55 protein-coding genes, 3 tRNA genes and 1 riboswitch (1 of these 59 only partly in view) are annotated in these 56,133 nt (G+C 62.9%); of the genes, 18 read left to right on the forward strand and 40 right to left on the reverse strand.

Annotation, left to right across the window (positions count from 1 at the left end):
* Positions 1-247 (forward strand): PTS transporter subunit EIIB (locus LQR33_RS01995; protein WP_231467252.1); only part of this gene is annotated, 247 nt, incomplete at its 5' end.
* A gap of 69 nt (positions 248-316) precedes the next feature.
* Here the strand turns inward: LQR33_RS01995 and cfa are convergent.
* Both cfa and LQR33_RS02005 read right to left on the reverse strand, forming a co-directional pair.
* Complete coding sequence (gene cfa / locus LQR33_RS02000) at positions 317-1,471, reverse strand: cyclopropane fatty acyl phospholipid synthase (protein ID WP_221668417.1); 1,155 nt, start codon at positions 1,469-1,471, stop codon at positions 317-319.
* 140 nt (positions 1,472-1,611) lie between these two features.
* Positions 1,612-2,409, reverse strand: a complete 798-nt coding sequence (locus tag LQR33_RS02005) for a Cof-type HAD-IIB family hydrolase (protein ID WP_166441145.1) — start codon at positions 2,407-2,409, stop codon at positions 1,612-1,614.
* 153 nt (positions 2,410-2,562) lie between these two features.
* Here LQR33_RS02005 and LQR33_RS02010 point away from each other — a divergent pair, with 153 nt between their 5' ends.
* Positions 2,563-3,762 (forward strand): MFS transporter, encoded by a 1,200-nt coding sequence (locus LQR33_RS02010; protein ID WP_221665066.1) that lies wholly within the window; start codon positions 2,563-2,565, stop codon positions 3,760-3,762.
* 68 nt (positions 3,763-3,830) lie between these two features.
* Here the strand turns inward: LQR33_RS02010 and LQR33_RS02015 are convergent.
* From LQR33_RS02015 to hppD, 6 genes are all read right to left on the reverse strand, one after another.
* Positions 3,831-3,906: transfer RNA gene (locus LQR33_RS02015), tRNA-Phe, on the reverse strand.
* Positions 3,907-3,912: 6 nt separating this feature from the next.
* Positions 3,913-3,988: transfer RNA gene (locus LQR33_RS02020), tRNA-Phe, on the reverse strand.
* Between the two features lie 156 nt (positions 3,989-4,144).
* Positions 4,145-4,789 (reverse strand): maleylacetoacetate isomerase, encoded by a 645-nt coding sequence (gene maiA, locus LQR33_RS02025; protein ID WP_231467254.1) that lies wholly within the window; start codon positions 4,787-4,789, stop codon positions 4,145-4,147.
* Positions 4,782-5,759: a fumarylacetoacetate hydrolase family protein gene (locus LQR33_RS02030; protein ID WP_166441142.1), complete on the reverse strand. Its 978-nt coding sequence runs from the start codon at positions 5,757-5,759 to the stop codon at positions 4,782-4,784. Before LQR33_RS02030 ends, maiA begins: the two co-directional genes overlap by 8 nt.
* A 175-nt stretch (positions 5,760-5,934) precedes the next feature.
* On the reverse strand, positions 5,935-7,068 hold the full coding sequence (locus tag LQR33_RS02035; RefSeq protein ID WP_221665063.1) for a homogentisate 1,2-dioxygenase: 1,134 nt from the start codon (positions 7,066-7,068) through the stop codon (positions 5,935-5,937).
* Between the two features lie 119 nt (positions 7,069-7,187).
* The gene (hppD, locus tag LQR33_RS02040) at positions 7,188-8,264 is read right to left on the reverse strand and encodes a 4-hydroxyphenylpyruvate dioxygenase (RefSeq protein ID WP_221668414.1); all 1,077 of its coding nucleotides are present in this window, start codon (positions 8,262-8,264) and stop codon (positions 7,188-7,190) included.
* 422 nt (positions 8,265-8,686) lie between these two features.
* On the opposite strand from hppD, the gene LQR33_RS02045 reads away from it, so the two are divergent.
* The gene (locus LQR33_RS02045) at positions 8,687-9,172 is read left to right on the forward strand and encodes an Lrp/AsnC family transcriptional regulator (protein WP_021476520.1); all 486 of its coding nucleotides are present in this window, start codon (positions 8,687-8,689) and stop codon (positions 9,170-9,172) included.
* 60 nt (positions 9,173-9,232) lie between these two features.
* Here the strand turns inward: LQR33_RS02045 and LQR33_RS02050 are convergent, their stop codons facing one another.
* The 3 genes from LQR33_RS02050 to ahcY all read right to left on the reverse strand — a co-directional run bounded on the left by LQR33_RS02050 (position 9,233) and on the right by ahcY (position 12,202).
* Positions 9,233-9,790, reverse strand: a complete 558-nt coding sequence (locus LQR33_RS02050) for a TIGR00645 family protein (RefSeq protein ID WP_166441140.1) — start codon at positions 9,788-9,790, stop codon at positions 9,233-9,235.
* A gap of 52 nt (positions 9,791-9,842) precedes the next feature.
* Complete coding sequence (gene metF, locus LQR33_RS02055) at positions 9,843-10,679, reverse strand: methylenetetrahydrofolate reductase [NAD(P)H] (protein ID WP_021476518.1); 837 nt, start codon at positions 10,677-10,679, stop codon at positions 9,843-9,845.
* Between the two features lie 122 nt (positions 10,680-10,801).
* Positions 10,802-12,202: an adenosylhomocysteinase gene (ahcY, locus tag LQR33_RS02060; protein ID WP_166441139.1), complete on the reverse strand. Its 1,401-nt coding sequence runs from the start codon at positions 12,200-12,202 to the stop codon at positions 10,802-10,804.
* A 72-nt stretch (positions 12,203-12,274) separates the two neighbouring features.
* Positions 12,275-12,366: riboswitch (S-adenosyl-L-homocysteine riboswitch) on the reverse strand.
* A gap of 98 nt (positions 12,367-12,464) precedes the next feature.
* On the opposite strand from ahcY, the gene LQR33_RS02065 reads away from it, so the two are divergent.
* Complete coding sequence (locus LQR33_RS02065) at positions 12,465-14,045, forward strand: histidine kinase N-terminal 7TM domain-containing protein (protein ID WP_166441138.1); 1,581 nt, start codon at positions 12,465-12,467, stop codon at positions 14,043-14,045.
* 49 nt (positions 14,046-14,094) lie between these two features.
* Here LQR33_RS02065 and metK read toward each other — a convergent pair whose 3' ends face one another.
* Positions 14,095-15,264, reverse strand: coding sequence for a methionine adenosyltransferase (gene metK / locus LQR33_RS02070; protein ID WP_166441137.1), 1,170 nt, complete (start codon positions 15,262-15,264; stop codon positions 14,095-14,097).
* Between the two features lie 76 nt (positions 15,265-15,340).
* Here metK and LQR33_RS02075 point away from each other — a divergent pair, with 76 nt between their 5' ends.
* The 5 genes from LQR33_RS02075 to LQR33_RS02095 all read left to right on the forward strand — a co-directional run bounded on the left by LQR33_RS02075 (position 15,341) and on the right by LQR33_RS02095 (position 18,968).
* Positions 15,341-16,237, forward strand: coding sequence for a lysophospholipid acyltransferase family protein (locus LQR33_RS02075; RefSeq protein ID WP_221665062.1), 897 nt, complete (start codon positions 15,341-15,343; stop codon positions 16,235-16,237).
* Positions 16,234-17,100, forward strand: a complete 867-nt coding sequence (locus tag LQR33_RS02080; protein ID WP_221665061.1) for a lipid A biosynthesis lauroyl acyltransferase — start codon at positions 16,234-16,236, stop codon at positions 17,098-17,100. The genes LQR33_RS02075 and LQR33_RS02080 overlap by 4 nt, the downstream gene beginning before the upstream one ends.
* A 126-nt stretch (positions 17,101-17,226) precedes the next feature.
* Positions 17,227-17,895 (forward strand): CsgG/HfaB family protein, encoded by a 669-nt coding sequence (locus LQR33_RS02085; protein WP_166441134.1) that lies wholly within the window; start codon positions 17,227-17,229, stop codon positions 17,893-17,895.
* 32 nt (positions 17,896-17,927) lie between these two features.
* Positions 17,928-18,296: a DUF4810 domain-containing protein gene (locus LQR33_RS02090; protein WP_021476511.1), complete on the forward strand. Its 369-nt coding sequence runs from the start codon at positions 17,928-17,930 to the stop codon at positions 18,294-18,296.
* Between the two features lie 9 nt (positions 18,297-18,305).
* Positions 18,306-18,968 carry a DUF799 domain-containing protein gene (locus LQR33_RS02095; RefSeq protein WP_166441132.1) on the forward strand — a complete coding sequence of 221 codons (663 nt, stop codon included), beginning with the start codon at positions 18,306-18,308 and terminating at the stop codon, positions 18,966-18,968.
* Between the two features lie 64 nt (positions 18,969-19,032).
* Here the strand turns inward: LQR33_RS02095 and LQR33_RS02100 are convergent, their stop codons facing one another.
* The 19 genes from LQR33_RS02100 to tpiA form a co-directional block, all read right to left on the reverse strand.
* A complete protein-coding gene (locus tag LQR33_RS02100) occupies positions 19,033-19,767 on the reverse strand; it encodes a ribonuclease T2 (protein ID WP_166441131.1) in 735 nt (244 codons plus the stop codon).
* Between the two features lie 147 nt (positions 19,768-19,914).
* Positions 19,915-20,211, reverse strand: coding sequence for a DUF2818 family protein (locus LQR33_RS02105; protein WP_166441130.1), 297 nt, complete (start codon positions 20,209-20,211; stop codon positions 19,915-19,917).
* Positions 20,212-20,221: 10 nt separating this feature from the next.
* Positions 20,222-21,676, reverse strand: coding sequence for an NADH-quinone oxidoreductase subunit NuoN (gene nuoN, locus LQR33_RS02110; protein WP_166441129.1), 1,455 nt, complete (start codon positions 21,674-21,676; stop codon positions 20,222-20,224).
* A 21-nt stretch (positions 21,677-21,697) separates the two neighbouring features.
* Entirely contained in the window at positions 21,698-23,197 is a 1,500-nt protein-coding gene (locus LQR33_RS02115; protein ID WP_231467257.1) for an NADH-quinone oxidoreductase subunit M, read from the reverse strand.
* A 40-nt stretch (positions 23,198-23,237) separates the two neighbouring features.
* A complete protein-coding gene (nuoL, locus tag LQR33_RS02120) occupies positions 23,238-25,289 on the reverse strand; it encodes an NADH-quinone oxidoreductase subunit L (RefSeq protein WP_021476505.1) in 2,052 nt (683 codons plus the stop codon).
* A 33-nt stretch (positions 25,290-25,322) separates the two neighbouring features.
* Positions 25,323-25,628, reverse strand: a complete 306-nt coding sequence (gene nuoK, locus LQR33_RS02125; protein WP_011134506.1) for an NADH-quinone oxidoreductase subunit NuoK — start codon at positions 25,626-25,628, stop codon at positions 25,323-25,325.
* 28 nt (positions 25,629-25,656) lie between these two features.
* The gene (locus LQR33_RS02130; protein WP_046166376.1) at positions 25,657-26,301 is read right to left on the reverse strand and encodes an NADH-quinone oxidoreductase subunit J; all 645 of its coding nucleotides are present in this window, start codon (positions 26,299-26,301) and stop codon (positions 25,657-25,659) included.
* Between the two features lie 9 nt (positions 26,302-26,310).
* Positions 26,311-26,790 (reverse strand): NADH-quinone oxidoreductase subunit NuoI, encoded by a 480-nt coding sequence (gene nuoI, locus LQR33_RS02135; protein ID WP_221665069.1) that lies wholly within the window; start codon positions 26,788-26,790, stop codon positions 26,311-26,313.
* Between the two features lie 29 nt (positions 26,791-26,819).
* On the reverse strand, positions 26,820-27,866 hold the full coding sequence (nuoH, locus tag LQR33_RS02140) for an NADH-quinone oxidoreductase subunit NuoH (RefSeq protein WP_166441126.1): 1,047 nt from the start codon (positions 27,864-27,866) through the stop codon (positions 26,820-26,822).
* 3 nt (positions 27,867-27,869) lie between these two features.
* A complete protein-coding gene (nuoG, locus tag LQR33_RS02145) occupies positions 27,870-30,191 on the reverse strand; it encodes an NADH-quinone oxidoreductase subunit NuoG (RefSeq protein WP_231467261.1) in 2,322 nt (773 codons plus the stop codon).
* Between the two features lie 3 nt (positions 30,192-30,194).
* Positions 30,195-31,490 (reverse strand): NADH-quinone oxidoreductase subunit NuoF, encoded by a 1,296-nt coding sequence (gene nuoF, locus LQR33_RS02150; RefSeq protein ID WP_166441124.1) that lies wholly within the window; start codon positions 31,488-31,490, stop codon positions 30,195-30,197.
* Positions 31,490-31,990 (reverse strand): NADH-quinone oxidoreductase subunit NuoE, encoded by a 501-nt coding sequence (gene nuoE / locus LQR33_RS02155; protein WP_021476499.1) that lies wholly within the window; start codon positions 31,988-31,990, stop codon positions 31,490-31,492. Before nuoE ends, nuoF begins: the two co-directional genes overlap by 1 nt.
* On the reverse strand, positions 31,990-33,243 hold the full coding sequence (locus LQR33_RS02160; protein ID WP_046155444.1) for an NADH-quinone oxidoreductase subunit D: 1,254 nt from the start codon (positions 33,241-33,243) through the stop codon (positions 31,990-31,992). The genes nuoE and LQR33_RS02160 overlap by 1 nt, the downstream gene beginning before the upstream one ends.
* Positions 33,236-33,832: an NADH-quinone oxidoreductase subunit C gene (locus LQR33_RS02165; RefSeq protein WP_166441123.1), complete on the reverse strand. Its 597-nt coding sequence runs from the start codon at positions 33,830-33,832 to the stop codon at positions 33,236-33,238. Before LQR33_RS02165 ends, LQR33_RS02160 begins: the two co-directional genes overlap by 8 nt.
* A gap of 10 nt (positions 33,833-33,842) precedes the next feature.
* Positions 33,843-34,319 carry a NuoB/complex I 20 kDa subunit family protein gene (locus LQR33_RS02170; RefSeq protein WP_011134497.1) on the reverse strand — a complete coding sequence of 159 codons (477 nt, stop codon included), beginning with the start codon at positions 34,317-34,319 and terminating at the stop codon, positions 33,843-33,845.
* On the reverse strand, positions 34,310-34,666 hold the full coding sequence (locus LQR33_RS02175) for an NADH-quinone oxidoreductase subunit A (RefSeq protein WP_011134496.1): 357 nt from the start codon (positions 34,664-34,666) through the stop codon (positions 34,310-34,312). Before LQR33_RS02175 ends, LQR33_RS02170 begins: the two co-directional genes overlap by 10 nt.
* A 91-nt stretch (positions 34,667-34,757) precedes the next feature.
* A tRNA-Leu gene (locus tag LQR33_RS02180) sits at positions 34,758-34,842 on the reverse strand.
* A 19-nt stretch (positions 34,843-34,861) separates the two neighbouring features.
* Positions 34,862-35,212, reverse strand: coding sequence for a preprotein translocase subunit SecG (secG, locus tag LQR33_RS02185; protein WP_021476496.1), 351 nt, complete (start codon positions 35,210-35,212; stop codon positions 34,862-34,864).
* Between the two features lies 1 nt (position 35,213).
* Positions 35,214-35,960, reverse strand: coding sequence for a triose-phosphate isomerase (gene tpiA, locus LQR33_RS02190; RefSeq protein ID WP_166441122.1), 747 nt, complete (start codon positions 35,958-35,960; stop codon positions 35,214-35,216).
* A gap of 172 nt (positions 35,961-36,132) precedes the next feature.
* Between tpiA and pstS the strand changes: the two genes are divergently transcribed.
* From pstS to LQR33_RS02215, 5 genes are all read left to right on the forward strand, one after another.
* The gene (pstS, locus tag LQR33_RS02195; protein ID WP_231467264.1) at positions 36,133-37,170 is read left to right on the forward strand and encodes a phosphate ABC transporter substrate-binding protein PstS; all 1,038 of its coding nucleotides are present in this window, start codon (positions 36,133-36,135) and stop codon (positions 37,168-37,170) included.
* Between the two features lie 83 nt (positions 37,171-37,253).
* Positions 37,254-38,216, forward strand: a complete 963-nt coding sequence (gene pstC, locus LQR33_RS02200; RefSeq protein WP_021476493.1) for a phosphate ABC transporter permease subunit PstC — start codon at positions 37,254-37,256, stop codon at positions 38,214-38,216.
* A 34-nt stretch (positions 38,217-38,250) separates the two neighbouring features.
* Positions 38,251-39,141 (forward strand): phosphate ABC transporter permease PstA, encoded by an 891-nt coding sequence (gene pstA / locus LQR33_RS02205; RefSeq protein WP_269326184.1) that lies wholly within the window; start codon positions 38,251-38,253, stop codon positions 39,139-39,141.
* 3 nt (positions 39,142-39,144) lie between these two features.
* Positions 39,145-39,918 (forward strand): phosphate ABC transporter ATP-binding protein PstB, encoded by a 774-nt coding sequence (gene pstB / locus LQR33_RS02210; protein ID WP_031296183.1) that lies wholly within the window; start codon positions 39,145-39,147, stop codon positions 39,916-39,918.
* Positions 39,919-40,162: 244 nt separating this feature from the next.
* Positions 40,163-41,617: an inorganic phosphate transporter gene (locus LQR33_RS02215; protein WP_221665055.1), complete on the forward strand. Its 1,455-nt coding sequence runs from the start codon at positions 40,163-40,165 to the stop codon at positions 41,615-41,617.
* 196 nt (positions 41,618-41,813) lie between these two features.
* Here LQR33_RS02215 and recG read toward each other — a convergent pair whose 3' ends face one another.
* The 4 genes from recG to LQR33_RS02235 form a co-directional block, all read right to left on the reverse strand.
* A complete protein-coding gene (gene recG, locus LQR33_RS02220; RefSeq protein WP_231467266.1) occupies positions 41,814-43,862 on the reverse strand; it encodes an ATP-dependent DNA helicase RecG in 2,049 nt (682 codons plus the stop codon).
* Positions 43,863-44,139: 277 nt separating this feature from the next.
* A complete protein-coding gene (locus LQR33_RS02225) occupies positions 44,140-44,571 on the reverse strand; it encodes a DUF2147 domain-containing protein (RefSeq protein ID WP_166441118.1) in 432 nt (143 codons plus the stop codon).
* Positions 44,572-44,669: 98 nt separating this feature from the next.
* Entirely contained in the window at positions 44,670-45,506 is an 837-nt protein-coding gene (locus LQR33_RS02230; RefSeq protein WP_231179447.1) for a PhzF family phenazine biosynthesis protein, read from the reverse strand.
* Positions 45,506-45,970: a DUF4124 domain-containing protein gene (locus LQR33_RS02235; protein ID WP_166441116.1), complete on the reverse strand. Its 465-nt coding sequence runs from the start codon at positions 45,968-45,970 to the stop codon at positions 45,506-45,508. The genes LQR33_RS02230 and LQR33_RS02235 overlap by 1 nt, the downstream gene beginning before the upstream one ends.
* A 166-nt stretch (positions 45,971-46,136) precedes the next feature.
* On the opposite strand from LQR33_RS02235, the gene LQR33_RS02240 reads away from it, so the two are divergent.
* Positions 46,137-47,894, forward strand: a complete 1,758-nt coding sequence (locus LQR33_RS02240; RefSeq protein WP_231467268.1) for a carboxypeptidase-like regulatory domain-containing protein — start codon at positions 46,137-46,139, stop codon at positions 47,892-47,894.
* A gap of 61 nt (positions 47,895-47,955) precedes the next feature.
* On the opposite strand, the gene LQR33_RS02245 is transcribed toward LQR33_RS02240, so the two are convergent.
* From LQR33_RS02245 to dusA, 5 genes are all read right to left on the reverse strand, one after another.
* Positions 47,956-48,336 (reverse strand): RidA family protein, encoded by a 381-nt coding sequence (locus tag LQR33_RS02245; protein ID WP_046155452.1) that lies wholly within the window; start codon positions 48,334-48,336, stop codon positions 47,956-47,958.
* Positions 48,336-49,526, reverse strand: coding sequence for a radical SAM family heme chaperone HemW (gene hemW / locus LQR33_RS02250; protein ID WP_231467270.1), 1,191 nt, complete (start codon positions 49,524-49,526; stop codon positions 48,336-48,338). Before hemW ends, LQR33_RS02245 begins: the two co-directional genes overlap by 1 nt.
* Positions 49,523-50,116 carry an RdgB/HAM1 family non-canonical purine NTP pyrophosphatase gene (gene rdgB / locus LQR33_RS02255; RefSeq protein WP_166441113.1) on the reverse strand — a complete coding sequence of 198 codons (594 nt, stop codon included), beginning with the start codon at positions 50,114-50,116 and terminating at the stop codon, positions 49,523-49,525. The genes hemW and rdgB overlap by 4 nt, the downstream gene beginning before the upstream one ends.
* A gap of 67 nt (positions 50,117-50,183) precedes the next feature.
* A complete protein-coding gene (locus LQR33_RS02260; RefSeq protein WP_231467273.1) occupies positions 50,184-51,257 on the reverse strand; it encodes an ABC transporter substrate-binding protein in 1,074 nt (357 codons plus the stop codon).
* A 103-nt stretch (positions 51,258-51,360) separates the two neighbouring features.
* Positions 51,361-52,308 (reverse strand): tRNA dihydrouridine(20/20a) synthase DusA, encoded by a 948-nt coding sequence (gene dusA / locus LQR33_RS02265; RefSeq protein ID WP_231467287.1) that lies wholly within the window; start codon positions 52,306-52,308, stop codon positions 51,361-51,363.
* Between the two features lie 497 nt (positions 52,309-52,805).
* On the opposite strand from dusA, the gene LQR33_RS02270 reads away from it, so the two are divergent.
* The 3 genes from LQR33_RS02270 to LQR33_RS02280 all read left to right on the forward strand — a co-directional run.
* Positions 52,806-53,801, forward strand: coding sequence for an SGNH/GDSL hydrolase family protein (locus LQR33_RS02270; RefSeq protein ID WP_166441111.1), 996 nt, complete (start codon positions 52,806-52,808; stop codon positions 53,799-53,801).
* Positions 53,802-53,910: 109 nt separating this feature from the next.
* Positions 53,911-56,049, forward strand: a complete 2,139-nt coding sequence (locus LQR33_RS02275) for an iron-containing redox enzyme family protein (protein WP_166441110.1) — start codon at positions 53,911-53,913, stop codon at positions 56,047-56,049.
* Between the two features lie 13 nt (positions 56,050-56,062).
* A protein-coding gene (locus LQR33_RS02280; RefSeq protein ID WP_221668401.1) for a carbamoyltransferase family protein crosses the window boundary here: on the forward strand, positions 56,063-56,133 show its beginning. Its footprint extends 1,759 nt past the window's final position; 71 of the gene's 1,830 nt are visible here — the first part of the coding sequence; the start codon lies at positions 56,063-56,065; its stop codon lies off the right edge, out of view.

Here is a 56,133-nt window from a genome sequence, read left to right on the forward strand (position 1 = left end):
CCCGGCAGCCGCCGCCAAGGCCGACGTCGCCGCGCTGAAACAGGCGCTGGGCGGCCCGGCCAACCTCGGCAAGGTGGAGGCCATCGCCCACACCCGCCTGCGCGTGGAGCTGAAGGACGCCGCCCGCTTCAACGAAGCCGCGGCCCGCGCCGCCGGCGTCTCCGCCGTCACTCAGGTGGCGCCGGGCGTGCTGCACCTGATCGTCGGCGACCAAGCCACGGCGCTGGCAGCCGCGCTGCAGGGCTGACCGTTCCCCGTCATGCCGCAAACAAAAACGCCAGCGAATCTCGCTGGCGTTTTTCATTTCCCCCGTCCCTCAGCGCGCCACCCTCAGCCCGCCCTCAACTCCCTCCCGGCTGAACAACACCTGCCACAACTGCAGGTCGCGCGCGCGGAAAGCCCCGGCGCAGGCGTTCAGGTAATAGGTGAACATCCGATAGAAGCGGGACGGGTAATGGGCCGTCAGTTGAGGCCAAGCCTGCTGAAAGCGCTGCAGCCAGGCCATCAGCGTCAGGTCGTAGTCGGCGCCGAAATTGTGCCAGTCCTCCACCAGCCAATAGCGCTCGCTGGCACCGGCGATATGCGAGACCGACGGCAGGCAGCCGTTGGGAAAGATGTATTTCTCTATCCACGGGTCGATGCGCAAATCGGTCGTCTTGGCGCCTATCGTATGCAGCAGAAACAAGCCGTCCGGCGTCAGATTGCGCGCGGCGGTCTTGAAATAGGCATCGTAATTGCGCGGCCCGACATGCTCGAACATGCCCACCGAGACGATGCGGTCGGCCCTAAGCGCCAGGTGGCGGTAATCCTGCAACAGGATGTCCACGTCCAACCCGGCGCAGCGCTGCAGCGCCAACTGCCGCTGCTGCTCGGAGATGGTGATGCCGGTGACCCGAACGCCGTAATGGCGCGCGGCGTAAGCGGCCAAGCCGCCCCAGCCGCAACCTATGTCCAGCAAGTGCATGCCGGGTTTGAGCCCGAGCTTGTCGCAGATCAGCCTGAGCTTGGCCTCCTGCGCCTCCTCCAGCGTGGCGGCATCCTTCCAGTAGCCGCAAGAATACTGCATGTTCGGGTCCAGCATCGCGGCGAACAGATCGTTGCCCAAGTCGTAATGGTGTTCGCCCACCTTGCGGGCCCGCCGCAAGGACTGGTAATTGACCAGCCTGGCCGCCATCAGGTACAACGTGTCGCGCCAGCGCCGCGGCAGCCTATGCTCCAGGCCGGCGCGCATCACCCGCTGGAAGAAGGCATCCAACCGCTCGCACTCCCACCAGCCGTCCATATAGCTTTCGCCCAGGCCCAAGGAGCCCTGCCGCAACACGCGGCGGTAGAACTGCGGATTTTTCACTTGAATGTCGAACGGACGGCTGCCGTTGACGGCGACGCCGGCGGCGGCCAGCATTTCCTCAATGATGGCGCGCCCCGGCAGGCGGGCGTTTCCGCTCTCATTTTCCAGACACGATGAATTCATGGCGATCCCCCCGGCATGGCCACTCAGCACAACGAACTCGATCGACGATAAGAAACAAGGACTGGCGTTTTACCTAGCTTAACGCGCTCCCGCCCCGCTTGGCCAGCGGGGAGAAATCCAGTCTGCGAACGCGCCATCGGCTACAGTGTGAACAGTTCCCGCAAGTGCAGCGCCACGCCCGACTCCGCATGGCTGCCGATGCGCCGGGCCTGCGGCAGCATGTCGCTGAGCCGCGGATGCGCGTTGCCCATCATCCGCGGATGGCCTGCCGCCCGCAGCAGCTCGATATCGTTCTGGCCGTCGCCGAAAGCGAGGCACGCATCCGCCGGAATGCCCAGCTGTTCCAGCACCAGTTCCAGCGCATGGCCCTTTGACACGCCGGCCGCCATCACCTCCAGGCAATGCTCCAGCGAGAACGTGATATAGAGCCTGTCGCCGAAACGCTCTCGCAGCCTGCGTTCCACGTCCAGCAAATGCTCGTGCGGCGCGATGTACAGCACCTTGCCCACGCCCGCGCCGTCATGGCGGGCCAGATCGCACACCCGATACGCGGTGCCGGAATCCTTGTGCATGTCCAGCAGTTCCTGGCAGGGTTCGCTGATCAGCCACTCATTGTCTAGGTAGAAATTGACGATGGCGCCGTCGGCGAACTCCGGCTGGGAAATGACGCGGACCAGCTCCGCGTCGATATTCCGTCGATAGATCAAGGCATCATCAGGATCATGCACCCGCGCGCCGTTGGAAGTGATCAAATAGGCGCGCACGCCCAGCGCCTGGCGGATGCCCCTGACGTCCAGGTAATGGCGGCCGGTGGCGAGCGCGAACCGCACGCCGCGCTGTTCCAGGCATTGCAAAGTCGAGGCGGTCAACGGGGTCACGGCGTGATGCTGGTCCAACAAGGTGCCGTCCAGATCGGAGGCGATGAAACGGTAAGGCATGTGAGCTCCGGCGCAATACAAGCTGTCGATTATACGCCGTCGAACCAAGGCCTCCGCCGACCGTCCTGAAATTGACAAAGACATATGGCCTGGATAACTTGGCCTATCCGCATGATACCCCGCTACGCGCGGAAAACCGCAAGGAGAGCCCCCATGGCCAATCGATACGGCCAATTGTTCCGCACGCCGGGCGTTACGGCGCTGGCGCTGGCCGGCTGGGTGGCGCGCCTGCCCAGCACCATGGTGGGGGTCGGCATCATCACCATGCTGTCGCAGACCCGGGACAGCTACAGCCTCGCCGGGTCGGTGGCCGCCACCTTGATGCTGGCCACAGCCCTGCTCACGCCGCAGGTGTCGCGGCTGGCCGACCGCTATGGCCAAAGCCGGGTGCTGCCACCGGCCACCGGCATCGGCGCCCTCTCCCTTCTAGCGCTAGTCCTGTGCAGCCGCCTGGACGCGCCGCATTGGACGCTGTACCTGTGCGCGGCGCCTGCGGGCTGCCTGCCCAGCATCCCTGCGATGACACGGGCGCGCTGGGCGAAGTTGCTGGAGGGCCAGACGCTGCTGCCGACGGCGTTCGCGCTGGACAGCGTACTGAGCGAGATTTCCTTCGTCATGGGCCCGCCGCTGTCGATAGGCCTGTGCATGGCCTGGTTTCCCGAAGCCGGCCCGCTGACGGCCGCTCTGCTGATCCTGTTCAGCGTTTCCGCGCTGCTGCGCCAGAAATCCACCGAACCGCCGGCACACCCCGCCGCACCGGGCAGCGGCCGCTCCGCGCTCTTCCTGCGCCCGGTGCCGGTTCTCGCCCTGTTGATGGGCACGCTGGGCGCCATCGCCGGCATCATCGATGTCGCGGCCGTGGCGTTCGCCAAGGCGCAAGGCTCGCCGGCCGCCGCCGGCTGGGTGCTGGCGCTGTACGCGCTGGGCTCCGGTATGGGCGGGCTGGCCTTCGGCGCGCTCAAACCGGCGCTGCCGCTGGGCAGGCTGTTGCTGTGCTGCTGCGCGGCCACGGCGGCCAGCTCCGTCTTCATCGCGCTGGCGCCGAATGTTTTCTGGCTGGCTGCGGTGATGCTGCTGTCCGGGCTGTCTTTCGCGCCGACGCTGATCGTGGCGATGGAAATGGTGGAAAAAGCGGTGCCGCGCGCGCGGCTGACCGAGAGCCTGACCTGGCTGGTCACCGGCATTCTGCTGGGCGTGGCCGGCGGCGCTTCCTTGTGCGGTCTGGCTATCGACGCCTACGGCGCCCGCGCCGGGCTGAACCTGACGCTGGCGGCTGGCGCCTGCGCGCTGCTGATCGCCGCCGCCCTGCCCCGCGCGCCCTCGCCCAAAAGCGTCGTGGAGGACGCCTGCTGAGGCTGCCAGGCGCCATCCGGGCGCCCAATGCAAAAAGCCGAATCCTTACGGATTCGGCTTTTTCAATCTGGTGGCCAGTCGCGGAATCGAACCACGGACACGCGGATTTTCAATCCGCTGCTCTACCAACTGAGCTAACTGGCCTTGCTGTGGTGGCCAGTCGCGGAATCGAACCACGGACACGCGGATTTTCAATCCGCTGCTCTACCAACTGAGCTAACTGGCCACTTTTACCTTCAGCGCTACCGCGCCGTCAGAGCCACGCATTTAATCAGAGGACGCCATTCGCGTCAAGGAATAATTGCAAAAAAACAGCCTGCTGCTGCTCTGCGAAAACAAGCGGCCCGGCTGCTCTACGCGGCCGGGCCTTCAGATCAAAGACTTACATCGCGTCCGGCTGGCGGGACGGATGCGCTTCGGCGAACGCCTGCAAATGCTCCAACTCGTCGGCGACGCGAACGATGTTCGGATACGGCGCCAGATCCACGCCGAAACGACGGGCGCTGAACACCTGCGGCAACAGGCAGACATCGGCCAGCGTCGGCTCATCGCCTGCCGCATAGCGGCTCGGCGACTCGGCCAGCTGCTTTTCCAGCGCGTCGAAGCCGGTGCGGATCCAATGGCGTATCCACTCGGCCTTGCCTTCCTCGTCCTTGCCGTACTCAGTCTGCAAATACTTGCCGACCCGGGTGTTCTGCAAAGGATGGATGTCGGCGGCGATGGCCAGCGCCAGCGAGCGTACCCGTGCTCGCGCCGCCGGCTCGGCCGGCAACAGCCGCGGCGTGTCCGGGTAAGCCTCGTCCAGGTATTCGCAGATAGCCAGCGACTGCGCGATCCTGACGCCGCCGTCATCCAACAGCGGCACCAGGCCATGCGGGTTGATCGCCAGGTACTCGGCGCTGCGCTGCTCGCCCTTCAGCAAATTGATCGGCTGATAGCGGTAATCCAGCGCCTTCAGGTTCAGCGCGATGCGCACCCGGTAGGCGGCGCTGGAACGGAAATAACCGTACAACACGCGATCAGTCATGTTTCACCACGGTCTGTTCGATCACCCCGAAGATGCTGTCGCCTGCGGCGTTCCTCATCTCGATTCGCACGGTGTCGCCCACCTTCATGAACGGAGTCTTGGGCGCGCCCTGCTCTATGGTCTCTATCATCCGCTGCTCGGCCAGGCAGCAAGAGCCGACCGAGCGGTCCTTGTTGGAGATGGTGCCGGAGCCGACGATGGAGCCGGCGACCAGCTCGCGGGTCTTGGACACGTGGGCAACCAGCTGCGGGAAGCTGAACTGCATCTCGACCCCGCAATCGGGTTTGCCGTAGAAGGCGCCGTTGTAGTCGACCAACAGCGGCAGATGCACCTTGCCGCCGTCCCAGGCGTCGCCCAGCTCGTCCGGCGTGACGGCGACCGGCGAGAAGGCGGTGGCCGGCTTGCTCTGGAAGAAACCGAAGCCCTTGGCCAATTCCGGCGGAATCAGACCGCGCAAGGTCACGTCGTTGACCAGCATCAGCAGGCGGATGTGCTTGGCGTCGGCCGGCGCGCCCAGCGGCACGTCGCCGGTGACCACCGCCACCTCGCCTTCGAAATCCAGGCCCCAGGCCTCGTCGCGCAGCGGGATGTCGGCCGTCGGCGCCAGGAAGGCGTCGGAGCCGCCCTGGTACATCAGCGGGTCGGTGTAGAAGCTTTCCGGCACCTCCGCCCCGCGCGCCTTGCGCACCAGCTCGACGTGGTTCAGGTAGGCGCTGCCGTCGGCCCACTGGTAGGCGCGCGGCAGCGGACTCAGGCAGCGCTTGGCATCGAAGGCGACTTCGTCCGGCACCCTGCCCTGGTTCAGCGCGGCGTAGACTTCCTTCAGGCGCGGCTCGGCCTGCGCCCAGTTGTCCAGCGCGCCCTGCAGCGTGGCGGCGATGGCGGGCACCGCCACGGCGCGGGTCAGGTCGCGGCTGACGACCATCAGCTGGCCGTCGCGAGTGTGGTTGTGATAAGTGGCTAATTTCATCTTGATGTTCTTTCTGCTAGCGGCCGCTGCGGGCCGTCCCTCTATGTCAATTCTTCAGCCTGGCCTGAACGCGATTGCGTCGCGAGCGGGCCGAGGTCGGCGGGAGAAGCGCAGCGGTACAAATCGTACCGCGAGCATCGCAGCGCCGAGATCGGCTCGCGCAGCAGCAATGGCGTCAGGCCTGTTTGGGTTTCCAGCTGTCGACGTAGCCCTGCCACTCGACGCTGGCCAGTCCCGGCCCCTGCTCCAGCGCGTCGCGGGCGTCTATCATCACCGCCACTTCGTCGGTGAACTTCTTCGGATCGGTCATCGCCTTGGCGAAGGCCTTCGGGTGCGGACCGTGGGTGAAGCCGGCCGGGTGGAAGGTCAGCATGCCGGGCTTGATGTTGTCCCGGCTGAAGAAGTCGCCGGCGTGGTAGAAGATCACTTCGTCGTAATCGTCGTTGTTGTGGTAGAACGGCACCTTCAGCGCGCCCGGATCGGACTCGATCGGCCGCGGCACGAAGGTGCAGATCACGAAGCCGTCGGCGACGAAGGTGGTGTGCGCCGACGGCGGCAGATGGTAGCGGTGGCTCATCAGCGGGCGGATGTCGCGCCAGTTGACCCGCGCCACCGACAGATTGCCGTGCCAGCCGATGGCGTCCAGCGGGTTGTATGGGTAGGTGACGGTAGACAACGCGCCGCGGCGCTTGATCACCACCTGCCATTCGTCCTCGGTCTGCTGCGCGCGGAAGGCGTCGTCTATCGCCGGCACGTCCAGCACCGCCTCGTCGAAAATCGCGTGCGGGCCGACCAGGCCTTTTTCCGGCAGCTGGTAGGCGCCGTTGCTGGTCTCGATCATCAACATGGTGGTCGGGCTGGCCGGCTCGATGCGCCAACTGGTGGAGCGCGGCACCAGGATGTAGTCGCCGTCGCGGTAGCTCAGGTGGCCGTAGTCGCAGAACAGCTCGCCGCTGCCGGCGTGGATGAACAACAGGTCGTCGCCGTCGGCGTTGCGGAACAGCTGGGTCATCGCCTTGTCGCAGCGCCAGATGCGCAGCTTGCACTGGGCGTTGTGCAACACCAGCGGCGCGTCCCAGGGCGCCGGCGTGCCGTGCGGCAGCTCGTTCAAGTCGAAAGCGCGCGGGCGCAGCGGGCCTTCCCAGGCGCTCCAGCCGGTCGGCGGGTGTTTGTGGTGCAGGTGGGTGGCCGGGCCGAAGAAGCCGCTGCGGCCCACTTCGCGCTCGTAGATGGCCTCGGCCGGGAAATCGGCGTGGGCCTGCCGCGAGATGGTGCCTTCGCGGTGCGGGTAACTGATCCATTTACGCATTTTGAATGTCCTGTCGGCGCGGCCGGCGGCGCACAGACCGCGCCCTTGCATGATGTACGCACGGCAAAACGCCGCGACGTCCGTCCGGAGTCCGGAACAGCCGCCGCGGCGGGAATGGATCAATCGGCCTTCAGCACGCCGCGGCGGATCTGGTCTTCCTCGATGGACTCGAACAAGGCCTTGAAGTTGCCTTCGCCGAAACCTTCGTTGCCCTTGCGCTGGATGATCTCGAAGAAGATCGGGCCGATCACGGTCTCGGTGAAGATCTGCAGCAGGATGCCTTCCACCGGCGCGCCATCGATCAGGATGCTGTTCTTGTGCAGGCGGGCGACATCCTCGCCGTGGTCCGGCACACGGCTGTTCACCTTCTCGTAATAGGTGTCCGGCGTATCCAGGAATCGGGTGCCGCGGGCCTTCAGCGTCTCCACGGTGGCGTAGATGTCAGCGGTGGTCAGCGCGATGTGCTGGATGCCCTCGCCGTTGTACTGCCGCAGGAATTCCTCGATCTGGCTCTTGTCGTCGGACGACTCGTTGATCGGGATGCGGATCTTGCCGCAGGGGCTGGTCATCGCCTTGGACACCAGGCCGGTCAGCTTGCCTTCGATGTCGAAGTAGCGGATCTCGCGGAAGTTGGCGATGCCGGTGTAGAAATCGGCCCAGGTGGCCATATTGCCGCGCGCCACATTGTGGGTCAGGTGGTCGATCTCGGTCAGGCCGACGCCGTACGGATGCTGGTCCACGCCGTCCAGCGGCACGAAGTCGATCTCGTAGATGTCCTTGTCCTTGCCGTAGCGGTCGACGAAGTACAGCGCCGAGCCGCCGATGCCTTCCACCGCCGGGATATTCAGTTCCATCGCGCCCACCGGGCGCTGGTACGGCTTGGCGCCGTGCGACAGCGCGTACTCGTACGCCTTGGCGGCATCCTTGACGCGCCAGGCCATCGCACAAGCCGACGGGCCGTGCGCCTTGGCGAATTCGCTGGCCGGCTGGCTGCGTTCGGCGTTCAGGATGAAATTGATGTCGCCCTGGCGGTACAGACGCACGTCCTTGCTGCGGTGGCGGGCCACTTCGGTGAAGCCAAGCGACAGGAACAGCTGGTTCAGCTTCTCCACGCCCTCGGCGTTGGGAGCGGTGTATTCGACGAATTCGAAACCGTCGGTGGCGAGCGGATTTTGCAGCATGGCTTCCATTTTCATCTGTTTCTCCTCTGTTTATAGCCCCATACCTGTCAATGGCGGCATGGACTATCAATTTTCGTTCAGACTTTTGTAAACGTGCGCGGACGGTCCGCGTTATGTAAGCTGACCGCATGCCTATCCGCAGGGCGGAGGAAGCGGTTCGACGGGGCGGGAGGAAGCAGAGACAAGGGGAAGCGGAACGCGCGATGGGACACGCGCGCCGACGCCGGCCGCCAAAAACGGCACGGCTTGGCTCTCCTCCGAACGAATCGTTGTCTGCTGTCACACACCATCGACATGCATCGGCAGTCTTGCGCCGCCGTTTGCGATTTAGGCTTTTTATTCTATGGAAAGCGGACGGCAATTATCTTGCTAAATGGATTTTGCCGAGCGATATTGAGGAATAAAATGTCTCAACAAACCGATTATCAGGAGAAAATATGCCAAGTCTCACATTAGATAAGACAGACTTGCGTATTCTGGCCGAGCTGCAGCTTGACGGCCGGTTGACCAACGTCGAGCTGGCCGAACGCGTGGCGCTGTCGCCATCGCCCTGCCTGCGCCGACTTAAGCAACTGGAAGAGTCCGGTGTAATCCGCCAGTACGTCGCCCTGCTCGACCCCGCTCACATCGGTTTAGGCCTGCAGGCCTGGGTGCGCGTCACGCTGGAAAAACGCGGCAATATGCATTTGCAGAGCTTCATCGACGCCGTGCAAAACTGGCCGGAAGTGATCAACTGCTTCGCGATGACCGGCGAAATGGATTACCTGCTGCAGGTGTACTTCGAAGACATGGAGCACTTCTCGCGCTTCGTGATGGACGAGCTTCTCCAGCATCCGGGCGTCGAGGACGTGAAGTCCAGCTTCGTGCTGAAAGAGATCAAGCGCACCACCGCGCTGCCGCTGGGACAGATGCGCGGCATGTAAGCGGCGCGCGCCCCAAAAACAAAACGGCCCGAAAGGGCCGTTTTGTTTTGGCTGCGCCGGTCAATCGCGCTGGTGGTGGGCGGTGGTGCCGGCCAGCAGCTTGTCGGTGTAGGCGATGGCCGCCGCCGACAGCAGGAAGGCCAGGTGCAGGAACAGCTGCCACTTGATGGTGTGCTCGTCGATGCGGCTGGCGTTGATGAAGGTCTGCAGCAGATGGATGGACGAAATGCTGATGATGGCCATCGACAGCTTCACCTTCAGCACCGAGGCGTTGACGTGGTCCAGCCATTCCGGCTGGTCCGGATGAGTATCAATGCGCAGCCGAGACACGAAAGTCTCGTAGCCGCCCACCGTCACCATCACCAGCAGGTTGGCGATCATCACCACATCGATCAGGCCCAGCACCGCCAGCATGATGTCGGTCTCGGTCAGGTGGTTCAGCCCTTCCAGCAGCTCCCACAGCTGGGCCAGGAATTTCCAGGCGTACACGCCCTGCACCACGATCAGGCCGAGATAAATGGGCAATTGCAGCCAGCGGCTGCTGAAGATCACCTGGCCGAGCAGCGACTTCCTGGGTTCGGATTGAATTTGTCCTTGGACGTGTTGCTGGTCTTGCATGGGCTTTCCTGTCGTTCGCGGCCGCGGGCGGCTTTGCGCCGCCCGCTCGCCGTCACAGGCCCAGCCTCTGCCAGATGGTGGAGACCAGGCCCGCCTGGTTCAATGTGTAAAAATGCAGACCGGGCGCGCCGCCTTGCAGCAGGCGGTCGCACAGCTCGGTCACCACGTCCAGCCCCAGCGCGCGGATGGACGCGGTATCGTCGTAATAGGCCTGCATGCGCAGGCGCAGCCAGCGCGGGACTTCCGCCCCGCACATGTCGGAGAAGCGGCACAGCTGACCGAAATTGGAGATCGGCATGATACCCGGCACGATGGGAATGTCCACCCCGCGCGCGCGCGCTTCGTCGACGAAGCGGAAATAGCTGTCGGCGTTGAAGAAATACTGGGTCATCGCGGAGTCGGCTCCGGCCCGGACCTTGCGCACGAAGTTGGCGAGATCGTCTTCGGCCGAACGCGCTTGCGGATGGAATTCCGGATAGGCCGCCACCTCGATGTGGAAATGGTCGCCATGCTCGGCGCGGATGAACTCCACCAGCTCGTTGGCATAGCGGAATTCGCCAGCGGCCACCATGCCCGACGGGATGTCGCCGCGCAGCGCCACCAGGTGGCGGATGCCGTTGCCGCGGTATTCGTTGAGGATGGCGGCGATGTTCTCGCGGGTGGAGCCGATGCAGGACAGGTGCGGCGCGGCGGCCTGCCCTTCGCTGCGGATCTCCAGCACGGTGGACAAGGTGCCGTCGCGAGTAGTTCCGCCGGCGCCGAAAGTCACCGAGAAGAACTGCGGTTTGAACTGGGCCAGCTGCTGTCGCGTGGTGCGCAGCTTGGCCACGCCCTCGGGCGTTTTGGGCGGAAAGAATTCGAAACTGAAGGTGCGCGGCGTCTGCGTCATGGTGATCCTCTCTATCGCTGTCCTGGCTATCGGCCTCTGTGTGCCGTTGATCGTCTGGCTCGCCCGAAAAAAACGGACAGCACCATTCTATGAGGGCTGTCCGTTTCGCCTTGGTTCAATAATCAATAACGATAGTGATCCGGCTTATAAGGCCCCTGCTTGGGCACGCTGATGTAGGTAGCCTGCAGGTCGGACAGCTCGGTCAGCCGCGCGCCGATGCGGGAAAGGTGCAGACGGGCGACCTTCTCGTCCAGATGCTTGGGCAGTACGTAGACTTTCTTTTCATACTGATGGCCGTTGGCGAACAATTCAATCTGCGCCAGCACCTGGTTGGTGAAGCTGTTGGACATCACGAAGCTCGGGTGGCCGGTGCCGCAACCCAGGTTCACCAGACGGCCTTCGGCCAGCAGGATCACGCGCTTGCCGTCGGGGAAGATGATGTGGTCGACCTGCGGCTTGATGTTTTCCCACTGGTACTGGCGCAAGCTGGCGACTTCGATCTCGCTGTCGAAGTGGCCGATATTGCAGACGATGGCGTTGTTGCGCATCTTCTTCATGTGCTCATGGGTGATCACGCCGACGTTGCCGGTGGCGGTGACGAAGATGTCGGCCTGATCGGCCACCTCGTCCATCCGCACCACGCGGTAGCCTTCCATCGCCGCCTGCAGCGCGCAGATCGGATCGATTTCAGTCACCCACACGGTGGCGCCCAAGCCGCGCAAGCTTTGCGCGCAGCCCTTGCCCACGTCGCCGTAGCCCAACACCACCGCCACCTTGCCGGCCACCATCACGTCGGTGGCGCGCTTGATGCCGTCGACCAGACTCTCGCGGCAACCGTACAAGTTGTCGAACTTGGACTTGGTGACCGAGTCGTTGACGTTGATCGCCGGGAACGGCAGCTGCTTGTCCTTCTCCAGCTGGTACAGTCGATGCACGCCGGTGGTGGTTTCCTCTGTGACGCCCTGGATATGCTGCAGGCGCTTGGAGTACCAGTGCGGATCAACCGCCAGGTGGCGCTTGATCGACGCGAACAGCGCGGTCTCTTCTTCATTGGTCGGATGGGCGATCACGCCGATGTCCTTCTCCGCCTTGCTGCCCAGCATCAACAGCAGCGTGGCGTCGCCGCCGTCGTCCAGGATCATGTTGGCCGGCTGGCCCTCGGGCCATTCGAAGATCTTGTGGCTGAATTCCCAGTACTCGTCGAGACTCTCGCCCTTGAACGCGAACACCGGAATATCGGCCGCGGCGATGGCGGCGGCGGCGTGGTCCTGGGTGGAGAAGATGTTGCACGAGGCCCAGCGCACTTCGGCGCCCAGCGCCGTCAGCGTCTCGATCAACACCGCGGTCTGCACCGTCATGTGCAGGCTGCCCGCGATGCGCGCGCCGCGCAGCGGCTGCGCGGCGTGGTATTCGTCGCGCGTCGCCATCAGACCGGGCATCTCGGTCTCGGCGATGTTCAATTCCTTGCGCCCCCAACCGGCAAGCGCGATGTCAGCTACATGGAAATCGGAAAAGTCAGCCATCGTGAAGCGTCCTTGTTCACGCAGCCGGCCAGGATGCGGCCCACCCGTCATCCCGTGCCGCCACGGTCATGAGTCAGGTGAGCGCCGTTGGGTCGCTGGCCGATTAAACGGCCGGCGGCAGCCCGAGCCTGGGGAGAAGACTCCTCGCAGCGCTCCTCGGGTGACCGGGACATTATACCCAGTCGAATCGGAAAAGGTAGGACTTGTCATGTCAAAGCGATAAACTAAGGGCTTGTCCTCCCACCGGACCGCCATGAGTTTCATGTTCACCCCGCTGGCCGCGCTCTCCGGCCTGGCCGCGCTGCTGGCTTCCGCCATCAGCATCATCGCCTGGAGCCGGAGGCAATTCGCCGGCGTGCGCTGGCTGGCGTTGCTGATGGCTTCGGTCGCGTTCTGGGCGGCCGGCGCGATGTGCGAACTGTCCGTCACCAGCATAGCCGCCAAGCTGTTTTGGTCCAAGGTGGAATACCTAGGCACGCTGACCACCCCGGTGCTGTTCCTGCTACTGGCGCTGGACTACAACCACATCTCGCTGCGGCGGCGCGGACTGGCCCTGCTGTTCACTATTCCCGCCGTCTGTCTGCTGCTGGCGGCCACCAACGAGCGCCACCATTTGGTGTGGACCAGCTTCCAGCCCAGCCCCTCAGGCCACAACCTGCTGATCTACGGCCACGGTCCGGCCTTCTGGCTGGGCGTCGCCGGCTATTCCTATCTGATGCTGCTGCTGGGCAGCCTGCTGCTGATCCGCGCGCTGCACTACTTCCCCGCCCATTTCCGCGGCCAGTCGCTGACCCTGATGCTAAGCGCGGTCGCGCCGTGGTTCGGCAACATCCTCTACCTGACAGGCGCCTTTCCTCTGCAAGGCCTGGACCCGACGCCGCATTCTTTCGCCTTCACCGGCCTGATCTTCGCGATCGACCTGCTCTACCTGCGACAGCTGCACCTGGTGCCGGTGGCCCGCGCCCGCGCCTTCGAAGCCATGGGCGATGGCGTGGTGGTCGTCGATCACCAGCTGCGCATCCTCGACATCAATCCCTCCGGGGTCCACATGCTGGGCGGCGCGCCGGCGGACTGGCCCGGCCAGCCGCTGCCCGCCCCATGGCTGGAGGCCAGCATGCTGGAAACCGGCTCGCATCTAGAGCTGACGACGCCGGACGGCGGCCGCATCCTGGACATCCGCGCTTACGAGATCGAGCCTTTCCACAAACCGGCGCGCACCCGCATGCTGGTGATGCGCGACATCACCCAGCGGCGGCAGGCTGAGGACGCGCTGCGCGAGGCCAATCTGCAGTTGACCGACCGATTGGCGCAAATCGAAACGCTGCAGGCGGCGCTGCGCGAGCAGACCCTGCGCGATCCGCTGACGCATCTGTTCAACCGCCGCTACCTGGACGAAACCTTCGAACGCGAACGCGAGCGCGCCGAGCGCGAGGCCAAGCCGATCGCGGTGGCGATGCTGGATCTGGACGACTTCAAGCGCATCAACGACCTGCACGGCCACCAAGTCGGCGACAGGGTGCTTCAGGCGCTGGCCCGCCTGCTGCAACAGCAAAGCCGGGCCGCCGACATCGTCTGCCGGCTGGGCGGCGAGGAATTCATGGTGGTGCTGCCGGGCAGCGACGCCGAGCAGGCGCAACAGCGGGTTGAAGCATGGCGGCGCGATTTTCATCGCCAGGAACACGCCGGCGAACATCCGTTCCGCGCCAGCTTCTCCTGCGGCATCGCCGCCCTGCCCGGCAACGGCCGCGCGCTGGACGAACTGTACCGCCGCGCCGACCAAGCGCTGTACCAGGCCAAGGCGGCCGGCAAGAACTGCAGCGTGCGCGCGGCCAACGGCCAATAAAAAAACCGCCAGCGGAAACTGGCGGTTTTTTCGACTGAGGCCGGTTAAATTACAGGCCGGCGTCGGCGCGCAGCGCCTCGACCTTGTCGGTGCGCTCCCAGCTGAACTCCGGCTCCTCGCGGCCGAAGTGGCCGTAGGCGGCGGTCTTGCCGTAGATCGGACGCAGCAGGTCCAGCATCTGGATGATGCCCTTCGGACGCAGGTCGAAATGCTTCTTCACCAGCTCGACGATCTTCTCGTTCGGAATCCGGTTGGTGCCGAAAGTGTCCACCGCGATCGAGGTCGGCTCGGCCACGCCGATCGCGTACGACACCTGGATCTGGCACTGGCGGGCCAGGCCCGCCGCGACGATGTTCTTCGCCACGTAGCGGCCGGCATACGCCGCCGAACGGTCGACCTTGGACGGATCCTTGCCCGAGAACGCGCCGCCGCCGTGCGGCGCCGCGCCGCCGTAGGTGTCGACGATGATCTTGCGGCCGGTCAAGCCGCAGTCGCCCATCGGGCCGCCGATGACGAAGCGGCCGGTCGGGTTGATCAAGAACTTGGTTTCCGGCGTGATCATCTCCGGCGGCAGCACCGGCTTGACGATGTCTTCGATCACCGCCTCGGCCAGCGTCTTGTGATCGATGTCCGGGCTATGCTGGGTGGACAGCACTACGGTGTCGATGCGCTTGGGCAAACCGGTGGCAGCATCGTACACGCAGGTGATCTGGCTCTTGGCGTCCGGGCGCAGCCACGGCAGACGGCCATCTTTGCGTAGCTCGGCCTGACGCTGCACCAGACGGTGAGCGTAGTAGATCGGGAACGGCATCAACGTCGGCGTTTCGTCGCAGGCGTAGCCGAACATCAGGCCCTGGTCGCCGGCGCCCTGGTTCAGGTCCAAGCCCTCGCCTTCGTTCACGCCCTGGGCGATGTCCGGCGATTGCTTGTCGTAGCAAGCCATCACCGCGCAGCCGCGGTAGTCGAAGCCTAACTCAGAATCGTCGTATCCGATGCGCTTGATAGTCTCGCGCGCGATCTTAATGTAATCGATGTTGGCGGTGGTGGTGATCTCGCCGGCCAATACGACCAGACCGGTATTGACCAGCGTTTCTGCCGCGACACGCGCATGCTTGTCTTCGCGCAGGATGGCGTCGAGGATGGCGTCGGATATCTGATCGGCTACCTTGTCCGGATGGCCTTCGGAGACCGATTCCGAGGTAAACAGGTATTCACTCATTTATTATGCGTTCCCAAAAAATACAAAACCCTGTGGTGATAGAATAGGCCGCTTTCAGACCAAGACCGCTCAGCCTATGTCCAAGCTAATCCAACTGCTACTGACCTTCCTGGCGAGCCTCCCATTATCCTGGCTACAAGGTTTGGGCACCGCTCTGGGGCGGCTGACTTACCTCGCATCCCCCCGTTTTGCGGCGCGGCTACGAGAAAATCTTAGTTTTAGTAAAATCCACGAAAACTATCAGCTTTTACCGCAACAAGTCAAACTGGCGGCGGCGGAAACCGGCAAAGGCGCGTTGGAGCTGGCCATCGCCTGGTGCCGCAGCCCGGAAGACATTGCCGCCATGGTCAAGCAGTGCCACGGTTGGGAGCATGTCGAGACGGCCCTGGATAATGATAACGGCATTATTTTTATTACGCCACATCTTGGCAGCTACGATATCGCCGGCCGTTACATCAGCTCGCGATTGCCCTTTCCTCTGACCGCGATGTACCGTCCGCCCAAACTGCAATGGCTAGAGCCAGTGATGCAGGCCGGCCGCGAGCGCGGCAAAGGACGCACCGCGCCGGCCACCGCCGCTGGAGTCCGCGTGCTGATGAAAGCGCTGAAGTCCGGCGAGGCCACCATCATTCTGCCTGACCAGGCACCCGGCAACGGCGAAGGCGTGTGGGCGCCCTTCTTCGGCCGCCCGGCCTACACGATGACCCTGGTGCCCCGCCTGGCGCAAATGAACAAAGTGACCACGCTGTTCTTCGTCGGCGAGCGCTTGCCGCGCGGGCAGGGCTTCATAGTCCACATCGAGCCGCTGGCGCAGCCGTTCACCGGCGACAAGGAAACCGACTGCGCACTGATGAACACCCAGGTGGAGAACCTGATTCGCCGCTTCCCCAGCCAGTACCTGTGGAGCTATAACCGCTATAAATGCCCGGCCGGCGTCACCCGCCCGGATGCAGAACAACAAGGACACGCATGAAATTAGCTTTCGCCCTGCTATGGTTGATCCGCCTGCTGCCGATGCGGGCCATCGGCCTCATCGCCGCCGGTCTGGGCGATCTCGCCTACCTGCTGGCGCGCGGCCGCCGCCGCGTCGGCCTGATCAATCTGCGACTGTGCTTTCCGGACATGCCGCTAGCCGAACGCAAGCGGCTGATCCGCAAGAACTGCCAGCACATGATACGGATGGTGCTGGAGTACGGCGTGTGCTGGTGGAGTTCGGCCAAGCGGATCGACAACCTGGTGGACATCAAGAACCTGCATTACGTCACCGATCTTCGCGACAAGGGCGAGGACATAATTCTGTTCTATCCACATTTTGTCGGTTTCGAGATGTGCGTCTACGCGCTGAACCAGTACATCCCCCTGGTCAGCGTGTATTCCCATCAAAAGAACGAGGCGCTGGACCGCCAGATCTACGCCGGACGCCAGCGCTACGACAACGCCTACATCGTGTCGCGCCAGGAGGGCCTGCGTCCCATCATCAAGGCGATGCGCAAGGACCACGCGCCCTTCCTATATCTGCCGGACCAGGATTTCGGCGTCCGCGATTCGCTGTTCGTCGACTTCTTCGGCGTCAAGGCGGCCACCATCACCGGCATGTCGCGCATCGCCAAGCTGGCTCGCGCCAAGGTGGTGCCGGCGATCCCCCGCCGCGTCGGCGATCGCTTCGAGCTGGAGTTCTACCCGCCTTGGGACGGCTATCCCAGCGAAGACATCGAAGCCGACACCCGCCGCATGAACGCGTTCCTGGAAGACCGGGTCCGCGAAATTCCGGACCAGTACTTCTGGCTGCACAAACGCTTCAAGAACCGCCCGCAAGGCGAAACGCGCGTTTATTGATCCTGAGTCAGGCGCTTGCCCGGCCTCAAATGCCAATGCATTAATCAGATAACAGTCTTCCTGTTTACGGTATATTGTTAACCCCCGTTAACATACGCATACGTATTTAAAACAGGAAGATTGTTAATGATAAAACAAACTCTTTTCGCCACCGTCCTGGCAGCTACCATGCTGTCCGGTTGCGCCACGGAATCTTCGCAAACACTGGCGGTGGCTCAAGTCGCCAGCGCCAGCAAGCCCTATAGCGGCCCACGCGCGCCCATCTCCGTCGGCAAGTTCGACAATCGCTCCAGCTTCATGCGCGGCATTTTCTCCGACGGCGTCGACCATCTGGGCAGCCAAGCCAAGACCGTGCTGATCACCCACCTGCAGCAGAGCAACCGCTTCAATGTGCTCGACCGCGACAATCTGGCGGAGATCAAGCAGGAAGCCGGCCTGAAGAAGCAGGCGCAAGCGCTGAAGGGCGCCGACTACGTAATCACCGGCGACGTCACCGAATTCGGCCGCAAGGAAGTGGGCGACCACCAGCTGTTCGGCATCCTCGGCCGCGGCAAACAACAGATCGCCTACGCCAAGGTCAGCTTGAACGTGGTCAACACCCAAACCTCCGAAGTCGTCTTCTCCTCCCAAGGCGCCGGCGAATACTCGCTGTCCAATCGCGAGATCATCGGTTTCGGCGGCACCGCCAGCTACGACTCCACACTGAACGGCAAGGTGCTTGATCTGGCCATGCGCGAAGCGGTCAACAACCTGGTCAACGGCATCGACTCCGGCGCCTGGACGCCTGGCAAATAAGCCTCAACCCATACAAAAACAAAACCGAGACAATGAAAACGAAAAGCATCAAACCGCATCGCCGCGTGATCGGCATGCTGGCCGGCTGCGCCCTGCTCAGCGCCTGCGCGACCGGCCCCAAGACCCTCTATCAATGGGAATCGTACCAACCGGAAGTGTATGAATACCTGAAAGGCGACGGCGCGGACGCTCAGAAGCAGATCTCCGTGCTGGAAGAAGGGCTGCAAAAGATCCGCGCCAAGGGCAATCAGGAGCCGCCGGGCTATCACGCCCATCTGGGCATGCTGTACGCAAACGCCGGCAACACCGACCGGATGGCGCAGGAGTTCGAAGCCGAGAAGAAGCTGTTCCCCGAATCGGCCTCCTATCTGAACTTCCTGATGAGCAAGCTGAAAAAATAAGAGGACATCATGCTCAAACATCTCGTCAAGGCGACGCTGATCGCCTCTTTGGCCGTGCTGGCCACCGGCTGCGCCGCCCCGGTCGTCAATCGCGACTACACCGCCTACAAGCAGAGCCGTCCGCGCGCCATCCTGGTGCTGCCGCCGGTCAATGACTCGCCGGAAGTCAACGGCCCCATCGGCGTGCTGTCGCAGATGACCTACCCGCTGGCCGAAGCCGGCTACTACGTGGTCCCCGTCGCGCTGATGACGGAAACCTTCAAGCAGAACGGCCTCTCCACCGCCAACGACATTCAGGCGGTCTCCCCGGCCAAGCTGCGCGAGATCTTCGGCGCAGATGCCGCGCTGTACACCACGGTCAAGCGCTATGGCGTGCGCTACAGCGTGCTGGACAGCGTCGCGGAAGTGGAAGTGCAAACCAAGCTGGTGGATCTGAAAAGCGGCCAGGAGCTGTGGGCCGGCAGCGCCGCCGCCAACAACGCCAACAGCAACAACAATAATGCAGGCGGACTGGTAGGCATGCTGATCAACGCCGCGATCAAGCAGATCGTCAACAGCGCCACCGACGCCACCTATCCGGTCGCTGGCATGGCCAGCAATCAGCTGCTCTCCGCGGGACACGCCAACGGCCTGCTGTACGGCCCGCGCTCGCCGCAATACGGCACCGACTGAGCGTTTGGCTTATGGATGGAATAGCCGCCCGGCCGTGAGGCCGGGCGGCTTTTTCATGCCTCGCTCACCACTTGGGCAGCAGGAAGGGCTGGGAGCAGGTGTCCTCGCGCTCCGCCGTCGGCGTGTCCATAAAGCTGTCCACCTCAGGGAAGCTGTCCAGCTTGTCCTTCTTCAACGTGAACCACAGCTCGGTCAGCACGTTGCGCCCCTTGGCGTCCTTGGCGCAGCGCAGTTGCAGCGCGCCGCGCTCGCCGGTGGCGTAGCCCTTGGTAAACGCATCCTTCACTTCCTCGCCGGTGCGGGTCTGGCCGACCTGGGCGCTCAGGTAGCGGCCAAATTCGCTGTCTACCACCGCTTCGCGCAGCTGCAGCGCGGTGGAGAAGAATTCATTGGCGTCGTAGCCGAAGCACTGCACGTGCTTCACGTATTCATGGGTCTGCAGATCGCTGGCAAGCTGCGGCATCGTTTCCCTCAGCCTCTGCCGCAGTTCTTCGGACAGCAACGGGACCGCCGTCACATGCGGCAGCATCGAGCAGCCCGCTGCCCACCATTGCTGCACTTTCACGCCCTTGTCTTCCAGGCTCTTGGGTTCCGACGCCCACAAACCATGCAGGCCGATCAGTTCCTCCTTGGGCTGGCTCGGCAGACAACCCTCTCCGCCCGCGGTGCAGAAGCCCGGCAGCCACGCCAGCGCGAAGGTGTAATGAGCGAAATCGCCGTGGCGCGCTGGTTTCAGCTCATCGGCCTGGGCAACGCCCGCCAGCAGGGCAAGCAAGGAGACTGTCAGTAGTTTACGCATGATGATGACCATTGAGTTTTCACCGCATTTCATACGGATATAAAATGTCAATTTCATTCAAAATGCGATATTAAGCAAGTAGCCGCAACAAATGACAATAAAAAAGCACTGCCTAGGCAGTGCTTTGTTGCTTGCGCGTTCGCGCGGCTATTGTCCCGGCTTGCGCCAGAAATAGCGATAGAGGAAGCCCGGAAAGGCCGCCACCACGAACAGCGCGAAAGTGGTGACGTAAAACTGCCAATTCTGCTCATGCACCGGCATCGTCTGCGCCTCCAGCAGGCGGGCCAGCAGGCCCACCAGCAGATACAGCGCGACGAGCTCCAGCGCCTGCCAGCCGAAGTGCTTGCGCGCCACCTTGAACACGCAGGCCACGCGGGCGGTGGCGAACGGCAAGTTGGCGGCCGCCAGGGCCAGCAGCAGCAGGATCACGATGCCAGTCTGCATGGCCCAGTCCTTACATCATGCCCAGAGACTGGCGCATCACTTGCGCGCACAGTTCTAGCAGCGACTGCGGCAGGATGCCCACCGCCAACAGCGCCAGCGCGTTCAGCGACAGCACCAGCTTCATGTCGGCGCGAACGTTGATCGGAGCATTGTCCTGGGCGTCGTCGAAGTAGATGGCCTTGACCACGCGCAGGTAGTAGAAGGCGCCGATCACCGACATCAGCACGGAGAACACGGCCAGCTTGATCATGCCGATCTGCACCACGGCCTGGATCACCGCGAACTTGGCGTAGAAGCCCGCCAGCGGCGGAATGCCGGCCATCGAGAACATGGCCAGCAGCATCAACAGCGCGTACCAACTGTTGCGGCTGTTCAGCCCCTTCAGATCGTCGATCTTCTCGCATTCGAAGCCCTTGCGCGACAGCGCCAGGATGATGCCGAAGCTGACCAGCGACATCGCCACGTACACCACCGCGTAGAACAGCGCGGCGGAGTAACCCTGCTTGGTGCCGGCCAGCACGCCCAGGAGCAAGAAGCCCATGTGCGAGATGGTGGAGTAAGCCAGCATCCGCTTGATGTTGGTCTGCACGATGGCTGTGATGTTGCCGATGGCCATAGACAGCACGGCGACGATGATCAGCATGCCCTGCCAGTCGCCCACCAGCGCGTCCAGGCCCTGGGCCAGAATGCGCAGCACGAACACGAAGGCGGCCAGCTTGGGGGCGGCGCCGACCATCAGCGTGACGGAGGTCGGCGACCCCTGGTAGACATCGGGCACCCACATGTGGAACGGCACGGCGCCCAGCTTGAAGCTCAGGCCGGCGACGATGAACACCAGGCCGAAGATCAGCAGCACGCCATTGGCGGAGTGCGACTTGATCGCCTTGGCGACGGCGGCCAGCTCCAGCGAGCCGGTGGCGCCGTAGATCATCGAGATGCCGTACAGCAGCAGGCCGGAAGCCAGCGCGCCCAGCACGAAGTACTTCATCGCCGACTCGGTGGCGGACACCGAGTCGCGCTGCAGCGCGATCAGCGAGTACAGCGCCAGCGACAGCAGTTCCAGACCCATGTATAGGGTCAGGAAGTGCGAGGCGGACACCATCAGGTTCATGCCCAAGAGCGCGAACAGCGACAGCGAGAAGTACTCGCCCTTGAACAGGCCTCGGTCGGCGGTGTACTGGCGGCTGTACACCAGCACGATAGCGGTGACGCCGTACATCGCCAGCTTGACCAGCGCCGCCAGCGGATCGGCGACGAACATGCCGGAGAACGTGGTCACCGGGTACGGGGTAAAGGTGCATACCTGCGCGACGGCGGCGCCGACCAGGGTCAGCAGCGTCAGGCCGTAGGTGATGCAGCGCTTTTCATCCGAGATGAAAAGATCCAGCATCAGCACCACCAGCAACGCGCCGATCAGGAACAGCTCCGGCATCGCGGGTATCAGGTTGAGATCAGCCCAATTCATTTGTGTGTATTCCTTCCGTCCTTACGGCAGCTTGGTCTGCGCGACGTGCGTGATCAGGTCGTTGACCGCCAGGTGCATCTTGGCGACGAAAGCCTGCGGGTACAGACCCATGCCCAGCACCATCAGGGCAAGGATGGCCAGCACCAGGAACTCGCGCTTGTTGACGTCGGACAGCTCGGCCACATGCTCGTTGGCCACGTCGCCGAAGATCACGCGCTTGTACATCCACAGGGTGTAGGCGGCGCCGAAGATCAGCGTGGTGGCGGCCAGCGCGGCGTACCAGAAGTTCACCTGCACCGCGCCCATGATCACCATGAACTCGCCGACGAAGCCGGAAGTGGCCGGCAGGCCTGAGTTGGCCATCGCGAACAGCATCATGAAGGCGGCGAAGATCGGCATCTTGTTGGCCACGCCGCCGTAGTCGGAGATGTTGCGGCTGTGCACGCGGTCGTACATCACGCCGATGCAGAAGAACATCGCGGCGGAGACGAAGCCGTGGGACACCATCTGCACCAGCGCGCCTTCGACGGCCCACTGGTTCAGCTCGCTGCCGGTGAACAGGAACAGGCCCAGAGTCACGAAGCCCATGTGGGAAATGGACGAGTACGCCACCAGCTTCTTCATGTCGGACTGAACCAGCGCCACCAGGCCGATGTAGACCACCGCCACCAGCGACAGGCCGATGATGATGGGCGACAGCTCGCGCGCGGCGTCCGGCATGATGGGCAGGATGAACCGCAGGAAGCCGTAGGCGCCGATCTTCAGCGTGATCGCGGCCAGCACCATGGAGCCGCCGGTCGGCGCTTCCACGTGGGCGTCCGGCAGCCAGGTGTGGACCGGCCACATCGGCACCTTCACCGCGAAGGACATGAAGAAGGCGACGAACAGGAGGATCTGCACCGTCAGCGAAATCTTGGCGATGTCGTGGAAAGCCAGGATCTCGAAGCTCTTGCCAGCCTGGAAGTACAGGTAGATCAACGCTACCAGCATCAGCAGCGAGCCGAGCAGCGTGTACAGGAAGAACTTGATCGACGCGTAGACGCGGCGCGGACCGCCCCAGACGCCGATGATCAGGTACATCGGGATCAGCATGCCTTCGAAGAAGACATAGAACAGGATCGCGTCCAGCGCGGCGAAGGCGCCGTTGATCAGACCGGACATGATCAGGAAGGCGGCCATGTACTGCGACACGCGCTTCTGGATCACTTCCCAGCCGGCGATCACCACCAACAGCGTGGTGAAGCTGTTGAGCACCACGAACAGCATCGAGATGCCGTCCACGCCCAGGTGGTAGTTGATGTTGAGCGAAGCGATCCACGGCTTCATCTCTTCGAACTGCATGCCGCCGTTCAGGTTGTTGAACTCGGTGAACAGCGGGATCGACAGCAGGAAACCCGCCAGGGCTCCCGCCACCGCCAGCCAGCGCGCCAGCGGCGCGCGCTGGTCGCCGCCGGTGGCCAGCACTACCAGGCCGGCCAGTATCGGCGTCCAGATCACCAGACTTAACAGATTTGTGAACATAGTCAAACCTATATTGTTATTTCAATCCCGGAATCCGGACTCAGCGCAGGATCAGCGGCAGGAACCACCAGGTCATCAGACCCAGCACGCCGATGATCATCGCGGTGGCGTAGCTGTAGATGAAGCCGGTCTGCGCGCGGCGAACCACGCTGGAGAACCAGCCCACCAGCTTGGCGGTGCCGTTGACCAGCAGGCCGTCGATCAGCAGCGTGTCGCCCACCTTCCAGAACAAGGTGCCCAGCGCGCGCGAACCCTTGGCGAACACGGCGAAATAGATCTCGTCCAGGTAGTACTTGTTTTCCAGCAGCTTGTGGATCGGAGCGCACTTTTCCTTGATGGCGGCCGGGATGTGCGGCGCCTTCATGTAGAAGTACCAGGCCACGACGACGCCGGCGATGGCCAGCCACAGCGGCAGCGTGGTGAACGAGTGCAGCGTCATGGCGAAGGCGCCGTGGAACTCGTGCGCCAGCTCTTCCATGCCCGGGTGCGCTTCGTTGTTGACCGCGATCACGCCCTTGAAGAAGTCGCCGTAAACCAGCTTGTCGATGGCGAAGTAGCCCACCAGCACCGACGGAATGGCCAGCAGCACCAGAGGCAGGGTCACCACCCACGGCGATTCGTGCGGCTTGTCGTTCGGGCCCAGGCCATGGTGGTGGTCGTGGGACACTTCTTCCTCATCGCTGTCGCCATGGTGCTCGTGGTGCGAGCCATGGTTCTCCATCCAGCGCTCCTTGCCGTGGAAGACCAGGAAGTACATGCGGAAGGAGTAGAAGGCAGTGATGAACACGCCAGCCACCACGGCGAAGTAGGCGAAGCCGGCCGCGGACAGATGCGAAGCGGCGACCGCCTCGATGATCGAGTCCTTGGAGTAGAAGCCAGAGAAGAACGGCGTGCCGATCAGCGCCAGCGAACCCAGCAGCGAGGTCAGCCAGGTAATGGGCATGTACTTGCGCAGGCCGCCCATGTTCCGCATGTCCTGATCGTGGTGCATACCGATGATCACGGAGCCGGCCGCCAGGAACAGCAGCGCCTTGAAGAAGGCATGGGTCATCACATGGAACATCGCCACCGAGTACGCCGAAGCGCCCAGCGCCACGGTCATGTAGCCCAGCTGCGACAGCGTGGAGTAAGCCACCACGCGCTTGATGTCGTTCTGGACGATGCCGAGGAAGCCCATGAACAGCGCGGTGATCGAGCCTGCCACCATCACCACGTTCAGCGCGGTGTCGGACATCTCGAACAAGGGGCTCATGCGCGACACCATGAAGATGCCGGCGGTCACCATGGTGGCCGCGTGGATCAGCGCCGAGATCGGAGTCGGGCCTTCCATCGAGTCCGGCAGCCACACGTGCAGCGGGAACTGGGCGGATTTACCCATCGCGCCGATGAACAGCAGGATGCAGGTGACGGTCAGCAGCGACCATTGCTGGCCGGGGATGATCTCGATGGTCTTCTGCGCCAGCGCCGGGGCGGCGGCGAACACGTCGCTGTAGTTCAGCGAGCCGCCGAAGTAGGCCAGCACCAGGCCGATACCCAGCAGAAAGCCGAAGTCGCCGACGCGGTTGACCAGGAAGGCCTTCAGGTTGGCGAACACCGCGGTCGAGCGCTTGAACCAGAAGCCGATCAGCAGATAGGACACCAGGCCCACAGCTTCCCAGCCGAAGAACAGCTGGACGAAGTTGTTGCTCATCACCAGCATCAGCATCGAGAAGGTGAACAGCGAGATGTAGCTGAAGAAACGCTGGTAGCCCGGATCGTCCTGCATGTAGCCGATGGTATAGATATGCACCATCAGCGACACGCTGGTGACCACCACCAGCATCATCGCGGTCAGCGAGTCGACCAGGAAGCCGACCGAGTACTCGTAGCCGCCGACGGTCAGCCAGGTGTAGACCGGTCCGTTGAACACTTCCGCGCTTCCGTTGAGGAAGCCCAGAAGCACCTTGAGCGACAGCGCGGCGGACACCGCCACGCCGGCTATCGTCACGACGTGCGAAGCGCGCCGTCCGATCGCCCATCCAAACAGGCCCGCAATGATGGAACCCGCCAGCGGGGCGAGTGCAATCAGCAGGTATAAGCTCTTCATATCCATGCTTTTGTGCTTTGTAATGGTTCCGGTTTGCCGTTAGCCCTTGAGGCTGCCCAAGTCTTCAACGTTGATGCTCTGCAGGTTGCGGAACAGCACCACCAGAATCGCCAGACCAATGGCGGATTCGGCGGCGGCAACCGTCAGGATGAAGAACACGAAGATCTGGCCTGCCGAATCCGACAGGTAGTGCGAGAACGCGATGAAGTTGAAGTTCACCGCCAGCAGCATCAGCTCGATGGCCATCAGCAGGATGATCAGGTTTTTCCGGTTCAGGAAAATCCCGAGCACGCTGATGGCGAACAGGATGGCGGCCAGCACCAGAAAGTGAGTCAGTGTCAGCACGTTTCCTCCCTTATTGGTTGATTGGCCGTCAGGCCTGTTGCTCACCGGAATCGGCCTGTTCGGCTTCTTCCACTTTTTTCACGGCGTCCATCTTGACGATGCGGACGCGGTCTTCGCGGCGCACCTTCACCTGGACGGCGGGGTCGATCACCTTGCTGTCCTTGCGCGCGCGCATGGTCAGGCCGATGGCGGCGATCATCGCCAGCAGCAGCACGACCGCCGCGATCTCGAACGGCAGCAGATAGGTGGTGTAAAGCTGGCTGCCCAGCATCTTCACGTTGCTGAAGTCGGCGGCCAGCGGCGCAGCGGCTTTGTACTGCGACAACGCGGCCTGCGGGCTGACCAGGATCAGCGCCATTTCGAACACCATGATGGCGCCGACAGTGGCGGCCACCGGCAGGTTTTTCCAGAAGCCTTCGCGCAGCTTCTCGATGTTGATGTCCAGCATCATCACCACGAACAGGAACAGCACCATCACCGCGCCGACGTAGACCAGCACCAGCGTGATCGCCAGGAACTCCGACTCCATCAGCAGCCAGTGGCCGGCGCTGGTGAAGAAGGCCAGTACCAGGAACAGCGCGGCGTGCACCGGGTTCTTGGCCGTGACCACCCGCACGCCGGCGAAGACCAGAATGGCGGACAGAACGTAGAAAATTACCGTAGTTAGGTTCATGGCCTCCCCTTAGCGATACTTGGCGTCGGCCGCCTTGTTGGCGGCGATTTCGGCCTCGTACTTGTCGCCGATAGCCAGCAGCATCGGCTTGGTGTAGTAGAGGTCGCCACGTTTTTCACCGTGGTATTCGAAGATGTGGGTTTCCACGATCGCGTCCACCGGACAGGCTTCCTCGCAGAAGCCGCAGAAGATGCATTTGGTCAGATCGATGTCGTAGCGCGTGGTGCGGCGGGTGCCGTCGTCGCGCTGCTCGGACTCGATGCTGATGGCCAGTGCCGGACACACCGCCTCGCACAACTTGCACGCGATGCAGCGCTCTTCGCCGTTGGCGTAGCGACGCTGCGCGTGCAGGCCGCGGAAGCGCGGCGAAATCGGCGTCTTCTCTTCCGGGAACTGCACCGTGATCTTGCGGGCAAAGAAGTAGCGGCCAGTGACCATCAGGCCCTTGACCAGCTCCACCAGCAGGAAGGTCTTGAAAAAGTTGCGGATCGAATTCATTTTTTCACCTATCCCCTGTCTCAGTGCCAAATGGACAGCGGGGTAAACATCCACACGCCCACCACCAGGATCCACGCCAGGGTCACCGGAATGAATACCTTCCAACCCAAACGCATGATCTGGTCATAGCGATAGCGCGGGAAGGTGGCGCGGAACCACAGGAAGGAAAACAGAATCAGCGACACCTTGATCGCCAGCCAGTGGAAGCCGCCGGCGCCCAGGATGCCCCACGACGCCGGGAACGGCGACAGCCAGCCGCCGAGGAACAGGATGGCGGTCAGCGCGGCGACCAGGATCATGTTGGCGTATTCTGCCAGGAAGAAAATCGCAAACGCCATGCCCGAATATTCAACGTGGAAACCGGCGACGATTTCCGACTCGCCTTCCGCCACGTCGAACGGCGCGCGGTTGGTCTCGGCCACGCCGGAGATCAGGTAGACGATGAACAGCGGGAACAACGGGATCCAGTTCCAAGACACGATGGAACCTGCGCCCATGCCGAACGACTGCTGCTTGACGATATCAACCAAGTTCAGGCTGCCGGAAACCATCAGCACGCCTACCAGCGCAAAGCCCATCGCCAGTTCGTAGGAAACGATCTGGGCGGCAGAACGCATCGCGCCGAGAAAGGAGTACTTCGAGTTACTCGCCCAGCCGGCGATGATCACGCCGTACACGCCCATAGAGGTCAGCGCCAGGATGTACAGCAGCGAAGCATTGACGTTGGCCACCACTAGGTGCTCGGTGAACGGAACCACCGCCCAGGCCGCCAGGGCCGGTCCGATGGACAGCACAGGCGCCAGCAGGAACAAGCCCTTGCTGGAGTTGGTGGGCAGGATGATTTCCTTCATCAGCAGCTTCACCGCGTCGGCGATGGGCTGCAGCAGGCCGAATGGACCCACGCGGTTGGGACCGATGCGGATCTGCATGTAGCCGATCACCTTGCGCTCGGCCAGCGTCAGATAGGCCACGCAGCCCAACATCGGCAGCACGATGGCGATGATCTTCAACAGGGTCCACACCAGGAGCCCTGCGTCAGTGCCAAGAATACCTTGCAAGAACTCCATCGTTTACCCCTGCTTGATCTCGATTGCGTCGAACATGCCGCCCAGCGCCAGCGTGGAAGCGTGCGCAGCGGCGACCCGTACCACGTCGGCCGGCAGGCTGTCGTCGGCTTCGACCGAAACGCGCGCCTCGCCCTCGCCCTGCTTCAGCAGCGCGGTGGAACCGGCCGCCACGCCCAGCTTGGCCAGCAGGCTGCTGTGCGCGCGGACGACGGCGGCCCCCTTGGCTTCGTTGGTTTGCTGCAGCGACGGCGCGCGGCGGCAGATTGCGTCGGCCTGGTACATCGGCACTTCGCCTACTCGGACGATGCCGGAAGACGCTGCCGGATTGGCCGCGACCTTGGACAGCGCGTTGTTCAGCTTGGCGGCCAGATCGCCGAACTCGCCGCGGACTTCCTCGGCGCTGTTCTGCTCGAAGCCGGACAGGCTCAGCATATTGCCCAGCACGCGCAGCACCTTCCAGGCCGGACGGGTTTCGCCCAGCGGCTTCACCACGCCGTTGAAGGTCTGCAGTTTGCCTTCCATGTTGACGAAGGAACCGGCGGTCTCGGAGAACGGCGCGATCGGCAGCAGCACGTCGGCGTAATCCAACAGGCCCTGGCCCTTGTAGGCGGTCAGCGCGATCACGGTGGCAGCCTGCTTCATCGCGGCCACGGCAGCCTGCGGGTTGTAGCTGTCGAACTCCACTTCGGTGTTCAACAGGAAGTAGGCCTTCTTCGGCTTGGCGATCATCGCGGCGGCGTTGTCGCCGGTCTTCGGCAGCGCGCCCACCAGCTCGGCGCCCACACTGTTGGCGGCTTCGGCCAGGATGCCGAAACGCGCGCCGGACAAGCGGGAGATTTCCTGGGTCAGCGACAGCAGCTGGCCGTAAGCCGGGTGGTGTTGCGCGACGTTGCCCAGCACGACGGACGCGGTCTCGGCGCCGGTCAGGCTTTCAGCGATGACGCGCGCCTGGGCGGACACTTCCACCGATGCCAAGTCGATCTCGCTGGAGCCGGACTTGATCTCGGCCACGGCCTTCAACACTTGCGACAGCGCATTCACCAGCGCCAGCGGCGACACGATCAGCTTGCCGTTGATCTTGGTCAGCAGATTGTCGTCGGCGACGTGGATAATGTTCAGCTCGGCACCCTTCTTGACCGATGCGCGCAGGCGAGAGGCCAGCAGCGGCTGCTCCTTGCGCAGCGAGGCGCCCACCGCCAGCACCGACTTGGCATCGGCAAGTTCGGCGATGGTGGAGCCCAGCCATTCGGCGCCCTGCTTGGCGCTGTCGGCGGAGAAGTCGCTGCGGCGCAGGCGGTAGTCGACCGCGTTCACGCCGAAGGCGCGCGCCAGCTTCTGCGCCAGGTGCAGTTCCTCGGTGGTGGAGTGCGGGTTCAGCAGGAAGCCGATGGCGTCCTTACCATGATCGGCGGACACGCCGTTCAGGCCCTTCACCACGTAGTTCAGCGCGGTTTCCCAGTCGGTTTCGTGCCACTTGCCGTCGAACTTGATCATCGGCTTTTGCAGACGCTCGGCGCTGTTCAGGCCTTCGTAGGAGAAGCGGTCGCGGTCGGCGATCCAGCACTCGTTGATGGCTTCATTTTCCAGCGGCAGCACGCGCATCACTTCGTTGCTCTTCACCTGGACCACCAAGTTGGAGCCGAGGCCGTCGTGCGGGCTCACCGACTTGCGGCGCGACAGTTCCCAGGCGCGGGTGCTGTAGCGGAACGGCTTGGATGTCAGCGCTCCGACCGGGCACAGGTCGATCACGTTGCCGGAGATTTCCGAGTCCACGGTCTTGCCCAGGAACGGCAGGATCTCGGAGAACTCGCTGCGGTTGGCCATGCCGATTTCCTGGAAGCCGCCCACTTCTTCAGTGAAGCGGACGCAGCGCGTGCAGTGGATGCAGCGCGACATTTCCTCCGCGGAAACCAGCGGGCCCATGTCCTTGCCCACCACCACGCGCTTATCTTCCTCGTAGCGCGAGGTCGAGTTGCCGTAGCCGACAGCCAGATCCTGCAGCTGGCATTCGCCGCCCTGGTCGCAGATCGGGCAATCCAGCGGGTGGTTGATCAGCAGGAACTCCATCACGCCCTGCTGGGCCTTCTTGGCCAGCGGCGACGCGGTGTGGACCTTCATGCCGTCGGTGACCGGAGTGGCACAGGCCGGCAGCGGCTTCGGCGCCTTTTCCACTTCCACCAGGCACATCCGGCAGTTGGCCGCGATGGACAGCTTCTTGTGGTAGCAGAAGTGCGGAATGTAGGTGCCCACCGAGTGGGCAGCCTCGATGACGGTGCTGCCTTGCGGCACCGTCAGTTTCTTACCGTCGATTTCGATTTCAAGCATCGCTCAACACCATTTGTGATCCACCAAGGTCTTTCCGTGTTCGATCGCGTACTCGAACTCCTCGCGGAAATGCTTGGTGAAACTGCGAACCGGGAACACCGCGGCGTCGGCCAGCGCGCAGATGGTGCGGCCGGCCATGTTGTTGCCCACGGAATCCAGAAGCTCCAGATCGCCCTTGCGGCCCTGGCCGTTGACGATGCGATGGATCACCTTGTACAGCCAGCCGGTGCCTTCGCGGCACGGCGTGCACTGGCCGCAGGATTCTTCGTGGTAGAAATAGGCCAGACGCTCCAGCGCCTTGACCATGCACACGTCCTCGTTCATCACGATCACGGCGCCCGAACCCAGCATCGAACCGGCTTTGGCGATGCTGTCGTAGTCCATCGTGCACTGCATCATGATGTCGGCCGGCAGCACCGGAGCGGACGAGCCGCCCGGGATCACCGCCTTCAGCTTCTTGCCGTCGCGCATGCCGCCGGCCATTTCCAGCAGCTCGGAGAACGGGGTCCCCAGCGCGATCTCGTAGTTGCCCGGACGATTGACGTGGCCGGAAACCGAGAACAGCTTGGTGCCGCCGTTGTTCGGCTTGCCCTTCTCAAGGAAGGTCTGCGCGCCGTCGCGGATGATGAACGGCACCGAGGCGAACGATTCGGTGTTGTTGATGGTGGTCGGCTTGCCGTACAGGCCGAAGCTGGCCGGGAACGGCGGCTTGAAGCGCGGCTGGCCCTTCTTGCCTTCCAGCGACTCCAGCAGCGCGGTTTCCTCGCCGCAGATGTAGGCGCCGTAGCCGTGGTGGGCGAACAGGTCGAAGTTGAAGCCGGAGCCCAGGATGTTCAGGCCCAGGAAGCCCGCCTTGCGCGCCTCTTCCAACGCTTCCTCGAACAATACGTAGTCTTCGAAGATTTCGCCGTGGATGTAGTTGTAACCCGCCTTGGTGCCCATCGCGTAACCGGCGATGATCATGCCCTCGATCAGCGAATGCGGGTTGTAGCGGATGATGTCGCGGTCCTTGAAGGTGCCCGGCTCGCCCTCGTCCGTATTGCAGACGACGTACTTGTCGCCCGGGAACGAGCGCGGCATGAAGCTCCATTTCAGACCGGTCGGGAAGCCTGCGCCGCCGCGGCCGCGCAGGCCGGAGTTCTTCACTTCCGCGATCACGTCTTCCTGCGTCATCTTGGAATCGAGGATGCGGCGCAGCGCCTGGTAGCCGCCGCGGGCCACGTAGGCGTCCAGACGCCAGCAGTCGGGCTGGCTGGTGTCGACGCCGTCGAAAATCACGCCATTAGCGAAGACAGCCATTATTTCAACTCCGCCAGTTTTTTATCGATTGCTGCGGGCGTCATGAAGCTGCACATCTTGTGGTTGTTCACCAGCAAGACCGGCGCGTCGCCGCAGGCGCCCATGCATTCGCCTTCCAGCAGGGTGTACATGCCGTCGGCGCTGGTTTCGCCGATGGCGATGCCCAGCTTCTTCGAGATGTACTCCGCGGCATTGACGCCGCCGGACAGCGCACAGGGCAGGTTGGTGCAGACGGTGATCTTGAATTTGCCCACCGGCTTCATGTCGTACATGTTGTAGAAGGTGGCGACTTCGTAGGCGGCCACCGGGGCGATGCCCAGGTAGTTCGCGACGAACTCGATCAGCTCCTGGTTCAGGCAGCGCGCTTCCGGGGTTTCACCGGCGGCGCGCCGCTCGTCCAGCGCGATGCGCAGCGCGCCCATGACGGCGGAGCGCTTCTGGTCTGCCGGATATTTGGCGACCTCGCGGTCGATCAAGGCTAGCGATTGTGCGGACAGCATCAGCGGTCAATCTCCCCAAACACGATATCCTGCGTACCGATGATCGCGACGACGTCGGCGATCATGTGGCCCTTGGCCATCTCGTCCAGCGCGGCCAAATGGGCATAGCCCGGCGCGCGGATCTTGAGGCGGTACGGTTTGTTGGCGCCGTCAGACACCAGGTAGATGCCAAACTCGCCCTTCGGGTGCTCCACCGCGGCGTAAGCCTCGCCTTCCGGCACGTGCATGCCTTCGGTGAACAGCTTGAAGTGGTGGATCAGGTCTTCCATATTCGACTTCATGCCTTCGCGCGAAGGCGGAGCCACCTTATGGTTGTCGGTGATCACCGGGCCGGGGTTGGCGCGCAGCCAGGCCACGCACTGCTGGATGATGCGGTTGGACTGGCGCATTTCCTCGACGCGGACCAGGTAGCGGTCGTAGCAGTCGCCGCCCACGCCCACCGGCACGTCGAAGTCCATCTTGTCGTACACGTCGTACGGCTGGGTCTTGCGCAAGTCCCAGGCGATACCGGAACCGCGCAGCATCGGGCCGGTCATGCCCAGGTTCAGCGCGCGCTCGGCCGTCACCACGCCGATGCCCACGGTCCGCTGCTTCCAGATGCGGTTGTCGGTCAGCAGGGTTTCGTACTCGTCGACATAGCCCGGAAAACGGTCGGTGAAATCGCTGATGAAGTCCAGCATCGAGCCCTTGCGGCCTTCGTTCAGGCGCGCCAGCTCTTTGGCGTTCTTGATCTTGGATACGGTGTACTGCGGCATGCTGTCCGGCAGGTCGCGGTAGACGCCGCCCGGACGGAAGTAAGCCGCGTGCATGCGCGCGCCCGACACCGCTTCGTAGCAGTCCATCAGGTCTTCGCGCTCGCGGAAGGCGTACAAGAACATCGTCATCGCGCCGATATCCAGCGCGTGGGCGCCGATCCACAGCAGGTGGTTCAGCACGCGGGTGATTTCGGCGAACATCACGCGGATGTACTGCGCGCGCTCCGGCACCTCGATGCCCATCATCTTCTCGATGGCCAGGCAGTACGCGTGCTCGTTGCACATCATCGACACGTAGTCGAGACGGTCCATGTACGGCAGCGACTGGATGAAGGTCTTGCTCTCGGCCAGCTTCTCGGTGCCGCGGTGCAGCAGGCCGATGTGCGGGTCGGCGCGCTGGACGACTTCGCCGTCCAGCTCCAGCACCAGACGCAGCACGCCGTGCGCGGCCGGGTGTTGCGGGCCGAAGTTGAGGGTGTAATTGCGGATCTCAGCCACCGTAATTCTCCTCGCGGATGATGCGCGGCGTGATCTCGCGCGGTTCGATGGTGACAGGCTGATAGATCACGCGCTGCTGGGTCGGGTCGTAGCGCATCTCCACGTGGCCGGACAGCGGGAAGTCCTTGCGGAACGGGTGGCCGACAAAACCGTAGTCGGTCAGCAGGCGGCGCAGGTCGGGATGGCCTTCGAACACGATGCCGTACAGGTCGAACGCTTCGCGCTCGAACCAGTTGGCGGCGTTCCAGACGTCGTTGACCGAGGGGATCACCGGGAAATCGTCGTCTGCGGCGAAGACTCGCAGGCGGATGCGATGGTTCAGCTTGACGGACAGCAGATGGTACACGGCGGCGAAGCGCGGGCCGTCCCACGGCTGGTCGCGGTAGGCGCTGTAGTCCATGCCGCAAACGTCGATGCACTGTTCGAAGGCGAGATCGGAGTGGTCGCGCAGCGTCAGCGCCACGGACGGCAGATCCGACGCCTTGCAGACGATGGTCAGCTCGTCCAGAGCCTGCGTGCTGCTCACGAGCTTGTCGCCCAGCGCCGCGGCAACGACCGAACCCAGCGCTTCCATTTTCTTGGAGGCCATAGTTTCTACCTTAGCGGGCGATGGTGTTGGTACGTTTGATCTTGTTCTGCAGCTGGATGATGCCGTACAGCAGCGCTTCCGCGGTCGGCGGACAGCCCGGCACATAGACATCCACAGGCACGATGCGGTCGCAGCCGCGAACTACAGAATAGGAATAGTGATAGTAGCCGCCGCCGTTGGCACAGGAGCCCATCGAGATCACCCAGCGCGGCTCGGCCATCTGGTCGTAAACCTTGCGCAGAGCCGGCGCCATCTTGTTGCACAGCGTGCCTGCGACGATCATCAGGTCGGACTGGCGGGGGCTGGGACGGAACACGACGCCGAAGCGGTCGAGGTCATAACGCGCCGCGCCGGCGTGCATCATTTCCACCGCACAACAGGCCAGGCCAAAGGTCATTGGCCACAGAGAACCCGTGCGGGTATAGTTGATAAGCTTGTCGGCTGTCGTGGTGACGAAGCCTTTCTCCAGAATCCCTTCTACTCCCATTCCAGAGCTCCCTTCTTCCACATGTAGACGAAGCCGAGCGTCAGCACGGCGAGAAATTCGACCATCACGCCCAAACCATAGACGCCCAGATCCTTCAACACCACCGCCCACGGAAACAGGAAGGCGATTTCCAGGTCGAACAGGATGAAGAGAATGGCGATCAGGTAATAGCGGACGTCAAACTTCATGCGGGCATCTTCGAAGGCCTCGAAGCCGCATTCGTATGGAGAAAGTTTTTCAGCGTCGGGACGATTCGGTGCCAGCAGTTTGCCCAAGACAATAGGGCCCACGCCGACCAGAAGTCCGACGATGACAAACATCAGAATGGGAAAGTAGTTTTGCAGCATTTCCCGTACACCCCCAAAAAAAGAAGGGTCGCCCCCTCTTGGCTCCAAATAAAACAGGCCACCGGAGTCCCGGTGGCCTGTTTTTGAATGGTGGTGCCGACAGTGAGACTCGAACTCACACAGCTTTCGCCACTACCCCCTCAAGATAGCGTGTCTACCAATTTCACCATGTCGGCACAGCAAAGCTTTAAATTGTTACTCCGGGATTTTGGAAGCCGTTCCCGAAGCATTTTTATTAGGCGCGCCTGCCGGGATTTGCGGCACAGCCTGTTCAATCTTACCGCCCATCACGCCGAGATCGCTCTTTCCACCCCCGGAAAGAAAGACCAGCGCCAAAGAAGTCGAGAAAAACACCGCGGCAGCAACCGCAGTCGTTCTGCTCAAGAAATTCGCAGAACCAGACGCCCCGAACAGACTGCCGGACGAGCCGCTACCAAAAGCCGCGCCCATATCCGCACCCTTGCCATGCTGCATCAGAACAAGGACGATGATAGATGCTGCGGACAGCAGATTTACAATCCAAATAAGCGTCTTGAGAAGTTCCATACTATATCATTTTTCCTGCGGCTTGGCAAATCACTCTGAATGAACCGGCGTCCAAAGAGGCCCCTCCGACCAGTGCTCCGCCGACGTTTTCCGTCGCCAGGATCGCCTCGGCATTCTCTGCTTTGACACTGCCGCCGTAGAGGACGCGAATCTTATCGGAGCCGGAAACGTTTTGCAAGCACCAATTTTTGATGAATGCATGGATTTCCGCGATCTGCTCAAGCGACGCCACCTTGCCGGTGCCGATGGCCCACACCGGTTCGTAGGCGACAACGTATTCACCATCGGCGATCTCGGCCAGGATGGCAAGCTGTTCCCGCACCACGTCCAGATAAGCGCCGGACTCGCGCTGTTCCAGCGTCTCCCCGACGCACAGCACCGGGACCACGCCGGCGGCGATGGCGTTGCGCATCTTGGCCAGCAGCGCGGCGTTGTCTTCGCGGAAATACTGGCGGCGCTCGGAGTGGCCGACCAGCGCGTAGCGGCAGCCCACGTCGGCCAGCATCGCGGCGCTCACCTCTCCGGTGAAGGCGCCGTCGGCGGCGAAGCGGCTGACATCCTGGGAGGACAAGGCGATGTTGCCGCCTTTCAGCTGTTCAGCCAGCGCAGCCAAGTAGACGGCGGGAGCGGCGATGCCGACGCCTTCGCGATTGGTCTCCCCGTCGGCCAGCAATGCCGCCGCCAGCTGGCGGGCGCTGTCGCCGCGGGTGTTCATCTTCCAGTTGCCAATCACCAGTTTGCCGGACATGCGTTTCTCCACTTCATGTTGCTTGGTTGGCGCCGATTATAGCGCGCCCTCGCCCGCCGCTCCAATGGGCCTGGATCAAGCATTTACGACTTGTAATATTACTGAAAGATTCGCCCGATACGATGGCGACCATCACAAACGCAGTCCCATCCTTTCGTTCGGGAGTTAAGCAATGAAACAGTCTGTTCGTCTGGCCGCAGTCCTCGGCTCCACGCTGATCGCAGGCTCGGTCTACGCGGCTGACATCACCGGCGCCGGCGCGACCTTCCCCTACCCGCTGTACGCCAAGTGGGCGGCGACCTACAAGGGCAGCACCGGCAACAACATGAACTACCAGTCCATCGGTTCCGGCGGCGGCATCAAGCAGATCCAGTCCAAGACCGTCGATTTCGGCGCATCCGACATGCCGCTGAAGCCGGAAGAGCTGGAAAAGTCCGGACTGACTCAGTTCCCGACCGTGATGGGCGGCGTGGTGCCGGTCTACAACATCCCGGGCGTCGCCGCCGGCCAGATCAAGTTCACCGGCGCGCTGCTGGCCGACATCTATCTGGGCAAGGTGGGCAAGTGGAACGATCCGGCGATCGCCAAGCTGAACCCGGGCGTCAAGCTGCCTGACCAGCGCATCTCGGTCGTTCGCCGCTCCGACGGCTCCGGCACCACCTTCATCTTCACCAACTACCTGTCCAAGGTATCGCCGGAATGGGCGAAGGACGTCGGCTCCAACACCGCCGTCAGCTGGAAGGGCAGCTCGGTGGGCGGCAAGGGCAACGAAGGCGTGGCCAACTACGTGTCGCGCATCAAGGGCGCCATCGGTTACGTCGAATACGCCTACGCCAAGCAGAACAAGCTGGCCTACGGCCTGCTGCAGAACCAGTCCGGCGCCTTCGTGAAGCCGGACGAGGCCTCGTTCAAGGCCGCCGCCGCCAACGCCGACTGGAAGAAAGCGCCGGGCTTCTACCTGCTGCTGACCAACCAGCCGGGCAAGCAGAGCTGGCCGATCGCCGGCGCCACCTTCATCCTGATGCACAAGAAGCAGGATAAGCCGGCGCAGGCCGTCGAAGTGCTGAAGTACTTCGACTGGGCATACAAGAACGGCGACAAGACCGCGCAGGAACTGGATTACATCCCGATGCCCGATAGCGTGAAGGGCGTGATCCGCACCAGCTGGAAACAAATCACCGACGGCAGCGGCAAGGCTGTCTGGAACTGACAGGCGACGCTTATACTGTCGCACCCAGGCCGGGGGGAGTTCGCTCTCTCCGGCCTTGTGTCTGAACCATCAAGAATCGGCGCATGCAAAAATTGAGCTATGAGCAGCAGCTGGGACGCCAGCAGCTGCTGGACAAAATCTTCCGGGTGACCACCCGCTGTTTCGCCTTCCTGGTGCTGGCGCTGCTGCTGGGCATCCTCCTTTCGCTGCTGGTCGGCGCCATGCCCAGCATCAAGGGTTTCGGCTGGAGCTTCCTGTTCAATACCGACTGGGATCCGGTGCAGGAGAAATTCGGCGCCGTGGTGCCCATCTTCGGCACCCTGGCCACATCCTTCATCGCCTTGCTGATCGGCGTGCCGGTCAGCTTCGGCATCGCGCTGTTCCTGACCGAGCTGTGCCCGACCTGGCTGAAACGTCCGCTGGGCATCGCCGTCGAGCTGCTGGCCGGCATTCCGTCCATCATCTACGGCATGTGGGGCCTGTTCGTGTTCGCCCCATTCTTCGCCGACCACATCCAGCCGTGGCTGATCGACAACCTGGGCGAGCTGCCGCTGCTGGGCTTCCTGTTCCAGGGCGCGCCGATGGGCATCGGCCTGTTCTCCGCCGGCCTGATCCTGGCCATCATGGTGATTCCGTTCATCGCCTCGGTGATGCGCGACGTGTTCGAAGTGGTGCCGACCATGCTGAAGGAGTCGGCCTACGGCCTGGGCTCCACCACCTGGGAAGTCGTGCGCTACGTGGTGCTGCCCTACACCAAGACCGGCGTCGTCGGCGGCATCATGCTGGGCCTGGGCCGCGCGTTGGGCGAGACGATGGCCGTCACCTTCGTGATCGGCAACTCCACCCGTTTTTCCACCAGCCTGTTCGAGCCGGGCAACTCCATCGCCTCCTCGCTGGCCAACGAATTCGCCGAAGCCAACGGCGACCTGTACATGGGTTCGCTGATCGAGCTGGGCCTGATCCTGTTCTTCATCACCTTCGTGGTGCTGTCCTGCTCCAAACTGCTGCTGCTGCGCCTGAAGAAGCAGGAAGGCAAACCTTCCTGACATGAAAGACGTCAAAACGATGAGCCAAGCGACAATGAACGACGCCTTGCGCACCGCCCCCGCCTCCGGCCTGAAGCAGGATAGCCTCACTTACCGCCGGCGCCGCCTGCTCAACCGGCTGACCATGGCCGCCTCGATGCTGACCATGGTTTTCGGCCTGTTCTGGCTGTTCTGGATTCTGATCACGCTGCTGCAGCACGGCCTATCCGGCATCAGCTGGCAGGTGTTCACCGAAAGCACGCCGCCTCCGGGCTCCGCCGGCGGCCTGGCCAACGCCATATACGGCAGCCTGGTGATGACCGCCTTCGGCACGCTGTTCGGCACGCCGATCGGCATCCTGGCCGGCATCTACCTGGCCGAATTCGGCCAGCGCGGCTGGCTGGCGCCCATCACCCGCTTCATCAACGACATCCTGCTGTCGGCGCCGTCCATCGTGATCGGCCTGTTCGTGTACGAGGTGTACGTGGTGTCGGTCGGCCACTTCTCAGGCTGGGCCGGCTCCTTCGCCCTGGCCATCCTGGTGATCCCTGTGGTGGTGCGCACCACCGAGAACATGCTGCGTCTGGTGCCCAACAGCCTGCGCGAAGCCGCCGCCGCGCTCGGCGCTCCGCAATGGAAGGTGACGCTGACCGTGACGCTGCGCGCGGCCCAAGCCGGCGTGCTGACCGGCATCTTGCTGGCTGTAGCCCGGATTTCCGGCGAAACCGCGCCGCTGCTGTTCACCGCGCTGAACAACCAGTTCTTCAACAGCAATATGAACCAACCGATGGCCAACCTGCCGATCGTGATCTTCCAGTTCGCGATGAGCCCCTACGAGGACTGGCACCGCCTGGCTTGGGCCGGTTCGCTGCTGATCACTTTCAGCGTCCTCGCCCTGAACATCGTCGCCCGCTGGATGGGCGGCCGCAAGAATCAATCGAATTAAGGCATGACAACCATGACCAGCACCGCCTCCAAGCTCGAGGTCCGCGACCTGAACTTCTTCTATGGCAACTTCCACGCGCTGAAAGGCATTCAGCTGGAGATCGCGCCGCGCAAGGTGACCGCCTTCATCGGCCCGTCCGGCTGCGGCAAATCCACGCTGCTGCGTACCTTCAATCGCATGTACGAGCTCTACCCCGGCCTGCGCGCCGAGGGCGAGATCATGCTGGACGGCCAGAACATCCTGGCGCGCGACATCGACGTCAACCTGCTGCGCGCCAAGGTGGGCATGGTGTTCCAGAAGCCCACCCCGTTCCCGATGTCTATCTACGACAACATCACCTTCGGCGTGAAGCTGTACGAGAAGCTGTCCAAGGGGGAGATGGAAGACCGCGTCGAATGGGCGCTGCGCAAGGCCGCGCTGTGGGACGAGGTGAAGGACAAGCTCAAGCAGTCCGGCAATTCGCTGTCCGGCGGCCAGCAGCAGCGGCTGTGCATCGCCCGCGCAGTGGCCTCCAAGCCGGAAGTGCTGCTGCTAGACGAGCCGACCTCGGCGCTGGACCCGATCTCCACCGCCCACATCGAAGAGCTGATCCACGAATTGAAAGAGGACTACACCATCGCCATCGTGACGCACAATATGCAGCAGGCGGCGCGGGTGTCCGATTACACTGCCTATATGTATCTGGGCGAGCTGGTGGAGTTCGGCAATACCGACACCATCTTCACCACGCCGCAGAAAAAGGCTACCGAGGACTATATCACCGGCAAATTCGGCTGACTCCGCCCTTGCGACCCGGCTGGCGCGCACACCGCGCCAGCCGTTTTCATGCCGCCCGGCTAAGCAATAATGATGACGCCATTTTGTAAAATCATGGACTTAGCCGTCTTGCAACCCTGGACTGTCAAGAAGATTTTGCCGTTTTCGCAGGCAAAACCACACGCTTTATTTTTTTTTTATAAAGACTTGACGGCCATGGCGCGGAACACAACAATCCCGCCTTTACGATAAACGCTGACACGCCATGCTGGACCTGTTTTCCGGGCTCGATACCCATGTAGCTATCACGCTGATGCTTTCGCTGGGCTTCGTGCTCGCTTTTGAGTTCATCAACGGTTTTCACGATACCGCCAACGCCGTCGCCACCGTCATCTACACCCAGTCGATGAAGCCGCGCCTCGCCGTGTTCTATTCCGGCGTCTGCAACTTCCTCGGCGTGATGAGCGGCGGCCTGGCCGTCGCCTACGCCATCGTGCACCTATTGCCGGTGGATCTGCTGATCTCGGTGAATACCAGCCGCGGCATGGCTATGGTGTTCGCGTTGCTGGCCGCCGCCATCCTGTGGAACCTGGGCACCTGGTATCTGGGCCTGCCCGCTTCGTCCAGCCACACGCTGATCGGCGCCATCCTCGGCGTGGGCGTAGCCAACAGCTTCATCAACAACACCTCGCTGTCGCACGGCATCAACTGGGGCAAAGCGATCGACGTCGGCGCCTCGCTGCTGGTGTCGCCGATCGCCGGCGCGATGATGGCGGGTCTGATCGTCATCCTGCTGCGGCGCTTCCGTCCGCGCAGCAACGTCCATAAAACGCCGTACCAGCGCCAGCAGGTGGAAGGCCGCAAGCATCCGCCGTTCTGGACCCGCTTCATGCTGATCGTATCGGCGATGGGCGTCAGCTTCGCCCACGGCTCAAACGACGGCCAGAAGGGCGTGGGCCTGGTGATGCTGGTGCTGATCGGCATCGTGCCGGCCAAGTTCGTGCTGAACCTGGACAGCACCCCGTACCAGCTGGAACGCACCCGCGACGCGGCGCAGCACCTGCAGCAGTTCTACCAGCGCCACGAGGCCGATCTGTCCAAGATCATCGTAAAGTCCACCAGCACCAGCCAGTACGAGTGCCACCCGCAGCAGACCGTGGCCACCGCCGACCAGTTGCTGAAACTGATGGGCGACGGCAACGACTACCACACCCTCAGCGCCTCTCAGCGCTGGGACGTGCGCACCCAGCTGTTGTGCCTGGACGACGCCGCCAAGAAGGCCGCCGATCTGCCCAAGCTGTCGTCCGACGACAAGCAGCTGCTGAGCAATCTACGCAAGGACCTGACCACCACCACCGAATACGCGCCCACCTGGGTGATCGTCGCCGTGGCCTTGGCGCTGGGCATCGGCACCATGATAGGCTGGCGCCGCGTGGTGAAAACCGTGGGCGAAGGCATCGGTAAGAAGGACATGACCTATGCCCAGGGCGTGGCCGCGCAGACCACCGCCGCCGTGTCGATCGGCCTGGCCAGCTGGTTTGGCTTCCCGGTGTCCACCACCCACGTGCTGTCCAGCGGCGTGGCCGGCACCATGATCGCCGACAAGGCTGGTCTGCAGATGAGCACCGTGCGCTCCATCGCGCTGGCCTGGCTGTTCACGCTGCCGGCCTCGATGGGTCTGGCCGCCGGCCTGTACTACCTGGCTGCGCAGTGGTTCTGATCCAAGCAAAACCCAAACGCAGAAGCCGCTCGATGAGCGGCTTTTTTCATGCTTGATCCAAGTCAACGGAGCTGCTGTCCGCGCTTGAACGAAAAATTCATTGATTGCTAATATACGCCTGCTTCATTAATGGTTTCTTTTGTTTGCAGCAATCCTCCCTCGCCGCCGCGATTTCCCCCAATCGCGGCGGATTTTTTTATGCCTTGAGGAATTGCTCGCGTCCGGCCAGCCAGCGCTCCAAGTGCGCCTCGGCCTCCCGCGGCCAGCGCTCCAGCAACTGCGGCGCCAGATCGCGCGCCGCCTCCAACAGCGCCTGGTCCTGTTCCAGATCGGCGAAGCGCAGCATCGGCAGGCCGCTTTGGCGCGCGCCCAAAAACTCGCCCGGTCCGCGGATCTGCAGGTCCTGGCGGGATATCTCGAAACCGTCGGTATTCTCGTAAATCACCTTTAAGCGCGCCTTGGCCAGATCGGACAAGGGGTTCTCGAACAGCAGCACGCACACGCTCCTGGCGCTGCCCCGCCCTACCCGGCCGCGCAGCTGATGCAATTGCGCGAGGCCCATGCGCTCGGCGTGCTCGATCACCATCAGGCTGGCGTTGGGCACGTCCACGCCCACTTCGATCACCGTCGTCGCCACCAGCACGTCCAGCTGGCCCGCCCCGAAGGCCGCCATCACCTCGGCCTTCTCCGCCGCCTTCATCCGGCCATGGGCCAGGCCAATGCGGCGGCCGGGCAAATCCCACTGCAGCTGCTGGTGGCAGTCCACCGCCGTCTGCAACTGCAAAGCCTCGGACTCTTCGATCAGCGGACACACCCAGTAGGCCTGGTTGCCCTCGGCGCAGGTCTTCTCGACGAACTGCACCACCTCGGCCCGGCGCGGATTGCCGATCAGCTTGGTGACGATAGGCGTGCGCCCCGGGGGCAGCTCGTCTATCACCGACACGTCCAGATCGGCGTAGAAGCTCATCGCCAGCGTGCGCGGAATGGGCGTGGCCGACATCATCAGCTGGTGCGGCTCCCCCCCCTTGTCCTGCAGCGCCAGCCGCTGGCCGACGCCGAAGCGGTGCTGTTCGTCAACGATGGCGAGGCCCAGCTTCTGGAACGCCACGGTGTCCTGGAACAGCGCGTGGGTGCCCACCGCCAGCCGGCACTGGCCGGAAGCGATCTCGTCCAGCGCCTGCTGCTTCGCCTTCTTCCTCAGGCTGCCGGATAGCCAGGACACGCCTATGCCCAGCGGCGCCAGCCAGCCGGACAGTTTCAGATAATGCTGCTCGGCCAGGATTTCGGTCGGCGCCATCAGCGCCACCTGGTAGCCGGCTTCGATCGCCGACAGCGCCGCCAGCGCGGCGACGATGGTCTTGCCGCTGCCGACATCGCCCTGCAGCAGCCGGTGCATCGGATGCACCTGCCGCATGTCGGCCCGGACCTCGTCCAGCACCCTGCGCTGGGCGCCGGTGAGCTGGAACGGCAGAAGAGCCAGCAGTTTCTCGGTCAAGCTGCCGTCGCCGGCGATGCGCGGCGCGTGGCCGAGCCGGCGCGCGCGGTAGGCCAGCCGCATCGACAGCTGCTGCGCCAGCAATTCATCGAACTTCAGCCGCTGCCAGGCCGGCAGCCGCGGATCGGCCAGCTGCTGCGCCGACCATTCCGGCGGCGGCTGGTGCAACAGACGGATGGCTTCGGCGAAAGGCTGCAGCGCCAGCGGCGCCATCAACTGCGTCGGCAGCAGCTCGTCCAGGCGCTGCGATTTCAGCTCGGCGTGCACCAGTTTGCGCAGCACCGGCTGGGTCAGGCCGTTAACCGTCGGGTAGACCGGGGTCAGGCTGTCGGCCAGCGGCGCGCCCTCGCGCACCTCGCGGGTCTTGGGATGGACCATCTCGTCGCCGGCGAAGCCGCGGCGGATTTCGCCCAGCGCGCGGATGCGGCTGCCCTCGGCGAACTGCTTGAGCTGGCTGGGGTAGAAATGGATGAAGCGCAGCATCAGCGTGCCGCTGCCGTCCTCGATCTGCACCCTGAGCTGCTTGCGCGGCTTGTAGCTGACCTCGTGCGCGGTGACGGTGCCCTCCACCAGCGCCGGCTGGCCATACGGCGCGTCGGCGATCGGATAGATGTGGGTTTCGTCCTCGTAGCGCAGCGGCAAGTGCAGCACCAGGTCGAAGCGGCGGCGTATGCCCAGCTTCTCCAGCTTCTTGACCAGCGCGGCCGGCGCCGCCGGCGGCTGGTTGGCGAGATCGATCGGGGAATTCATGAGTAGCGATTGTACCCAACAATGAGAAAGGCGGAAGCGGCTCGAGCCGGCTTCCACTCAGGCGGCAGGTCAGACATGGATTCGATGCAGCAGGACCCGGCTTAGCCGGGCCTCGCCAAATCAGTGGGCGCGCCCGCCGCCTGACCATCGAATCCCAATCCCCCCGCCCTTGCCCTGCAAGGGAGCCTCGCTACGCTCGCGGCGTGTTTTCAACACGCAAAAGGCGGAAGCGGCTCGCGCCGGCTTCCGCCTTTCGATGGACCTGGCGTCCGTCGGCTTACTGCTGGCGTTCCCACACCTGAGTGCGGAAGAAGGGGCCGATGTAGCCGCGCACGCGCAGCTTCTTGCCGTCGTCCATCAGCTTGGCGCCGGAGGTGTAGATCTTGCCGGACTTCGGATCCAGGATCTGGCCGTCCGACCATTCCTCTCCGCTCTTCTTCAGGCCCCACAGAATCTGCATGCCGTTCACCGACTTGCCCTTGTTGGCGCCGTCGCACTTGTCGCATACCGCATCCGGGTGCAGATAGAGCTTGATCACCTTGCCGGTCAGCTCGCCGTTGGGCGCTTCGTTGATCTGCACCAGGGCCTTGGCCTGCTTGGTTTCATCGTCAATGGTCTTCCACAGGCCGGCGGCGCTGCCGGCCAGCGCCAGTTGGCTAACCAAGCCCAGCGCGGTCGCGAGGCAGGCGGCTTTGGCGATTTGGATCATGATGTTTTTTCCTCGTCTCGTTTGTTATGAAACAACAGTTTGGAGTAGCGGCTCTAGGATGCCAATAGCGGGCAGGCCAGTCAAGCCGCGCCGCGGAGTCAGCAGCGGAATTCGCCCGCTCCCATGAACTGGGTGCGCCCGCCTACGCTGACCCCGCCATCCGCGTCCACATCCAGATACAGCCGATTTGGCCGGTTGATCGCCTCGCCCTGCTCCACCTTCCACGACAGCGGCGCAAGACCGTTCAGCGCGCACCAGCCGCCCAGGTTGGCGCAGGCGCTGCCTGTGCCGGGGTCTTCTATCACCGAACCCAGCTGCTCGAAGAACAGTCGCACGGTAGCGACGCCGCCGTCCTGATGCCAGACATAGGCGATGCTGTGTCCAGGCCGCAGCGTCGCATGCCGGGTGAACAGCGCCGGATCGGGCTTGGCGTTCAGCACCGCCTCGCGGCTGGCAAGGCCGATCAGCAGCTGCGCGCTGCCGGCATCCACCCACTGCGGTGCATGCAGCACGTCGCCAGAGTCCAGGCCCAGCATCGCCGCGGCTTCTCCGATGCCGCAGCCGGGCCGGGCCGACGCAGGCAATGCCCGCAGCCGGAACACGCCGTCGGCATGGCGGATCGGGATCAGGCCGGAGCGGGTGCGCAGCATGAAATCATCGCCCTGCTCGCCGCGCGCATGCAGCACGGCCGCGCTGCCCAGCGTGGGGTGGCCGGCGAAAGGCAATTCGTAGCTGGGCGTGAAGATGCGCAAGCTGGCCGCGCATTCGGTGTCGCCCGGCAATAAAAATACGGTTTCCGACAGATTGAACTGCCGCGCGATCAACTGCATGTCGTCGTCCGACAAGCCGGCGGCGTCGGTGAACACCGCCAGCGGATTGCCGCCGAAACGCTGCTCGGCGAACACGTTGACGATCTGGAATCGATAAGCGCCCATCAACCCTCCTTATATAGATGGCATGCCCGATCCTGCATCTGATCCTCCACCTTGGCAAGACGCAGTTTCACACGCTCGGCCTCCTGCAGCGGCTGCCCGCGGCGCAGCTTCGCGTCCAGCGCGGCGCGCTTGGCGTCCAGCCGGCGGCAATGCTCGCGTTCGGCCAGCCACTTCTTGCGCTGCGCGCTCCGCTCGCGCTGCTCCGTCTTGGCATCGGCCTGCTGATTCTTATCGCGCTTGTCCGCCCATTCCCGCAGCTGCTCGCGGTAGCGCTTCGCCGCCTGGCCGCCATCGTTCTGTTCGATCACGCTGAATGGATGCGACTCCATTTCCAGCGCCCGGCTGCCTGCCGGGCACGACTGCTGGCCATAGGCCACGCTGCCGTCGGCGCTCCTGCACTTGAACACTTCGGCTGGACACAGTTCCGCGCCTAACAGCAAGCCCAGCAGGAGTAGATTTTTCATCTCGCGGCCTCAGAGTCTCGATCACGGAACCATGCCCAACTCTCCGTCGTCACGCCACTGCTCGCCTGGACATAAATGACACAAGCAAAATGTCAATGTACTATTTCGTCCTAACTTTTCCTCAACGCTTCACCAAACTAAAACAACTCGCATGCTGAATACTGTGATGAAACAATCCGTTCTCGCATTGGCCGTCGCGTTCGCGCTGACCGCTTGCGAAGGCGACAACAGCCATGCCGCATCCGGCGGCAATGCTCACACGCTCGGCCAGATCAGCGGCACCGCGGCTTCCGGTTCCCCATTGGACAATGGCTCGATCACGATCAAAGACGCCCAGGGCCACTCGATTACAGTGCTGACCGATGCGCAAGGCCGTTACAGCGCCGACTTGAGCCAGTTCGCCTCGCCGGCGCTGCTGGAGGCTACCGGACTGATCGGCGGCGTGCCGGTGTCTCTCCACTCGGTCGCCACGCAAACGGGGACCGTCAACATCACGCCGCTGACCGACGCTATTCTGTCGATGAGCAGCGACACCGAGGCGAATGAATGCTTCCTCAATGTCGCGGTTTGCGCGGCCAAACTCGACATCGCCAAGCTGAACCAGAGCCAAACCAGCCTGAAAACCGCGCTGGCCCCCTTGATGCAGGCCGTCGGTCTGGACAGCCGCGTCGATTTGCTGCGGACGGCTTTCGCCGCCGACAAGACCGGACACGACAAATTGCTGGAAATGGTGGAGGTTTCCGCCGGCAGCCAAGCGGGGACCATGCGCCTGCAAAACAAGCGCGCCCAGGCCGCAACCATGGTGAGCCGGGATCAAAATCCGAACCCCTTGCCGGCCGACGACCTGCCGGACCTGAGCCGGCTGGATGAGCTGGCGGCGCAATTGAACACCGCCTATCTCAGCGCGAACGGCCTGGACAAGCGCCTGGCGGCGTTGCTCAGCGACGATTTTCAGTTTGACGGCGACAACGCAGCGCAATATCTGGCGCGGGAAATGGAAGACGCCGGATACGGGGAAACCTATGTCGGCGGACGTTTCTCGCCGCCGAAAGTGGAAACCTGTTACAGCACCGCGCTCTGCCAGATTTCGATGACGGTCCGCGTGCCGGGGATGGCACCCGGGTCTTTCCGCATGAAGGCCCGCTTGCAGAAAGAAGGCTGGAAGCTGGCGGGAAATGACAGCCCCGTCTCCTTGCAAATGGATGCCGGGGCCCGCCAGATCATCAGCGCCCCCGACAACGGCAGCGCCAAGGTCAGCCTGCTGAATCTGGTGCTCAGCCAATATGCCCGGCACGACAACCCGATCTACAGCCAGCCAGACCGTCCCGCCGCGCAAATTGTCGCCCGCAGCGCCCAGTTGCTGGCCGACGGCAAAGCCATCCTTACCCTGAAGGAAAATGCCGAGTGCGCACAACTGGAGCCGCAGGAGCTGGCATCGGCGAACCCTGACTATCATTGCCCGGTGAATTATCTGACGCCCGACGGCTTCGCGGCCGTCTACAACGATGCCTTGAGCCGGAATGTTCTGAAATTGCGCTTTTACGCCGATGACCGCTTCACCCAGCCGGTCGGCAAGGACGTCATTCCGCGCGCGCCGCTGTTCACCGCCGCCGAAATCGCTCAGCAGGCCTTTCCCGCTCTGACACGCGACACGCGGCAGGCGCTGACCAAGGCCAACGGCGCCAGCGATCTGAAACTCGCCTGGCAAGTGCCGCCGCAACTCTGGTTCAACAGCCTGTTGCTGGACATGCGTCAACAAGGCCAGCCACAGCGCTTCGAAGACAGCGCGGGCGCATTAGCCAATCCGCTAGCGCTCAACGCTCACAAGAGCCCCACGCTGACCGCGCCCGACTTCCTGCGCGTCACGGTCTGGAGCCTGGATAGGCAAGGCCGGGGCCTCTACACCCGCTATCAGTTGCGCTGAATCCCCTGTCCAACAAAAAGCCCCGGTTTCCCGGGGCTTCTTCATCGCGAATGCGGCGCGCTTACAGCACCAGCACCGCTTCGGCTTCCACCAGCACGCCCTTGGGCAGACTGGCCACGCCGACAGCGGCGCGGGCCGGGAACGGCTGGCTGAAGTACTGGCCCATGATTTCATTAAAGGTGGCGAAGTTGGACAGGTCGGTCAGGTAGGCATTGAGTTTGACGATCTGATCCAGGCTGCCGCCGGCGGCTTCGCACACGGCCTTCATGTTCTTGAACACCTGGTGGGTTTCGGCGGCGAAACCGCCTTCCACCACGGCCATGGTGGCCGGGTCCAGCGGGATCTGGCCGGACAGATAGACGGTGTTGCCTGCCTTGACGGCTTGCGAGTAAGCGCCGATGGCGGCCGGAGCCTTGTCGGTGTGGATAATTTCCTTAGCCATTATTCATCTCCTTCTTTGAGGAACAGGGTGAGCAAATCGTTGAGGAAGCGCTGGCCTTTCAGCGTCGGGCGCAGGATGGCACCGTCGCCGTCCAGCAGGCCTTGCGCCTGGGCTTCGTCCAGCTGGCGGCGGATCAGCGCCAGCGGCAGCCCGGTGCGTTCCTGGAACAGGCGGCTCTCGAAGCCGCCGGTCAGGCGCAGCAGGTTCATCATGAATTCGAACGGCAGGTCGGCGCGGGCGACTTTCTGCTGGCTTTGCAGCGGATTGCCGTCCGCCACCGCCTTCAGATAGGCCGCCGGCTGCTTGTGCCGCATCTGGCGCACGATGCCGGCATGGCTGCTGATCTTGCCGTGGGCGCCGGCGCCGATGCCGACGTAGTCGCCGAACTGCCAGTAGTTGAGGTTGTGCCGGCTATGGCGGCCCGATTTGGCGAAAGCCGAGGTTTCGTAGTGATCGAAACCGGCCGCCTCCAGACAGGACTCTATCGCCTCCTGCATGTCGGCCGAGACTTCGTCGTCCGGCAGGTTCTTCGGCGTTTGCGCCGCGAACATCGTATTCGGTTCTATCGTCAGATGGTAGGCCGATAGGTGGGTGATGCCATAGGACAGCGCGGTGTTCAGGTCGGACAGCGCCTCATCCAGGGTCTGGCCCGGCAGCGCATACATCAGATCCAGATTGACGTTGTCGAAGTGGGTCAGCGCGATCTCGACCGCGCGCTTGGCTTCGTCGCCGTCGTGGATGCGCCCCAACGCCTTCAAGTGCTTGGGATCGAAACTCTGGATGCCGATGGACAAGCGGTTGATGCCGGCTTCGCGGTAGCCGCGGAAGCGCTCGATCTCGAAGGTGCCGGGATTGGCTTCCATCGTGATTTCGGCGTCCGGATGCAGCCTCAGCCGCGCGCGCACGCCGGCCAAAAACGCGTCCATCGCCTGCGGGCTGAACAAGCTGGGCGTGCCGCCGCCCATGAAGATGCTGGTCAACGGGCGGCCCCACACCTCGGGCAGCGAGTATTCAAGATCGCGCAGCAGCGCGTCGACGTAGGCCATCTCGTCGAAGCCGTTCTTCGGCTCGTGCGAGTTGAAGTCGCAATACGGGCACTTGCGGATGCACCACGGAAAATGGACGTACAGCGCCAAGGGCGGCAACTCGCGCAGGCCGCCCGTCAGCGCCGACAGATCAATCACGCTCATGCCAGCGCCTTGAGCTTGGCCATCAGCGCAGACAGCGCCTGGCCGCGGTGGCTGACCCGGTTCTTCTCGGCTGCGTCCAGCTCGGCCACCGTCACGCCGTGGCTGGGCAGGAAGAAGTAAGGGTCATAGCCGAAGCCGCCGCCGCCTGCGGCCTCGTCGCGCACCTCGCCCAGCCAGATGCCATCGGCCACCAGCGGCTGCGGATCGTCGGCGTGGCGCACCAGCACCAGCACGCAGTAGTACCAAGCGCGGCGGTTGGCTTCGCCCTGCAGCTTTTCCACCAACAGCGCGTTGTTGCGCGCGTCGGACTTGGGCTCGCCGGCGAAACGGGCCGAGTACACGCCCGGCGCGCCGCCCAGCGCCTCGACGCAGATGCCGGAGTCGTCGGCCAGCGCCGGCAGGCCGGTCTGCCGGCTGGCGTGGCGCGCCTTCTCCAGCGCGTTTTCCAGGAAGGTGTGGTGCGGCTCCGGGCATTCCGGCACGTCGAAATCGCGCTGCGGTCGCACAGTGACGCCCAATTCGGCGAACAGTGCGCCGAATTCCTTCAGTTTGCCGGCGTTGTTGCTGGCGAGAACCAGTTGGTCGAACATCTTTTCGCTCTTTCTATCTTGTGGGTGCGGCCGAACCGGGTTGATGGCGTCCGGCCAGGCCGCCAGCTTAGCGGCTGACCTTCACTTCCGTCCACATCCGCGCCAGCGCGCGACGCTCCACCGGCGTCAACTCGCGCAATACCGTCCATTTTTTCGCCTGCTCGGCGCTCGGATTGATCACCGGGCTGGCTTTCAGATCGGCGCGGAAATATTGGCTGGCGGTAGCCACCGGATTGGTCGCGCCATTGAGGTTGGTCAGCTGGGCGGCGTTCTGTCCGTCCAGCATGAAGTTGATGAACTGATGGGCCAGGTCCGGCCGTTTGGCGCTGGCAGTGATCGCCATGGTGTCCACGCCGATTTCATTGCCCTCGCGCTGCGGCACATTGCCGATATGGAAGGCCCGCTTGGTCTGGCGCGCGTCTTCGCTGGCCTGGAAGAATTCGGTGGAGTAGCCGAGCGCCACCCAGATATTGCCGACCGCCAGCTGTTTCAGATAGCTGGCGTTGGAGAAGGCGGCCCAGTACGGTTTGGCTTTCTTGATCACGTCGCGCGCGGCGCGCATGTCGGCGTCGGTCGCGGCATTAGGGTCCTTGCCCAGGTAGAACAGCGCGGCGGCGAACACCTCGCGCGAGCTGTCCAGCACCGTCACCTTGCCCTTGATCTTCCGCAGCACCGCAGGGTCGAAGATCACCGACCAGCTGGAGGGATCCACGCCCAGCTGCTTCAGCTTCTCGACGTTGTAGCCGACGGAAGTCAGCGACAGCACGGTAGGGATGGTGTAGCGATTGGCCGGATCGTAGCTTTGCGACAGATAGGCCGGCGCCACGTTTTTCAGATTCGGAATCTGGCGGTGGTCCAATGGTTGCAGCAGCTTCTGCTTAGTCATCGCCTGCACGACGAAACTGGACGGAAACACCATGTCGTAGCCTTTGGCGCCGGCGGCCAGCTTGGCCAGCATTTCCTCGTTGTCGCCGTAGTAGTCCTGCACCACCTTGCAGCCGCAGCGCTTCTCGAACTGCCTGACGATGTTGTCGGACAGCGAGCCGCTCCAGTTGTAGATGTGCAGCACGTCATTGGGACCGGCCCAAGCCAGGCCGGAAGACAGCGACAGGGCGAGCATCAGCTTTTGCAACTTTTTCAATTGGGATCCACCTCCAGACAGTCATGCCGGGCATGACAACAATGACAAAAGGCGGCCGGGGCCGCCTGGCGCAGACAGCCGCCCGTCGGCGGCCATCGGATAATCAGGCGCGGCGGCCGGCCAGCGTCGCCTCGTAGGCCTGGCGCAGCAGGCCGGCGTCGGCGCCGTCCAACAGCTTGGAATCGGACAGCATGCGGCGCCAATTGCGCGCGCCGGGCAGGCCCTGGAACAGGCCCAGGATGTGGCGGGCGATGTGGCGCACATTGCTGCCGTCACCCAGACGCGCCGTCACATAGGGCATCATCGCGTCGACCACCGCCGCGCGCTCGGGGCCGGCGGCCTCGTCGCCATAGAACAGCGCGTCCCATTCCGCCATCAGCCACGGGTTGTGATAAGCCTCGCGGCCGACCATCACGCCGTCCACGTGCTTCAGGTGCTCGGCAATCTCAGCATTGGTTTTCACGCCGCCATTGATCAGGATTTCCAGATCCGGCCGCTCCCGCTTAAGACGGTAGACATAGTCGTACTTCAGCGGCGGGATCTCGCGGTTTTCCTTGGGGCTCAGCCCTTTCAGGATGGCGTTGCGCGCGTGGACGATGAAGGTATGGCAGCCAGCCTCGGCCACAGTGTCGACGAATTCGCGCAAGTAATCGTAATGCTCGATCTGGTCGATGCCGATACGGTGCTTGACGGTGACGTCGATATCCACCGCGTCGCGCATCGCCTTGACGCAATCGGACACCAGTTGCGGCTCCGCCATCAAACAGGCGCCGAAAGCGCCCTTCTGCACTCTTTCCGACGGGCAACCGACATTAAGGTTCACCTCGTCATAGCCCCACTCGGCCGCCAGCTTCGCGCACGCGGCCAGCTCGGCCGGCTCTGAGCCGCCCAGCTGCAGCGCGATCGGATGTTCGGCCTCGTCGAAACGCAGATGGCGGGCGACATCGCCGTTCAGCAGCGCGCCGGTGGTCACCATCTCGGTGTACAGCCAGGCATGGCGGGTGATCTGGCGGGCGAAGTAGCGGTAGTGGCGGTCGGTCCAGTCCAGCATCGGGGCGACGGAGAGACGCCGTGGCGGCAATTTTACTCGACTGCCTTGGTTGGCTAAGTTTTCAGCGCCATTGGCTGCGTTCTGATTACGGTTCATTCCGGCTGATTTCCGCCTATTTTTGTCTCATTGGCACGACTAAAGCGTTGCGGCAGAGCACTACCTCACCCACTTGACATACAGCATGCCGCCACGAAGCAACCCGCGTGAAGAGTATGGATAAGCATTTGAAAAAGATGGGAATTATCCTATTTAGCCCAAGCGCAGGTCAAGCCCGCGGTCGAGATAGCCATAGAAGACTCCTCTCATTTCGCCCAGTCGCGGCGTAAAGAAACCGTTATCGCCGCAACCTGATGACGGGACATACATTTATGTCGCTAGCGCCGAAACAGCAACCAATTCATTGACATTTATTCCAAATACATGGAATTATGAAAAATAAACTCAATTAGCATTTATGCGCGCTGAAATTTTGAACATGGAAAAGAAAGGTTCCTCAGATGGGTGTACGCGAGCGACTAACGCCACAAATGGCAGCTTACGAGGAAAAATTCGCAGATAGCGGCGACATCCGTTGGCTTCCATACCTGATGTACTTCCATCCGACAAACCATGCCAGCGCGGTGGTGAACACCGACGCAAGCGGGTTTCGCTATTCGGAAAGCCAGGGGCGGCGTTTTTCTGTCCGCGACAACGACAGTCGACAACCAGCTAGGCTGCTGGCTGGCAGTTCAACGGTGTTCGGCATCGGCGCCAGTTCGGATGGCTGGACGCTGTCTTCACGATTGACCGAGCACGATGAGCGCGGATTGCCATGGCTGAATTTCGGCGGCCGCAGCTTCAACTCGGCCCAAGAACTCATTCTTCTCTCGCTATATAGGCATACCTTGCCGCCCATCGAAGAAATCGTCCTGTTTTCGGGCTTCAACAATCTGGGGCTGGCTCGGCTGCCATCTCATATCCGGCAAGAACATGGCGCGTTCTTCAACTGCAACGAGTTTTTTGAGTCGCTGGGCACCAACCGCACCAAAGGCTTGCTGCAAGCCGGGAAAAAGCTGTTCTCCGGCGGCGCGCGCGAAGAGGAGCCGCCGAGTCTGGAGCAGCAAATAGCCTATGCTGCTGACCTGACCCTGCACCACCTGCTCACCTGGAATGCCATCGCCAAGGATCTTGACGCCAAACTCACGTTCGTGCTCCAGCCACTGGCCGGCTGGGTCCGCCCCCAGGGCAGCAAAGAAGAAGAGGCGCTATTCGCAGAGTTGGATCAGCTCGGCCGCTTCACTGAGGTGTATGGGGACATCTTGAACAAGAATGCGTGTTCCCAATATGCGGCGGCGTTGCGGGAAGGGGTTGAAAAATTGGGCGCTCGCTTCATCAATCTGAGCCCCATCCTGGCTGAAACGCTTGCACCCGAACAGTGGCTATTTGTCGACCGCATCCACTTCACTGACCAAGGCCATGACTTCGTAGCCCGGCAATTGCTCAACATCTTATAAAATAGCGAGTGTCACCATGAAACTACTGAAAAGCCTTTTCCGCCTGATCTTCCGACGGAAACAGAAAAAGCGGGACGCATCCATCTATCCGATGTTTTGAGGATATCGAATGGACTGGCGCCAAGCATATCGGCTGGGGGCGGATCCGGAATCCTGGCTCGATGAGGCGGACATCCTGCAATGGATGGCCAACATGGAATCGGAGGAAGGCCCTGCCCACCCGCTTTCAACTGAGACGCTCGCCGCGTGGCGCGTGCAGGAAGAGGCTCGGTATGCCGCCGTCGACGCCGCGGTGCTGGATGGATTGGGGCGAGAGCGCCACGACACGGCCCTGCTGGCCTGCGCCGCGCCGCTGGCCATGGTCTTGGGTTCTTGGCTGCAAGGCTTGAGCGCGCCTGGCGTATTCGAAGACGATGGCCATCTCGGAGTGTTGTCGCTGTTGGCCGACGATCTAGGCACTGGCCGGCCGCTAGGAGCCCGGACCGATGCCTTCCGCCTGCTGCTGCGGCGCTTCAACCATCCATTCGGAAGCGCCAGCGCCGTTTCGATTACCCATCAAACCTCCGTTGCCGACGACATGTTCGCGCTGCCGGCCGTCTTGTTGGCCATGAGTCGACGCAGCGACGCTTTCCAAATCCAGATTCTTGCGATCGATGCCGTCTTCCGCGGTATCGGCCGCTTGCCTTGCTTCGCGGCGATGAACGCGCGCCATCCGGAATGGACCGACTGGAAACGGTTGGATCTCTCCGTCCCGGGAGACACGGCCATCGTGGCGGAGCCGCTTTCCTTATCGCTTTCGCTTGGCGAGCGTTGCCAAGCGGAAGACGCGGCCTCATCCGCGAAATACGTAGCAGCCTTCCAGTGGGCCTTCGCCGCTGTAAGCAGCTGGAGCCGGCGCATTTTGTCAGCCGCAGCCCGCGCCGCCAGCCCCGCGCATGCGATGGGGCAACTGTTGCGCGATCGTTCTCGGGCTGCCGGCATTTATCATCAGGACCGGGCGATAGAAGGCTGCCCGCTGTCCGAGCATCTTCGCCGCGCGGCCAGCGATCCTGCCCCCGTGATGGCCATGCTGTCCAGAAGCCGCTATGTGGTAAAAGGCGACGCCGCCCGCAGCACTCTGGTCAATGGGCTGGTCAGCCCCCGCGGCCCAATGTTCCGGGTATTTTCTGAGCCAGAGCTGCAAACCATCCGGGAATGGATTTCCAAGCTGGAACAGCCCACGGAACAGCCGCTGGCCGATGCCACGCCAGCGCTTCCCGTCCCCTGTCCGCCCAGCCGGGCCGAGCGGATGAACGGCGACGCGCCCAGCGACTTGCGCAGCGCCTACCATCTCCTGCAAGGAAGGGCGATGGCGCCGGCCACTCGGGCATTCGCACTGGCGTACGTCCGTCGCTGGCTCCATGCTGCGCAGCGCGCCAAAGGCACTCCCGGGCGGCAGCTCCCAGCCTTATGGTCGCCTGGCACGCTGCCGGAGTGGCTACTGCGGCAGCATGATCTGCATGGCGCGTCCTTCGAAGCCGGCAAACAATCCCAATCCGGCCCCCCCAGCCGGGAAGAGGTGATCGAATCCACGCTGCAGCTCGCTCCGCTGATACTGATCGATGGCTCCTGGCTGCAAGGTTTCACGGATATCGGGCTAGCGACATCGGAAATCGGCGCGCCGCTGTTCCAGATCTATTGGGATGAGTTGGGAAACGGGCAGCTCAAGCTCAACCACCCGCTCATCTACCGGCAGCTTTTGCGATCCATGGACATTCAGCTGCCGCCCACTGCGTCGCGGGAATTTGCCGCAGACCCGCGGCTGCGCCGTGAGTCATTCCAGCTGCCGGTTCTCTGGCTTTGCCTAGGCAAATTGCCTCGCACTTTCCTGCCAGAAGTGCTGGGCATGAATCTGGCGATGGAATTATCCGGGGTCGGCGACGGCTATCGCGACGCACGCCGCTTCCTCTCCCACCATGGTTTCAGCACCCAGTTTGTCGACCTCCACAACACCATAGACAACGTGGTCAACGGCCACTCCGCATGGGCCATGGTGGCGATCGACAAATACATGGAAGGCATAGCTGACGCTGGGGAGTCCTCCGCTGACGCATGGCGACGAATCCGGACAGGGTATGCGGCGCTGTCCGCCCGCCCGCGGGATTTCCTCGCCCCGCTCAAATCGCTATTCGCCAGCGCGAAAGCATCGTCTCCGCCGCTGCCATCTGGCCGGCAAGCCCTGCTCCACTCACCGATACCCATAGTTTGATGAGCGCTTACCAATGAGTCATTACATTCTCGGTCTATCCGCCTACTACCATGACAGCGCCGTCGCCCTGCTGCGAGACGGCGT

This window comes from Chromobacterium piscinae, assembly GCF_021129175.1.
Taxonomy (GTDB): domain Bacteria; phylum Pseudomonadota; class Gammaproteobacteria; order Burkholderiales; family Chromobacteriaceae; genus Chromobacterium; species Chromobacterium piscinae.

Coding starts and splice junctions, on each gene's coding strand:
- cfa (WP_221668417.1), bottom strand. CDS start 1,471: ATGAATTCATCGTGTCTGGAAAATGAGAGCGGAAACGCCCGCCTGCCG.
- LQR33_RS02005 (WP_166441145.1), bottom strand. CDS start 2,409: ATGCCTTACCGTTTCATCGCCTCCGATCTGGACGGCACCTTGTTGGAC.
- LQR33_RS02010 (WP_221665066.1), top strand. CDS start 2,563: ATGGCCAATCGATACGGCCAATTGTTCCGCACGCCGGGCGTTACGGCG.
- maiA (WP_231467254.1), bottom strand. CDS start 4,789: ATGACTGATCGCGTGTTGTACGGTTATTTCCGTTCCAGCGCCGCCTAC.
- LQR33_RS02030 (WP_166441142.1), bottom strand. CDS start 5,759: ATGAAATTAGCCACTTATCACAACCACACTCGCGACGGCCAGCTGATG.
- LQR33_RS02035 (WP_221665063.1), bottom strand. CDS start 7,068: ATGCGTAAATGGATCAGTTACCCGCACCGCGAAGGCACCATCTCGCGG.
- hppD (WP_221668414.1), bottom strand. CDS start 8,264: ATGAAAATGGAAGCCATGCTGCAAAATCCGCTCGCCACCGACGGTTTC.
- LQR33_RS02045 (WP_021476520.1), top strand. CDS start 8,687: ATGCCAAGTCTCACATTAGATAAGACAGACTTGCGTATTCTGGCCGAG.
- LQR33_RS02050 (WP_166441140.1), bottom strand. CDS start 9,790: ATGCAAGACCAGCAACACGTCCAAGGACAAATTCAATCCGAACCCAGG.
- metF (WP_021476518.1), bottom strand. CDS start 10,679: ATGACGCAGACGCCGCGCACCTTCAGTTTCGAATTCTTTCCGCCCAAA.
- ahcY (WP_166441139.1), bottom strand. CDS start 12,202: ATGGCTGACTTTTCCGATTTCCATGTAGCTGACATCGCGCTTGCCGGT.
- LQR33_RS02065 (WP_166441138.1), top strand. CDS start 12,465: ATGTTCACCCCGCTGGCCGCGCTCTCCGGCCTGGCCGCGCTGCTGGCT.
- metK (WP_166441137.1), bottom strand. CDS start 15,264: ATGAGTGAATACCTGTTTACCTCGGAATCGGTCTCCGAAGGCCATCCG.
- LQR33_RS02075 (WP_221665062.1), top strand. CDS start 15,341: ATGTCCAAGCTAATCCAACTGCTACTGACCTTCCTGGCGAGCCTCCCA.
- LQR33_RS02080 (WP_221665061.1), top strand. CDS start 16,234: ATGAAATTAGCTTTCGCCCTGCTATGGTTGATCCGCCTGCTGCCGATG.
- LQR33_RS02085 (WP_166441134.1), top strand. CDS start 17,227: ATGATAAAACAAACTCTTTTCGCCACCGTCCTGGCAGCTACCATGCTG.
- LQR33_RS02090 (WP_021476511.1), top strand. CDS start 17,928: ATGAAAACGAAAAGCATCAAACCGCATCGCCGCGTGATCGGCATGCTG.
- LQR33_RS02095 (WP_166441132.1), top strand. CDS start 18,306: ATGCTCAAACATCTCGTCAAGGCGACGCTGATCGCCTCTTTGGCCGTG.
- LQR33_RS02100 (WP_166441131.1), bottom strand. CDS start 19,767: ATGCGTAAACTACTGACAGTCTCCTTGCTTGCCCTGCTGGCGGGCGTT.
- LQR33_RS02105 (WP_166441130.1), bottom strand. CDS start 20,211: ATGCAGACTGGCATCGTGATCCTGCTGCTGCTGGCCCTGGCGGCCGCC.
- nuoN (WP_166441129.1), bottom strand. CDS start 21,676: ATGAATTGGGCTGATCTCAACCTGATACCCGCGATGCCGGAGCTGTTC.
- LQR33_RS02115 (WP_231467257.1), bottom strand. CDS start 23,197: ATGTTCACAAATCTGTTAAGTCTGGTGATCTGGACGCCGATACTGGCC.
- nuoL (WP_021476505.1), bottom strand. CDS start 25,289: ATGGATATGAAGAGCTTATACCTGCTGATTGCACTCGCCCCGCTGGCG.
- LQR33_RS02130 (WP_046166376.1), bottom strand. CDS start 26,301: ATGAACCTAACTACGGTAATTTTCTACGTTCTGTCCGCCATTCTGGTC.
- nuoH (WP_166441126.1), bottom strand. CDS start 27,866: ATGGAGTTCTTGCAAGGTATTCTTGGCACTGACGCAGGGCTCCTGGTG.
- nuoG (WP_231467261.1), bottom strand. CDS start 30,191: ATGCTTGAAATCGAAATCGACGGTAAGAAACTGACGGTGCCGCAAGGC.
- nuoF (WP_166441124.1), bottom strand. CDS start 31,490: ATGGCTGTCTTCGCTAATGGCGTGATTTTCGACGGCGTCGACACCAGC.
- nuoE (WP_021476499.1), bottom strand. CDS start 31,990: ATGCTGTCCGCACAATCGCTAGCCTTGATCGACCGCGAGGTCGCCAAA.
- LQR33_RS02165 (WP_166441123.1), bottom strand. CDS start 33,832: ATGGCCTCCAAGAAAATGGAAGCGCTGGGTTCGGTCGTTGCCGCGGCG.
- LQR33_RS02170 (WP_011134497.1), bottom strand. CDS start 34,319: ATGGGAGTAGAAGGGATTCTGGAGAAAGGCTTCGTCACCACGACAGCC.
- LQR33_RS02175 (WP_011134496.1), bottom strand. CDS start 34,666: ATGCTGCAAAACTACTTTCCCATTCTGATGTTTGTCATCGTCGGACTT.
- secG (WP_021476496.1), bottom strand. CDS start 35,212: ATGGAACTTCTCAAGACGCTTATTTGGATTGTAAATCTGCTGTCCGCA.
- tpiA (WP_166441122.1), bottom strand. CDS start 35,960: ATGTCCGGCAAACTGGTGATTGGCAACTGGAAGATGAACACCCGCGGC.
- pstS (WP_231467264.1), top strand. CDS start 36,133: ATGAAACAGTCTGTTCGTCTGGCCGCAGTCCTCGGCTCCACGCTGATC.
- pstC (WP_021476493.1), top strand. CDS start 37,254: ATGCAAAAATTGAGCTATGAGCAGCAGCTGGGACGCCAGCAGCTGCTG.
- pstA (WP_269326184.1), top strand. CDS start 38,251: ATGAACGACGCCTTGCGCACCGCCCCCGCCTCCGGCCTGAAGCAGGAT.
- pstB (WP_031296183.1), top strand. CDS start 39,145: ATGACAACCATGACCAGCACCGCCTCCAAGCTCGAGGTCCGCGACCTG.
- LQR33_RS02215 (WP_221665055.1), top strand. CDS start 40,163: ATGCTGGACCTGTTTTCCGGGCTCGATACCCATGTAGCTATCACGCTG.
- recG (WP_231467266.1), bottom strand. CDS start 43,862: ATGAATTCCCCGATCGATCTCGCCAACCAGCCGCCGGCGGCGCCGGCC.
- LQR33_RS02225 (WP_166441118.1), bottom strand. CDS start 44,571: ATGATCCAAATCGCCAAAGCCGCCTGCCTCGCGACCGCGCTGGGCTTG.
- LQR33_RS02230 (WP_231179447.1), bottom strand. CDS start 45,506: ATGGGCGCTTATCGATTCCAGATCGTCAACGTGTTCGCCGAGCAGCGT.
- LQR33_RS02235 (WP_166441116.1), bottom strand. CDS start 45,970: ATGAAAAATCTACTCCTGCTGGGCTTGCTGTTAGGCGCGGAACTGTGT.
- LQR33_RS02240 (WP_231467268.1), top strand. CDS start 46,137: ATGAAACAATCCGTTCTCGCATTGGCCGTCGCGTTCGCGCTGACCGCT.
- LQR33_RS02245 (WP_046155452.1), bottom strand. CDS start 48,336: ATGGCTAAGGAAATTATCCACACCGACAAGGCTCCGGCCGCCATCGGC.
- hemW (WP_231467270.1), bottom strand. CDS start 49,526: ATGAGCGTGATTGATCTGTCGGCGCTGACGGGCGGCCTGCGCGAGTTG.
- rdgB (WP_166441113.1), bottom strand. CDS start 50,116: ATGTTCGACCAACTGGTTCTCGCCAGCAACAACGCCGGCAAACTGAAG.
- dusA (WP_231467287.1), bottom strand. CDS start 52,308: ATGCTGGACTGGACCGACCGCCACTACCGCTACTTCGCCCGCCAGATC.
- LQR33_RS02270 (WP_166441111.1), top strand. CDS start 52,806: ATGGGTGTACGCGAGCGACTAACGCCACAAATGGCAGCTTACGAGGAA.
- LQR33_RS02275 (WP_166441110.1), top strand. CDS start 53,911: ATGGACTGGCGCCAAGCATATCGGCTGGGGGCGGATCCGGAATCCTGG.